Source organism: Variovorax sp. 679, assembly GCF_003952185.1.
In the GTDB taxonomy this organism is placed as follows: domain Bacteria; phylum Pseudomonadota; class Gammaproteobacteria; order Burkholderiales; family Burkholderiaceae_C; genus Variovorax.
The window spans coordinates 1-56890 of record NZ_RXFS01000012.1 but is presented as its reverse complement, the minus strand read 5'-3'; the positions used below and the strand labels follow the sequence as shown (position 1 = coordinate 56890).

The following is a 56890-nucleotide window of genomic DNA, read 5'->3' as shown; positions in this document are numbered from 1 at the left end:
GATCAGTGAAGTGGTGGTGGAACGTTCGGAAGTTTGACCAAGGTGCGATGTCGCCAAGCGGCGCAATGCCCGCTTTTGATCGACTGAGCCTGTCGATTGCATTCTGCTGCGGCGAGCAGTCCAGAACGCCCGTCACTCCCCTCCGCATACCCAGTGGCGCACTGGACAAACACAGCACCAACGGCGTTCGCGGCTACTCCAGTGTGCCCAGCACCTCGTCCAGCCGCTCGACCAGCAGGTCGGCATGCTGCCGCTCGAACACCAGCGGCGGCCGGATCTTGAGCACGTTGCCCTGCGGCCCCGTCGCGCTCAGCAGCACCTGCCGTTGCCGCAGCCCGTTGACCACCTTGGCCGCCTGCGCAGTGGCCGGTGCGCGCCTGGTGCGGTCGGTCACGAGTTCCAGCCCGATGAAGAGCCCCGCGCCGCGCGCCTCGCCGACCAGCGCATGGCGCTGGCCGAGCGCGGCCAGGCGCTCGCGCAGGTAGTTGCCGACCTGCAATGCGTTGTCTTGCAGGCCGTTCTGCTGGATCACGTCGAGAACCGCCGAGGCTGCAGCCATGGAGACCGGGTTGCCGCCGAAGGTGTTGAAGTAGCGGCTGGCCTGGCCGAAGGCCTTCATGACCTCGGGCCGCACGGCCAGGCCCGCGACCGGGTGGCCGTTGCCCATGGGCTTGCCCATGGTCACCATGTCGGGCACCACGCCGTGGCGCATGAAGCCCCAGAACGCCTCGCCCGTGCGGCCGAAGCCGGGCTGTACCTCGTCGGCGATGAACACGCCGCCGGCCGCACGGATCGCCTCCACCGCCTCGCGCAGGAATCCGGCCGGCGCCGTGAACACGCCGTCGCTGGAGAACACCGTGTCCGCCAGCAGCGCCGCGGGCGCGATGCCGTGCGCCTTCAGGTCGGCGATGGCGGCGCGCACGCCGTCGGCGAAGCGCTTGCCTGTCTCGGCATCTCCTCCTTCGGGCGCATCCACCAGCCTCACGTGCTCGCCAAGGCGCACGTACTGCCCCAGCGAAGGCGAAGCGCAGGCGATGGCCGAGGTCACGCCGTGGTACGCGAAGCGCGTGACGATGAGGCCGGTGCCGCCCGTGTGCGCGGTGGCGATGCGCATGGCCAGGTCGTTGGCCTCGCTGCCGGTGCAGGTGAAGGTGGCATGGCCCAGTTCGGGCGGCATCGTGGCCAGCAGCCGTTCGGCGTAGTCGAGGATGCCTTCGTGCAGGTAGCGCGTGTGGGTGTTGAGCACGGACGCCTGGCGCGCGATGGCTTCGACCACCTCGGGCCGCGCATGGCCCAGCGGCACCACGTTGTTGTAGGCGTCCAGCCAGGGTGTGCCGGCGGCGTCGTAGAGCCAGACGCCGTCGCCGCGCACGGGGTGGAAGGGTTCCTCGTAGAAGAGCCGGTAGGCCGGCCCGAGGAGACGGGCCCGGCGCTCGAGCAACTCGGCCGTATGTTTCTCAGTCATGGATCGGTTCCGTGGTGCGGCAGGCGGCCCGGATGGCTTCCTGCACCTGGTCGGGTGTCAGCGTGGCGCAGGCTTGCAGCCGCGCCCAGGAGACGGCGTTGTTGCGCATGAGATAGGCGGCGTTGTCGGGCTGCCGCGCGGCGCGCCAGCCGCTGATGGCGACCACCATTGCCAGCCGCGCGCGCACCAGGTCGAGCAGCGCGAAGGTCTCTGCATCGGTCAGCGGCGAGACGGCGTGGTAGTCGGCCGCGAAGCGCGCGATCGTTCCCAGCGCGTCGCCATGCTCGTCGATGTGGTACGAGGCCGCGACGGCAAGGTCGTCCACGAGCGGCGCATGCACCATGTCGCCGAAGTCGAGGATGCCGGCCACGCGCGCCGGGTCTTCCGGCTCGACCAGCAGGTTGTAGAGGTTGAAGTCGTTGTGGATGGGCTGGCGGCGCAGCAGAGCGAGGCGGGGCTTGGTGCGCTGCACGAAACCGTCGAGCGCGGCCTCTGCCAGCGCGCGGCGGGCCGGGTCGGCGACATGCACCAGCAGCGCGCGCACGCGGTCGGCGCGCTGGATGTCCCAGGGCAGCTCTCGGGCGCCGGCGGGGTGGTCGAGGCCGGCCAGTGCCAGGTCCAGCCGCGCGAGCATGCGGGCCACGCAGCTGCGCTGGGCCGCCGAGCGCGGCGCCTGCGGCATGGGCAGGCCCTCGAGGTAGCTGAACAAGCGTGCCACGCGTGTGCGGCCCTCGGCGTCCTCGATCTGCACCGAGGCGGCGCCGAGGCGGTCCGGCAGCAGGCGTTGCACAGGCAGGCCGGGGTCCGTGCGCGCCAGATGCAGCAGCGCCTGGGTCTGGAAGTCGGCGACCAGCGGATCTTCGTCGGGGTGCGAGAGCTTGAGCATGCAGCGCGCGCCGCCGCCTTCCGGCTCCAGCAGGAAGTTGGCGTCGCGCTCGCCGGTGAGCGGCTTGAGCCGGCCCCGCTTGCCGTACAGGCGCTGCAGCAGGTCGGCGGCCCAAGCGGTTTCGACGGGAGCGGGCGGCGCGGTCAGCACTGCCGCCTCGGGCAAGGCCGCACGGATGGCGTCGTCGAGGTCCTGCGTCATCACGCCGCCTTCTCGAAACCGCCGAGTGCGCTGGCCAGGTTGCGGCCCAGGTCGTCCGAGAGATAGCCGCCTTCCTGCACCAGCACCGTGGGCAGCCCCAGTCGCGCGATCTCGCCGAGGATGCGGCCGAAGCCCGGCGTGCTGACGGCCAGCGCCTGGTAGGGGTCGTTCTCGTGCGCGTCCAGGCCCAGGGCCACGACCAGCGCGCCCGGCGCGAAGGCGCGTATGGTCGCGTGCGCCGTCGCCAGCGCGGCGAGAAAGCCCTCGTCCTGCGTGCCGCGCGCCAGCGGCAGGTTGAGGTTGTAGCCCAGGCCTTCGCCTTCGCCGGTCTCGTGCGCGTGGCCCGTGAAGAAGGGCGTGCAGAAATGCGGGTCGCCGTGCAGCGAGATCGTCAGCACGTCCTTGCGGCGCCAGAAGATGCCCTGCGTGCCGTTGCCGTGGTGCACGTCGATGTCGAGGATCGCCACGCGGTCGTGCCTGCTGCGCAGGTGCTGGGCCGCGATGGCCGCGTTGTTGAGGTAGGTGAAGCCGTTGGCGCGGTCGGCATAGGCGTGGTGGCCGGGCGGCCGGCACAGCGCGTAGGCCGCGCGCTCGCCGTCCAGCACGAGTTGCGCGGCATGCGTGGCCACGTGGGCCGACCATGTCGCGGCATGCCAGGTGTGGCGGCCGATGGAGCAGGCCATGTCGCCCATGTGGTAGCCGGCCTGTCCCACGAGGCTGTCGGGGTAGGTGAAGGGCTGGCCCGGGAACGGATGCACGTTGGGTATGACTTCTTCCGAGGCGCCCTCGAGCTGCTGCCAGCGTTCCCAGGCGGTTTCGAGAAAGCGCAGGTACTGCGGCGTGTGGATGGCGGCGCGCGGGCCCGGGCCGTGGTCCTCGGGCGCGACGATGTCATGGCCCTGCGCACGCGCGGCGTCCAGCAGCAGCGTGCCCCGTTCGGGCTGCTCGTTGCTGCGCTTCATGCGTCCGCGCACGATGAACTGCTGCGGGTCGTGGCCTGTGTGCTGGTCGCTGTAGATGACTTTCATGTCGGGCTTTCAGTATTGGGGTTCGACGGTCCAGCTGATCGGGATCTCCGCGACGCTGGCCGAGGCCGGCAGATCGAGCACCGTCCGCGCGATGCGGGCCACGTCTTCGGGCCGCGTAGCCTGTTGCCGTTGTTCGGGCGGCAGAGAGGCGGCCATGTCGGTGGCGACGAAGCCGGGGCACAGCGCTGTGCAGCGCACGCGCGATTCGGCGCCGCAGTGCCGGATGCCGTGGGCCAGCGACAGCGCAGCCGCCTTGCTCAGCGCATAGAGCGAGGCGTCGGCCGTGCGCACACGCTTGGCGGCGAGCGAGGCCATCACCAGCACCTTGCCCTCATCGGCCGCCAGCAGGTGTGCCCAGGCCTTGCGCGTGAGCCGCAGCGGCGACTTGACGTTGATCTCGAGCAGGCGGTCGACCTCCGCGTCGTCGGCATCGATGACCGAGCGCGTGCTGAGGATGCCGGCGTTGTGCACGAGCGCGTCGATGCCGCCGAAGTCGCGCACGGTCGCGGCCACCCAGTCGGTTTCGCTCTGCGGATCCTCGGCGTCGAAGCGGTAGGCGCGCACCTGTCCGGGGTCGTGGCCGGCGAAGGCATCGGTGGCGTTGCGCGTGCCCACGCTCACGCGCCAGCCATGCGCCAGCAGCTCGCGCACGATGGCGAGGCCGATGCCGCGGTTGCCGCCGCTGACCATGGCGACGCGGGGCGCAGCCTTCATCTCATGCCTTGGAGAAGAGGCCGCGCACGTGGGCCTTGGCGGTCTCGAGGTGGAAGCGCAGCGCGTGCTGGGCGGCATCGACGTCGCGCGCCGCCATCGCCTTGGCAATGGGCCTGTGCGTCTCGGCCAGCACCTTCAGGTCGCCGTAGCTGTCTTCGCTGAGCGCGAGGAACATGCGCACCTCGGTCTGCATGTTGTCGAACAGCCGGTGGAGGTAGTGGTTGCCCGAGAGCGCACTGATGGCGAAGTGGAAGTCCAGGTCGAGCGCCACGCGCTCGGGCGAGGACAGGATCTCGGCGCGTTCCACCATGTCGTCCACGCGCGCGTCGAGCTGGGCCAGTTCGGCATCGCTCGCGTACGTGCAGGCCAGCGAGGCGCCCAGCAGCTCGAGCTGGATGCGCACCTCGTACAGGTCGGTGACCTGCTTGGGCGAAACCGTGCGCACCGCGAAGCCGTGGCGCGGCCGCGAGATCAGCAGGCCCAGGCTTTCGAGGCGGCGTGCGGCCTCGCGCACGGGGGCGCGGCTCACGCCCATCTGGCGTGCCAGCTCGGCCTCGACGATGCGTTCGCCGGGCGCGATGCGGCCCGACAGGATGGCTTGCTGCAGCTGCGCCTCCACCACGCCGACCAGGTCGGGCACCTGGATCGACGAGAAGGCGGGAGGGGTGGCGGCTTCGGGCCGGCTGGTGGTCATCGGAGTTCCTTGTCTCAATCTCTTGTGCGTATCATGCCGGCCCCTCCGTCCCGACCGTTGCGCGCCGGCCGTCGCGCGCAGGTCGTTGCGTGTGCGCCAGGTACACGCCGGCGATGGCGATCAGCGCCATGCCGGCCAGCGCCGTTCCGTCGGGCGGGCGCTGGAACCACAGCGTGCTGATCAGCACCGCCAGCAGCAGCTGCACGTAGTTGAGCGGCGCCAGCGTGGCCGCGCCGACGCGGCGGAACGCGGCCAGCAGCAAGAGCTGGGCGCTGCCGCTGACGGCGCCGCCGGCGATCAGCAGGGCCATCTCCGGCCAGGGTGGCAGCGTGACGTGCGGCATGAACAGCACGGGCAGGTTCGTGATGACGAGGCAGGCCAGCGCCATGTGCGCGAACTGCACGGGCGCCGGCACCAGCCCCGAGAGCCGGCGCGTGAGCACCTGGAAGAGCGCGTAGCAGACGGCCGACACGGCCATGAGCAGCGTGCCCGCCAGCGGCAGGCTGCCGCCCGGCCGCACGATGCACAGCATGCCCGCGAAGCCCAGCAGCACGGCAGTCCACTGCGCGCGGCCCACCCGCTCGCCGAGCAGCCAGGGCGACAGCGCGACCATGATCAGCGGGGCGGTGAAGTAGATGGCCGTGGCCTCCGCCAGCGGCATGGTGACCAGCGCCGTCATGAAGCAGGTGGCCACGATCGCCAGCGCCACGCTGCGCGCGGCCAGCAGCTTCTGATGCGGCTGGCGCCACAGGCGCAGGTCGCCGTGGCGCAGCAGCAGCACCAGTGCGATGGCGCTGATCGCGGTGTAGCGCCCCAGGTTGACGACGGCTGGTGCGTAGCTGGCCACCATCTGCTTGGCGAAGGCATCGTAGGCCGCGAACAGAACCAGCGCGCAGAGGAACAGCGCGATGCCTGTGCCCGCGCTGTCGCGGCGCGCCAGATAGGCCGGGGACTGCACCGCGCTCATGTCGCCTGGGATCGTCATGCCCGCAAGCCGTCGAGGAACGCATCGAGCGCGGCGCCGATGGCCTCGACCATGTAGCCGCCTTCCTGCACCACCACCGTGGGCAGGCCCAGCGCCCGCACGCGCGCACCGGCGAGGCGGAAGGCTTCCATGTCGAACTTCAGCACGCTGATCGGGTCGTCCTTGTAGGTGTCGAAGCCCAGCGGCAGCACCAGTGCCTGTGGCTGGAAACGCTCGATGGCGGCGACGGCCTTGCCCAGGGCCTCGGCGAACTCGGCGTTGCCGCTGCCGTGCGCCAGCGGCAGGTTCAGGTTGCAGCCTTCGCCCTCGCCGGTGCCGCGCTCGTGCGAGTAGCCCGTGTACCAGGGGTAGTAGCCCGACGGATCGGCGTGCGTGGAGACGGTCAGCACGTCGGCGCGCTCGTAGAAGATCTGCTGCGTGCCGTCGCCGTGATGGGCGTCGATGTCGAGCACGGCCACGCGCGCATGGCGCCGGCGCAGCGTGGAGGCCGCGATGGCGCTGTTGTTCAAGTAGCAGAAGCCTCCCGCACGCGCATGCTGCGCATGGTGGCCCGAGGGCCTGCACAGCGCATAGGCGATGCCGCCGCCGTCGAGCACCGTCTGGGCCGCGGCCTGCGCCGCATGGGCCGAGCGCAGCACCGAGCGCCAGGTGTGCGGGCCGATCGGGCAGGCCAGGTCGCCGATGTACCAGCCGGTCTGCGCCACCACCGACGGCGAAGGGCAGGGCCCGAATCGCGCGCCGTGCGGCGACAGGTTGGGCAGCACCTCGATGCCGGGCTCCAGGCCCGGGCCGCCGAGCTTCTGCCAGCGCTCGTAGGCGCCCTCCAGGAAGTCCAGGTAGTCGAGGCTGTGCACGAGCTCCAGCGCGGCGCGGCCGTTCTCGGGCGGCGCGACCACGGCAATGCCGCGCGCGGCCAGCGTGCCCATCAGCGCCTCGGCGCGCGTGGGCAGGTCGGCGGGCTTGCAGATGCGGCCCAGCCGCATGAACTGCTGCGGGTCGTGCAGCAGCTGGTCGTCGCTGAAGAAGGCCTGCATGCTCAGGCCTTCGTTTCCTGGTCGAAGCGATCCATGGCGCGGCCCAGGCGCGCGAACAGGTCGTCCAGCTCGGCCCGCGTGATGATCAGTGGCGGGCATAGGCCGATGCTGTCGCCCATGGCGCGCACGATCAGGCCCTCTTCCAGCGCCAGCGCCGCGAAGCGGTAGCCGGCCTTGCGCTCGGCCGCGAAAGGCGTGCGCGCGGCCTTGTCGGCCATGAGCTCGATGGCGCCGATCATGCCGACGCCGCGCACGTTGCCCACCCAGGGCCGTTCGGCGAAGGCGCGCAGTCCGGCCTGGAACGCGGGCGCGATCTCGCGCACGTGATCGACGATGCGCTCGTCCTCGTAGACCTTCAGCGTCTCCAGCGCCACCGCGCAGGCAACGGGGTGTCCCGAGTAGGTGTAGCCGTGGCCGAAGCTCCCGAGCTTGCCGCTGTTGGCAGCGATGGCGCTGTGCACCTTCTCGTTGACCATGACCGCCGAGATCGGCACGTAGCCCGATGAAAGGGCCTTGGCGCAGCTCAGGATGTCGGGCTGGATGCCGAAGGTCGTGGAGCCGAACATGTTGCCCGTGCGGCCGAAGCCGCAGATGACCTCGTCGGCGATCATGAGCACGCCATATTTGCGCAGCACGGCCTGCACCTTCTCGAAGTAGCCGGCCGGCGGCACCAGCACGCCGCCCGCGCCCATCACCGGCTCGGCGATGAAGGCGGCCACGGTCTGCGGGCCTTCTGCAAGGATGGTCTGCTCCAGCTGTTGCGCGAGGCGGGTGGAGAAGTCCTGTTCCGTCTCGCCGGGCTCTGCATAGCGGTAGTGGTGCGGGCAGTCCACGTGCAGGAAGCGCGCGGGTGCGGTCGCGATGGGCAGGTCGAAGTCGCGGTGGTTGCCGTCGAGCCCGCCCATGCTGGCGGCTGCCACGGTCACGCCGTGGTACGCGTTGCGCCGCGCAATGATCTTCTTGCGCTCGGGCTGGCCGATGGCGTTGTGGTAGTACCAGACCATCTTCACCGCGCTGTCGTTGGCCTCGGAGCCCGAGTTGGCGAAGAACACGCGCGCCATGGGCGCTGGCGCCAGCGCCAGCAGCCGCTCGGCCAGGTCCGCCACTGCAACGTTCGTGCGCTGGTTGAAGGTGTGGTAGTAGGGCAGGGTGTTCAGCGCCTTCGCGCCGGCCTCGGCCAGGCGCTTGTTGGAAAAGCCCAGCGAGGCGCACCACAGGCCCGACATGGCTTCCAGGTAGCGCTTGCCCTTCTCGTCGACGACGTGGATGCCGTCGCCTTCGACGATGACCAGCGGCGGCGTCTGCGGCAGCGCGGCCAGGTTGGTGTACGAATGCAGGTGGGTGGCGACGTCCTTGTCGCCGGTACCGAGGGGTTCTGCCATGGGGTTCCTCTTTGAATGTCGGGCGCTGAATAGTGGCTACAGGCGCGCCAGGTTGTCGTGGGTCTGCCGCGCGATGGCCTCAGGCCGGGTGCGCGTCGCGATGTGCGGCGTGACGGTGATGCGCGGGTGGTGCCAGAACGGGTGGGCTGCCGGCAGCGGCTCCTCGACGAAGGCGTCAAGCACGGCCGAGGCGATCTGGCCGCTGTGCAGCGCCGCGAGCAGGTCTTCCTGCACGAGGTGGGCGCCGCGGCCGGCGTTGACGAGGCGCGCGCCGCGCGGCAGCTGCGCGAACAACGCGGCATCGAGGATGCCGCGCGTGTCGTCGGTCAGCGGCAGCAGGCAGACCAGGGTGTCGCAGCCGGCCAGGAACTCGGCGCGCGCAGCATCGCCGTGAAAAGCCTCGATGCTGGCGGGCAGGCCGTCCTTGGGGCTGCGGCTCCAGCCGCGCACGCGGTAGCCGATGGCGTCCAGCACGCGCGCGACCGACTGGCCCAGCACGCCCAGGCCCGCGATGCCCACGCGGTGTTGGCCCGGGGGCTCGATGGGCGCTTCTTCCCAGGCCGCGCGGCGCTGGCTCTCGAGGTAGGCACCCATGTGCCGCTGGCCGTGCACCACGGCCCATGCCACATAGGCGTTCATGCCGTCTGCCATGTCGGCGTCGACGATGCGGCGGACCGGCACGTCGGGCAGAGCGGGGTCGCGCGTGATGTGGTCGATGCCCGCGCCCACGGACTGCACCAGGCGCAGGCGCGGCATGCGCGCCAGCAGGCCCGGCGGCGGCGACCAGCAGACCACGGTGTCGATCTCTTCGAGTGCATCCAGCTCCTGCACTTCGGTGTCGATGCGCAGCAGCCGGGCCTGCGGAAAGCGCTCGCGAAATGCGGGCTGCAGGTAGCCCATGGCGATCTGGTCCGAGACCAGTGCGATGTTGAGCGTCATGCGGCCACCGCCTGTTCCGCGGCTGCTGCCGACAGCCTCGGCTGCGCATCGATCAGCGTGCGCGTGTAGGCGTGCTGCGGGTTCGCCAGCACGCTGGCCGTTTCGCCGTACTCGACGATCTGGCCGCGCTGCATCACGGCGATGTGGTCGCACATCTCGCCGGCCACGCGCAGGTCGTGCGTGATGAACACCATGGCCAGCTGGAAGCGCTCGCGCACCTCGGCGAAAAGTTTCAGCACCTGGGCCTGCACCGACACGTCGAGCGCGGAGACGGGCTCGTCGGCCACCAGCAGCTGCGGCTCCATGGCCAGCGCGCGCGCGATGCCGATGCGCTGTCGCTGGCCGCCGGAGAACTCGTGCGGAAAGCGCTCCGCGGCGTCGGGCTTGAGGCCCACCAGTTCCAGCAGTTCCATCGCGCGAGCGATGGCCTGCGCCTTGGGCACGCCCTGGGCGATGGGACCGGCCGCGATGGCCGGGCCGATGCGATGGCGCGGGTTCAACGAGGCGTAGGGGTCCTGGAACACCATTTGAATCTTGCCCTGCGACTGCGCGCGGAACTGCGCACCCGACTGCAGCGCGCGGCCCTTGAACAGCACACGGCCGCTGTCGAACGGCGCGAGGCCCACGATGCAGCGGCCCACGGTGGACTTGCCCGAGCCCGATTCGCCGACCAGCCCCAGCGTCTCGCCGCGGCGCAGTTCGAACGACAGGCCCTTGGCCGCCTCCACGCGCCGGCCCTTGCTGAACAGGCCGCCGCCGGTCACGTAGGTCTTGCGCAGTTCCTGCACCTGCAGCACGTGCTCGATGGGGCGCTCCTCGGCCGGCGCGCGCACCTGGCCGTTCGGGATCGCTGCGATGAGCTTGCGCGTGTAGGCGTGCTGGGGCCGCGCCAGCACTGCGGCGGCCGGGCCGGCTTCCACCACCTGGCCGGTCTGCATCACCACGACCTGGTCGGCGATCTCGGAGACCACGCCGAAGTCGTGCGTGATGAACAGCACCGCCGTGCCCTTGCGCTGCTGCAGCTCGCGGATGAGCTTCAGGATCTGCGCCTGCGTGGTCACGTCCAGCGCGGTGGTGGGTTCGTCGCAGATCAGCAGGGCCGGCTCCAGCGCCAGCGCGCAGGCGATCATCACGCGCTGGCGCTGGCCGCCGGACAGGCGGAACGGATAGCTGTCGATCAGCACCTCGGGCTCGGGCAGGCCGACGTCGGCCAGTGCCGCGAGGATGCGCTGGCGCTTCTGCGCGGCCGACAGCTTCACATGGGCATCGAACACCTCGGCGATCTGCTCGCCGATGCGCATGACCGGGTTCAGCGCCGTCATGGGTTCCTGGAACACCATGCCGATGCGCCGGCCGCGCAACGTGCGAAGCTGCGCCTCGTCGAGCTGCAGGAGGTCCTGTCCGTCGAAGAGGATTCGGCCGGCCACGGGTTCCACGTGCGGCCGGGGCAGCAGGCCCATGATGGCGTTCGCGATCATGGACTTGCCCGAGCCGGATTCGCCGACCACGCACAGCGTCTGGCCCGGCAGCAGTTGCAGCGAGGCGCCTTGCACCGCCAGTTCGCGGTCTGCGCCCGGGGGCAGGCGGATGTCCAGCTCCTGGACGTCGAGCACGGGAAGGACGAGCTTTTCCATTTTCATTTGCCCCTCCCGTCGGCGCGCGCGTTGAGGCCGTCGTTCAGGCCTTCGCCGACCAGGTTCAGCGCGAGCACCGTGAGCAGGATGGCGACGCCCGGAAACACCGCCATCCACCACGCCTGGCGCAGCACCGTGCGCGCCGAGCCGACCATGTAGCCCCAGCTCATCTGGTTCGGGTCGCCCAGGCCCAGGAAGCTCAGGCTGGATTCGAGAAGGATCGCAGTGGCCACCATCAGCGAAGCCATCACCACGATGGGCGATGCCGCGTTGGGCAGGATCTGCGTCAGGATGATGCGCGGCGTGGACTGGCCGGCGAGCTGGGCCGCCGCAACGAAGTCGCGCTGGCGCAGCGTCAGGAATTCGCTGCGCACCAGCCGCGCCACCGGCGGCCACGAGACGATCGCGATGGCCGTGACGATGGACTGCACCGAGGGCTGGAAGATGGCCACCAGCACGATGGCCAGCGCGAAGCTCGGGATGGCCTGGAACAGCTCGGTGAAGCGCATCAGCGTGGCGTCGATCCAGCCGCCGAAGTAGCCCGAGACGGCGCCGATGGATACGCCGATCAGCAGCGAGACCACGGTGGAAACCACTCCGATCAGCAGCGAGACGCGCGCGCCGGTGACGATGCCCGACAGGATGTCGCGCCCCATGGTGTCGGTGCCGAGCAGCAGGCCCTGTTCCGCCATGGGCGCCGCGAAGGGTGTGCCGACCATGTCCCAGGGGTTGTTCTGCGCGACGAAGGGCCCCAGGGCCGTGACCAGCGCCACCAGCATCAGCACGATCAGACCGAAGACCGCACCCTTGTTGCGGCTGAAGCGCCGCCAGAATTTGCTTTTCATGAACGGCTCCTCAGCTCAGCTCGATGCGCGGATCGACGAGCGTGTAGACGAAATCGGTGATGAGGTTGAACAGCACGGCCATGGCCGCGGTGAACAGGAAGCAGCCGAGCAGCAGGTTGTAGTCGCGCTGCAGCAGCGCGTCGAACATGAGCCGGCCGATGCCGGGCCAGGCGAACACCGTCTCGGTCAGCACGGCGCCGCCGATCATGCCGCCGGCCTGGATGCCGGCCAGCGTGACCACGGGCAGCAGCGCGTTGCGCAGGATGTGCTTGCGCTGGATGCGGCCGGGCGCAACGCCCTTGGCGCGCGCGGTCTTCACGAAGTCCATCTGCGCGACTTCCAGCATGGAGGCGCGCGTCATTCGCGCATACACCGCCATGTAGAACAGCGCCAGCGTGAGCGAAGGCAGGATCAGGTGCTTCGCGATGTCCAGCGCCTTGTCGATGCCCGTGAGGTCCGCACCCACGGTGAAGAAGCCGAAGGCGGGCAGCAGGTCGAGCTGCACCGTGAACACCAGCACGGCCATCATGGCCAGCCAGTAGAGCGGCGTGGCGTAGAACACCAGCGCGACCACGGTGATGAGGCTGTCCTGCCACTTGCCCGCGTTGCGGCTCGCCAGCGCCCCGAGCACGATGCCGAACAGCAGCGAGAGCCCGAAGGCCGTGCCCGTCAGCAGCAGCGTGGCGGGCAGGCGAGCCACGATCAGGTCGACCACGGGCTGCTGCTGGCGGTAGGAGAAGCCCAGGTCGAGCTTGATCACGTGGCCCAGATAGTTGCCGAGCTGCACGGGCAGCGGCTGGTCGAGGCCGAACTGCTCGCGCAACTGGGCCACGAACTGCGCGTCGGACGCGCCGGCCTCGCCGGCCATGACGGAAACCGGGTCGCCCGGTGCCGCGCGCACCAGCAGGAAGTTGACGGTGGCGATCACCAGCAGGGCCAGCAGGCCTTGCAGCAAGCGCACGGACATGAACTGCAGTCGTTTCATGGCAAGCTCGATTCGGGCATGCGGCCGCCCGGCCCGCCGGGCCACCGCATGCGGGGGAGGGAGGTCAGGCCAGCTTGACGCGGCCCAGGCTGTCGTTCAGGCCGATGCCGGAGGACACCACGTTCTGGATCTTGGTGCGGTACAGCGTCGGGAAGTTGATCTCGTGCAGCCAGGCCACGGGCACTTCGTCGACCAGCAGCTTCTGCACTTCCAGGTAGATTGCGCGGCGCTTGGCCGGGTCGCTCTCGCGCGCGCCGGCCGCGAACAGCTCGTCGACCTTGGGGTTCGTGTAGCCCGCCACGTTGTTGAAAGGCGAGCCCTTGGCGATGTTGTCGCTGGTGTAGTTGCGCCCCACGCCGAGTGCCGGGTCACCGTACTGGTAGACGTAGGTGAAGGCCAGGTCGAAGTCCCACTCGCTGTTGCGCTGGTTCCAGCCGGCCACGTCGGTGGCGACCATCTCGACCTTGATGCCGGCCTGCGTGAGGTTCTGGCGCACGATCTCGGCCTGGCGCTGCCAGGACTCGCCGTAAGGCAGCGGCAGCAGGCGCAGCGTCTCGCCCTTGTAGCCCGATTCGGACACCAGCTTCTTGGCCTTGGCGATGTCGCGCGGGTACTTGGTCACGTCGTCGCTGGCGTAGGCGATGTGGCTGTTGAACGGCCCCGTGGCCGGCTTGGCGTAGCCGTACCAGGCGACCTTGGCCATGGCCTCGCGGTCGATGGCGGTCCAGATGGCCTGGCGGAACTTGACGTTGTTCATGGGCGCCGTGCGGTTGTTGATCCACAGCCAGCTGTGCGGCGCGAAGAACTCCCAGCCCTTGGTGGTCACGGCCGCGCCCGGCAGCTTGGCGAGGCGGCCCACGTCGAAGTACTCCACCGTGCCGCCCGGTGCGATGTCGACCTTGCCCGACTCGAACGCGGCGGCGCGCGCGGCGGCGTCGGGGATCACGTGGAAATACACGCTCTCCACGCCCACGGCGCCCGGCTGGTGGTAGTTCTCGTTGGCCACCAGCTGGATGTAGGAGCCCTTGACCCATTCCTTGAACTTGAGCGGGCCCGTGCCGATCGGCGTCGCGTTGGCGGGGTTGGTCGCGAAGTCGGTGCCTTCGTAGACATGCTTGGGCACCATCGGCATGGTGCCGTTCTCGAAGATGCCCATGAAGGGGCCGAAGGGCTGCTTGAGCTTGAACTCCACGGTGAGCGGGTCGAGCGCCTTGATCGATTCGACCTGCGCCAGGCTGGCGCGGAAGCGCGCGTGCGTCTTGCGCAGGAACACGTCGCACGAGAACACCACGTCGTCGGCCGTGAAGGGCTTGCCGTCGTGCCACTTGACGCCGGGCTTGAGCTTGAAGACGTAGGTCTTGCTGTCCGCGCTCACGGTCCAGGAGGTGGCGAGTTGGGGCTGCGGCTCGAGCTTCTCGTTGTAGCGCAGCAGGCCCTCGTAGATGTTGCCGGCGATCAGCTGCGTGGGGCCGTTCTGCACGATGCCCATCATCAGGCCGGGCGGCTCGGGCTGGACCAGCACGTTGACGACACCCTTCCTGGCCTGCGCCAGGCCGTACAGGGGCACCCCGGCGATGGACAGGCCGAGGGCGGCGGAGCCGGCTTGGATCAGGTTGCGGCGTTTCATCGGAGCGGACCTTTCAAAGTGGGGAGGGCAGTGAAGAACGGGTGAATCTCAGTCGCGGAAGGAGGCCGGGGTGGGCGGGGCCAGGCGCTGCAGCAGCGCGCGCCATTCGCGGGCATAGGGATCGTTGGGCATCGAGGCCAGGCGGTTCGTGTCGCCGCTCTCGTACTGGCGCGCGGTCAGCTCGCAGACCTCCTCGGGCACCGGGTGCACGGGCTGGCCGGAACCCTGGATGGCGACCTGCACGCGGCAGGCGCGCTCCAGGTTGTGCATGAGGATGAAGGCTTCGGCGACGCTGCGGCCCAGCGTGATCAGGCCGTGGTTACGCAGGATCAGCGCGCGGGAGGTCGGGCCGAGGTCGGCGACAAGGCGTTCGCGCTCCTCGTGGTTGAGCGCGATGCCCTCGAACTCGTGATAGGTCACGCGGTTGTGGAACTGCAGCGCCCACTGGTTGCAGGGCTGCAGCCCGCCGGCCAGCGAGGACACGGCCACGCCGGCCACGGTATGGGTGTGCAGCACGCAGGTGGCGTCGTGGCGGGCGGCATGCACGGCGCTGTGGATCGTGAAGCCGGCGGGGTTCACGTCGTAATCAGAGGGCTCGATGACGTTGCCATCCAGGTCGATCTTCACGAGCGAGGACGCCGTGATGTCGCGAAACAGCATGCCGAAGGGGTTGATCAGGAACTGGTCCGTCGTGCCGGGCACCCGGGCCGAGATGTGGGTGTAGATGCTGTCGTCCATGCCGTACAGGGCGACGAGCCGGTAGGCGGCGGCCAGGTCCTGGCGGATCTGGCGCTCCGCGGGTGTCATGGGAGGGCGGGCGCTGCCGCGCACGTCCGGGATGCTGCGTTCTGCTGTTTCCATCTGATCTCCGAAGATCGACAGTCATCTGTCGACAGAATGCATCTTGCATGTTGTGTGCCAGCCCAGATATCGGCGAAAACCCGAAAATTGGCTGCAGATGGCGTCATTGCCGGTCCCGTGTGCACCGCGAGCGGGCGTGGATATCGATTTCCGTGCGGGCAGCGCCGCCGGATGGCGCGAATGTTTCCGCGCCTGGCGGTATGTCAAATATCTTTACCGGCTGGAAGGCTCAGGCTTCCGACGCTGCTTTATAATCACGAAAAAGCACGATCGTTCTTTTTTCTGGTGCCCGCGCCGGCAGGAAGAATGGAGAGGCGGCAAAGGTCGCGTCCTAGAATGACCGGTTTGCCCTCGAAGCCCCCTTTTTGCAATCCCAATGGAGTCAAGTCAATGAAGGTTCTCGTACCTGTCAAACGGGTCGTCGATTACAACGTGAAGGTGCGCGTGAAGAGCGACGGCACCGGAGTGGACATTGCCAACGTCAAGATGAGCATGAACCCCTTCGACGAGATCGCCGTTGAAGAAGCGGTGCGGCTGAAGGAAAAGGGCGTGGTCACCGAAGTCATCGCTGTCTCCTGCGGCGATGCCAAGTGCCAGGAAACCCTGCGCACCGCCATGGCCATCGGCGCCGATCGCGGCATCCTCGTTGAAACCTCCGAAGAACTGCAGCCCCTGGCCGTGGCCAAGCTGCTGAAGGCGCTGGTCGACAAGGAACAGCCCCAGCTCATCATCCTCGGCAAGCAGGCCATCGACGACGATGCCAACCAGACCGGCCAGATGCTGGCTGCGCTGGCTGACCTGCCGCAAGCCACCTTCGCCTCGAAGGTCGAAGTCGCCGGCGACAAGGCCACCGTCACCCGCGAAGTCGACGGCGGCCTGGAGACCGTGGCGCTCACACTGCCCGCGGTCATCACCACCGACCTGCGCCTGAACGAGCCGCGCTACGTGACGCTGCCCAACATCATGAAGGCCAAGAAGAAGCAGCTCGACACGGTCAAGCCCGAAGACCTGGGCGTGGACGTGAAGCCCCGCCTGAAGACCCTCAAGGTCAGCGAGCCGCCCAAGCGCGGCGCCGGCATCAAGGTGCCTGACGTTGCAACGCTGGTGGACAAACTGAAGAACGAAGCGAAGGTGATCTGAACATGACCGCACTTGTTATTGCCGAACACGACCACGCGACCGTCAAGCCCGCGACCCTGAACACTGTGACCGCAGCGCTGGCCTGCGGTGGTGATGTGCACGTGCTGGTGGCTGGCGCCAATGCGGCTGAAGCGGCCAAGGCAGCTGCCCAGATCGCAGGCGTTTCCAAGGTCATCGCAGCCGACAGCCCCAGCCTGGCAGAGAACCTCGCCGAGAACGTCGCAGCCCAGGTGCTGGCCATTGCCGGGAACTACAGCCACATCCTGTTCCCCTCGACCGCCAACGGCAAGAACGTTGCTCCGCGCGTGGCTGCCAAGCTGGACGTGGCGCAGATCAGCGACATCACGGCCGTGGTGAGCGCCGACACCTTCGAGCGTCCGATCTACGCGGGCAACGCCATTGCCACCGTGCAGAGCAGCGATGCGACCAAGGTGATCACCGTTCGCACGACCGGTTTCGATGCGGCAGCCGCCACCGGTGGCAGCGCAGCAGTGGAAAACGCTGCAGGCGTGGCGGACAGCGGCAAGAGCAGCTTCGTGGGCCGTGAAGTCACCAAGAGCGAGCGCCCCGAACTGACGGCAGCCAAGATCATCGTCTCGGGCGGCCGTGCGCTGGGCAGCGCCGAGAAGTTCACCGAAGTGATGGCACCTCTGGCGGACAAGCTGAACGCCGGCCTCGGTGCCAGCCGTGCAGCCGTCGACGCGGGCTACGCCCCGAACGACTGGCAGGTGGGCCAGACGGGCAAGATCGTCGCCCCCCAGCTGTACATCGCAGCCGGCATTTCGGGTGCGATCCAGCATCTGGCCGGCATGAAGGACTCCAAGGTGATCGTGGCGATCAACAAGGACGAAGAGGCGCCGATCTTCTCGGTGGCCGACTACGGCCTCGTGGCCGACCTGTTCACGGCCGTGCCGGAACTCGTGAAGGCGCTCTGATCGCATCGCTGCACTGAGCCAGAGGGCATCGTTCGCGATGCCCTTTTCGTATCCGCTGTATCTGGAGACAAGACATGAGCTACACCGCCCCCATCAAGGACATGCTGTTCGACATCGAGCACCTGGCCAACATCGGCGAGATCGCGAAGCTGCCCGGCTTCGAAGACGCAGGCCTCGAGACCGCGCAGGCCGTGCTCGAAGAATGCGCGCGCTTCAACCAGGACGTGATCGCGCCGCTGAACGTGCCGGGCGACCGCAATCCCTCATCGTTCAAGGACGGCGCGGTCACGACCACGCCGGGCTTCAAGGAAGCTTTCGCACAGTACGTGTCGGGGGGCTGGCAGGGTCTGCAGCATCCGGCGGATTTCGGTGGACAGGGCCTGCCCAAGACCATCGGCGCAGCCTGCGGCGAGATGCTCAATTCGGCCAACATGAGCTTCGCGCTGTGCCCGCTGCTGAGCGACGGCGCCATCGAGGCGCTGCTCACGGCCGGCTCCGACGAGCTCAAGGCGACGTACCTCGAGAAGCTCGTGAGCGGCCAGTGGACCGGCACGATGAACCTCACCGAGCCGCAGGCCGGCAGCGACCTCGCCATGGTGCGCAGCCGTGCCGAGCCGCAGCCCGACGGCACCTACAAGGTGTTCGGCACCAAGATCTTCATCACCTACGGTGAGCACGACATGGCCGAGAACATCGTGCACCTCGTGCTGGCCCGCGTGGCCGGTGCGCCGGAAGGCGTGAAGGGCATCAGCCTGTTCGTCGTGCCCAAGTTCCTCGTGAACAAGGATGGCTCGCTTGGCGAGCGCAACGACGTGCACTGCGTGAGCATCGAGCACAAGATGGGCATCAAGGCATCGCCCACGGCCGTGCTGCAGTACGGCGACCACGGCGGCGCCGTGGGCTACATCGTCGGCCAGGAGAACCGCGGCCTCGAGTACATGTTCATCATGATGAACTCGGCCCGCTACGCGGTGGGCATGCAGGGCATCGCGATTGCCGAGCGCGCCTACCAGCATGCGGTGGCCTATGCGAAGGAACGCGTGCAGAGCCGTCCGGTCGATGGCTCCATCAACGCCAGCGCGCCGATCATTCATCACCCCGACGTCAAGCGCATGCTGATGACGATGCGCGCCTACACCGAAGGCTGCCGCGCGATGTCCAGCGTGGCTGCCGCTGCCTACGACGCGGCGCACCATCATCCCGATGCGGATGCGCGCAAGCAGAACCAGGCCTTCTACGAATTCATGGTGCCGCTGGTGAAGGGCTACAGCACCGAGATGAGCCTCGAAGTGGCCTCGCTCGGCGTGCAGGTGCACGGCGGCATGGGCTTCATCGAGGAGACCGGCGCGGCGCAGTACTACCGCGACGCGAAGATCCTGACCATCTACGAAGGCACCACCGCCATCCAGGCCAACGACCTCGTGGGCCGCAAGACGGCGCGCGACGGCGGCCAGACGGCCAAGGCGATTGCTGCGCAGATCGAGAAGACCGAAGCAGAACTGGCCAAGAGCGACAACCCCGCCGCGGCGGCCGTGCTCAAGCGCCTGAAGGCGGCACGCGAAGCCTTCGTCGAAGTGGTCGATTTCGTGGCCGGACAGACCAAGGCATCGCCCAACGCGGTGTTCGCGGGCAGCGTGCCCTACCTGATGCTGGCAGGCAACCTCGTGGCCGGCTGGCAGCTCGCGCGCTCGCTCATCATTGCGCAGGACCTCGCCTCGCGCAGCTTCGACACCGACTTCATGCTGGCCAAGATCGCCACCGCGCGCTTCTATGCCGAGCACATCCTCAACAAGGTGCCGGGCACCCGCGACAGCATCGTCGACGGCGCCGAGAGCGTGACGGCACTGGCGCTCGAAGCGTTCTGATCAGCCTGCTGAAGCAGCGCCGCTGTCGCCCATCTGACGGGCGATGGCGGCCTTCCTCTCTTACTCTTACAAGACCGAACTTATCTCCGGAGACGACATGTCCAAGCTGCCCCCAGTCCTCGCGAACCTGCCGCTGCCGATCATCGGCTCGCCGCTGTTCATCATCAGCAACCCCAAGCTCGTGATTGCGCAATGCAAGGCGGGCGTGGTCGGCTCGATGCCGGCGCTCAACGCGCGCCCCGCCGCGCAGCTCGAGGACTGGCTCGCCGAGATCACCGAGGAGCTCGCGGCCTACAACAAGGCCAACCCCGACAAGCCCGCAGCACCGTTTGCCATCAACCAGATCGTGCACAAGAGCAATGACCGGCTCGAGCACGACATGGAGATGGTCGTGAAGTACAAGGTGCCGATCGTCATCACCTCGCTGGGCGCGCGCACCGACGTGAACGACGCGGTGCACAGCTACGGTGGTGTGACGCTGCACGACATCATCAACAACAAGTTCGCGCAGAAGGCGATCGAGAAGGGCGCCGACGGCATCATCGCCGTGGCGGCCGGTGCCGGCGGCCATGCGGGCGTGAAGAGCCCGTTCGCGCTGGTGCAGGAAATCCGCCAGTGGTTCGACGGCCCCATCGCGCTGTCGGGCTCCATCGCCACCGGCGGCGCGGTGCTCGCGGCGCAGGCCATGGGCGCCGACTTCGCCTACATCGGCACGGCCTTCATCGCGACCGAGGAAGCGCGCGCGAGCGACGAATACAAGCAGGCCATCGTTGACGGCACCTCGGACGACATCGTCTATTCGAGCCTCTTCACCGGCGTGCACGGCAACTACCTCGCGCCCAGCATCGTCAAGGCCGGCATGGACCCGGCCAACCTGCCCGAGGGCGACGTGAAGACCATGAACTTCGGCGGCGGCGAAGGCAGCAAGGCCAAGGCCTGGAAGGACATCTGGGGCTCGGGCCAGGGCATCGGCGCGGTGACCGAAGTGGCCACCGCCGGCGCATTCATCGAGAAGCTCAAGCGCGAATACCAGGAGGCAAGGCAGCGGCTCGCGCTTTGACTGCCTTTGCCAACGGCGCCGCGCCAGTTGCCGGCGCGCCGTCGTCATCATCCGTTGGTCGCATGCCGCTGCTCGATGCGGCGAAAGGCATCGCCTGCGCGGTGATCGTCGGACACCATCTCTCGCGCTACGGCCCGATGCCGGCCGGCGCCTACGCGCTCGCGCCCGATTTCTTCGCCTGGCTGGCCGACGAGGGCCGGCTGGCGGTGCAGGTGTTCCTCGTGATCGCGGGCTTCCTGGCCGCAGCGAGCCTCGCGCCGGACGGCACGCTGCGCGTGGAGCGGCCTATGTCGCGCATCCTGCAGCGCTACGGTCGGCTGATCATGCCGTACCTCGCCGCGCTCACCGTGTGCGTGCTGGTCGCCGCGTTCGTACGGCCGTGGCTCGACGAAGAAGTGGTGCCGGCGTCGCCCACATTCGGACAACTGGTCGCCCACGGACTGCTGTTGCAGGACCTGCTGGGCTACGAGTCGCTCTCCACGGGTGTCTGGTACGTGGCCATCGATTTCCAGCTGTTCGCATTGGCGCTGGTGCTGGTGGGCCTTCCCACGATGCTGCAGCGCTCGAACGGCTCGCTGCCACCGAGCGCGCGGGCGCGCTGGATGCCCATGGCGCTTGTGATCGGGCTGGCCGTGGCCTCGCTGGCGCTGTTCAATCGCAACGCGGGGCTGGACGACACCGCCTTCTACTTCTTTGGCACCTACGGGCTGGGCATGCTGGTGTTCTGGATCGGGCGCGCGACGCGCACCAGCACCTGGCAGAGCGGGATCGCGCTGCTGGCGCTGGTCGGGGCGGGCACGCTGGCCATCGACTGGCGAAGCCGCATCGCCACCGCGCTGGTCACGGCGCTGCTGATCGCCATCGCGCAGCGCCGGAACTGGTTGTCGCCGAAGCATTGGCCGGCGGTGGCCATGCCTCTGGTGCGGCTGGGGCGCATGTCGTACTCGCTGTTCCTGATCCACTTCCCGGTGCTGCTGGCCATGAACGCGGCTGTCGCGAATGCGGGGCCGCACGGGTCGTGGTTCGATGCATGCGGTCTCGTCGCGACCTTCGGCCTTTCGGTGGTTGCGGCGGCACTGCTGTATCGCTGGGTGGAGGCGCGCCCAGCCTCCTGGCGGGCGGTATTCACGCTGTTCGCCGCGCTGCTGGTCAGCGGAATAGTCGTTTCTCATTAAAGGACGGGCGCGCCAGCGCAGGCGCACCGCCCAAATCTTCCTGAACCGGTTGCGTTCGAGCGCTGCAGCGTGCAGTCTGCGGGCTCGTCAGTTGCCCCCATCTCCGGTATGATTGTGGAAATTTCAGTAAATACTGAAAATTCACGAAACTAAGGAATGACCAAGCACTCGCCATCCAGATCGCCGCTTCGGGCTTTCGCGTCGCCTGACGTCGGCGGGGTGGTGCAGGGCGCTGCAGCGCTTTTCTGGCTGCCGCAGGCCGCATTGCTGGCGATGGCGGTGCAGGGGCTGGCTTCGGGGCGCGGCTTCGATGCGGTGATCTGGCCCGCCGGCGCGATCCTTCTGCTCGGGTTGCTGAGGGCGGGCTGCGAGGCTTGGGGGGCGCGTCGGACCTTTGCTCGCGCCAGGGCGCAACTCACTGCGCTGCGTGCGCAAACGGCAGCGGCGCTGGCCGGCGGCTCTCCGCTCGATCGCCGACGTGCGCCTTCCGGGCTGGCAGCCAGCGTGCTCGCCGAGCAGGCCGAGGCGCTGGTGCCGTACCTCGTGCGCTACCAGCCCGCACGCTGGCGCGCGACGGTGGTGCCGGTCTTCATCCTCTGCGCGGTGGCCGCCTTCTCTTGGGTGGCAGCGCTGGTGCTGCTGGTGGCGGCGCCGCTCATTCCGCTCTTCATGGCGATCGTCGGATGGCGCGCCAGGGCCGCGAGCGAGGCGCAGATGGTGGAGATGGGCGGCATGAATGCCTTCCTGCTCGACCGGCTTCGCGGACTGGCGACGCTGCGCGCGCTCGGCGCGGTGGAGATCACGGCCCAGCGCCTGGGTGAAGCCGCCCAATCCCTGCGCCGCAGGACGATGGCCGTGCTTCGCATCGCGTTTCTGTCGTCGGCAGTGCTGGAGCTCTTCTCGGCGCTGGGCGTGGCGCTGGTTGCCGTCTACGTGGGCTTCCACCTGCTGGGCCCGATCGGCTTCGGTGCATGGGGGCGCACGCTGAGCCTGGGCGAAGGGCTGTTCGTGCTGCTGCTGGCGCCTGCATTCTTCGAGCCGCTGCGCGAGCTGTCGGCGGTCTGGCACGACCGGGCCGCGGGCGAAGCCGCACTGGAGGCACTCGACAGGCTGCAGCGCAACGAACTGGCGCTGCCCGGAGCAAATGCCTCACTGACGCGCGCACCGACGGGTGCCTCCGGTGGCCCACCGGCAGTCGCCATCCACAACCTTCATTTCTCCTGGACCGGCGAGCAGCAGGAAGTGTTCGACGGCTACGAGCTTCGCATCGCGCCCGGAGAGCACGTCGCGCTGACCGGCCCCAGCGGCAGCGGCAAGACCGCCATGCTTTCTCTGCTCGCGGGCCTGGTGCCCGCGACGCGCGGCGAGATCGTCATTGGCGGCGTGGCGCTCACCGAACACACGGTGGCGGCGCTGCGCCAGCGCATGGGATGGATGGGGCAGGTGCCGCACGTCTTCGCTGGTTCGGTCGAGGCCAACGTGGCGCTGGGCCGCGTGGGCGTGGACACCCCGCGGGTCGCCGAAGCCGTGCGCTTCGCGTCGCTCGAGGCCGTGGCGCAGGCGCATCCCTCCACATCGCTCGGCGAAGGGGGCGGGGGACTGTCCGGCGGAGAGGCCGTGCGCCTCGCGCTCGCGCGCATCGCGGTGCATCCGCAGGCCGATTTGCTGCTGGTGGACGAACCCACCGCGCACCTCGACACCGAAACCGCCGAGCGGGTTGCCGACGCGCTTGTGGAGCTTGCACGAGGCAAGACCTTGATCGTCGCGACACACGACCCCGTCCTCGCATCGCGCATGGACCGCACCGTGAGCCTCGGCAGCACCGACGCAATGGAGAAGGCTGCATGAGCGAGACGCAAGCTCCCCGCGCCGCCACGAACTGGCTTGACCTGCGCCTGGTCCTGCGCCCCTTCTTCGCCGAGCAGCCGCGCCCGCTGCTGCTCGGCGGCCTGCTCGCCGCAGTCACCGTGCTGGCGGGCATGGCGCTGCTGGGCCTCTCCGGCTGGTTCATCACTGCGACTGCGCTGGCCGGGCTGCATGCCGCAACAGCTTTCGCCTTCGACGTGTTCATGCCGTCCGCCGGCATCCGGCTGCTCGCGCTAGGCCGCACGGCATCGCGCTACGGCGAGCGGCTGGTGACCCACGACGCGACCTTCGCCGTGCTCGCCGCATTGCGCGTCCGCCTGTTCCGAGGCTGGGCGAAGGCCGAGGCTGCGCGCGAGCTCCTGAAGCGTCCGGCCCGCCTGCTGTTCCGCCTGACCTCGGACATCGATGCGCTCGAGTCGCTCTACCTGCGCTTGCTCGTGCCGGCCGCCGCTGCATTGGGCGCTGCATTGCTCGCCGGCACGGTGCTCGGCTTCATGCACCTGGCCATGGGCCTTGCGCTGATGCTCTGGCTTGTGATCGTCGGCTGGGGCATCGCGCTACTCGTCGCCCGGCGCGCGCGTCAGCCAGCCGTGCGGCGCGCGCATGCCATCGAAGCGCTGCGGGCACGCGCGGTCGATCTCGTCGCGGGACAGACCGACCTGGTGATGGCTGGCCGCATCGACGCCCAGTGCGAGGCCCTGATGAACGCCGACACGCACCTCGCCAAGGCCGATCTCGCGCTGAACAAGCTCGAAGCTGCCGCCGGTTTTGCTTACGGTAGCGCGGGCACCCTGACCCTGGTCGGCGTGCTGCTGGCCGTTGGCTGGCTGGTGGGCGAGGGCGTCATCGGCGCTCCGGCTGCGGCACTGGCGCTGCTGGTGGCACTCACGGCGACAGAGCCCTTCGCGGCCCTGCGTCGCGGTGCGCTTGATGCAGGGCGCACGTGGCTTGCAGTGCGGCGCCTCGCACCACGCATGACGCCAGCTGCCGACGAGTACGCCGAGACGACGAATGCATCCGATGTCTCAACCGCGCTGCAACTCGATGGCATCACGGTGATCCACGACGGCAGCCGTACACAGGTCCTGAGCGACCTTTCGCTGACCCTGGACGAAGGTGAGCGCGTCGCGCTGATCGGTGCGAGCGGCGCCGGCAAGTCAACGCTGCTCGCCACCATCGCTGGCGAACTCACGCCGCACTCCGGCACGGTGCGCTCGCAGGCCGCCTGCCTGCTGACCCAGCGCACCGAACTCTTCCAGGACAGCCTGCGCGACAACCTCCGCCTCGCCGCTCCAGAAGCCACCGACGACCAGCTGCATGCGGCATTGCACGCCGCAGGTCTGGAGAGCGACGTGCGTGCCCTGGCCTCGGGCCTTGACACGCGACTGGGCGAAGGCGGCCTCGGCCTCTCGGGCGGCCAATCTCGCCGCCTTGCGCTGGCGCGCCTGCTGCTGCGCCCCGTGCCGCTCTGGCTGCTGGACGAACCGACAGAGGCGCTCGATGCCGCCGTCGCGCACGACGTGCTGCAACGCCTTGCCCGACACGCAGGATCGCGCACCTTGCTGATCGCCACCCATCTGCGCCGCGAGGCAGCGCTGGCCGACCGCCTCCTGTGCATGCGCGGTGGTCGCATCGTCGCCGACCTGCGGCGCGGCAGCGAGGCCTTCGACGCCGCATTGCGCAGCCTGCGCACCGACTGAATCCGCAAGCCAGACAGCCAGCAGGAAACAGGGAACACAAGGAAAGAAGAAAGGAAGAACCCCATCATGGATCTCGACATCGTCGCGTTATCGCGCCTGCAGTTCGCCGTCACGGCGCTGTATCACTTCCTGTTCGTGCCGCTCACGCTCGGACTCTCGATCATCATCGCCATCATGGAGACGGTCTACGTGATGACCGGCCGCGTGATCTGGCGCGACATGACGAAGTTCTGGGGCGTGCTTTTCGGCATCAACTTCGCGATGGGCGTCGCCACCGGCATCGTGATGGAGTTCCAGTTCGGCATGAACTGGAGCTACTACAGCCACTACGTCGGCGACATCTTCGGCGCGCCGCTGGCCATCGAGGGGCTGATGGCCTTCTTCATGGAAGCCACCTTCGTCGGCCTGTTCTTCTTCGGCTGGGACAAGCTCTCCAAGGTGGGCCACCTGATCTCCACCTGGGCGGTGGCCATCGGGTCCAACTTCTCGGCGCTGTGGATCCTCATCGCCAACGGCTGGATGCAGAACCCGGTGGGCGCGGCCTTCAATCCACAGACCATGCGCATGGAAGTGACCGACTTCGCGGCCGTGCTGACCAACCCGGTGGCGCAGGCCAAGTTCGTGCACACCGTGTCGGCGGGGTATGTGTGCGCTGCGGTGTTCGTGCTCGGCGTGTCGGCCTGGTACGTGCTCAAGGGGCGTCACCTCGAACTGGCCAAGCGCTCGATGACGGTCGCGGCCTCCTTCGGCCTGGCTGCCGCGCTCTCGGTGGCCGTGCTCGGCGACGAGAGCGGCTATCTCTCGGGCGAACACCAGAAGATGAAGCTCGCCGCCATCGAAGCCATGTGGGAGACGCAGCCTGCGCCCGCCGCCTTCACCGTCGTCGGCTTCCCCGACCAGGAGGCGCGCGAGACGCACTACGCCATCCACATTCCGGCGGTGATGGGCCTGATCGGCACACGCTCGCTCAACACGGTGATGCCCGGCATCGACGAGCTCGTGAAGCGCGCCGAGGCCCGCATCCGCGAAGGCCTGAAGGCTTATGACGCGCTGCAGAAGATCCGCGAGGCCGGCGGCCCCGACAAGGTGACGCAGGGCGTGCGCGGCGACTTCGAGGACAACGGCATCAACATGGGCTACGCGCTGCTGCTCAAGCGCTACGTGGACGATCCGCGCCAGGCCACGGACGAGCAGATCGCCAAGGCGGCATGGGACACCGTGCCGCAGGTGGCGCCGCTCTTCTGGCTGTTCCGCGTGATGGTGGGCATCGGCATGCTGCTGATCCTGCTGACGGGCACCTTCTTCGTGCTCTCGGCGCGCCGCAAGCTCGACAGCTACCGCTGGTTGCTGAAGGTCGCTGTGTTCGCCATTCCGCTGCCGTGGATCGCCATCGAGTCGGGCTGGCTGGTGGCCGAGTTCGGCCGCCAGCCGTGGGTGATCGAAGGCGTGCTGCCGACCGCGGTGGCCGTGTCGAACCTCGGAGTGAAGACGCTGCTGCTCACGCTCGCAGGCTTCATCGCGATCTACACCACGCTGCTCGTCATCGAGATGAAGCTGATGCTCAAGGCCATCCGCAAGGGGCCTGAGGCAGAGCACGCGCCCGATGAAGGCGACACGCTCTCGCACGTTCCGCCGGCCCATGCGGGCGCGGCCATTCCTTCTCCTTCCGTCGGGAGCGCTGCATGATCCTCCACACACTCCTCGACTATGAAACCCTGCGCTTCATCTGGTGGCTGCTGATCGGCGTGCTGCTGGTGGGCTTTGCAGTAACCGACGGCTTCGACCTGGGCAGCGGCATGCTGCTGCCCTTCGCCGCGCGCAACGACATCGAGCGCCGCGTCGTCATCAACAGCGTGGGCCCGGTGTGGGAGGGCAACCAGGTCTGGCTGATCCTCGGCGGCGGCGCGGTCTTCGCGGCGTGGCCGCAGTTGTACGCCGTGTCGTTCTCGGGCTTCTACCTGGCGATGTTCGTGATTCTCACGGCGCTGATCCTGCGGCCCGTGGCCTTCAAGTTCCGCAGCAAGCGTGAGTCGCCGCAGTGGCGTTCGCGCTGGGACTGGGTGCTGTTCTTCAGCGGCTTCGTGCCCGCGCTGATCTGCGGCGTGGCCGTGGGCAACGTGCTGCAGGGCGTGCCGTTCCGTTTCAACGCCGACATGCACATCTTCTACGACGGCGGCTTCTTCGACCTGCTGAATCCGTTCGCCATCCTCTGCGGACTGGTGTCGGTGGCGATGCTCGTGATGCACGGTGCCGCATGGCTGCTGCTGAAGACAGCGGGACAGGTGGCCGAGCGCGCTCGCACCTACGGCATGGTTGCCGCGGTGCTCACCATCGTGCTGTACGCGGTCGCAGGCGTGCTGCTGGCGACGAGCATCGGCGGATTCCGCATCAGCAGCGTAGTCGACGTGGCGGGGCCGTCGAACCCGATGCTGAAGACGGTCGAGCTGCACGCAGGTGCGTGGACTTCCAACTATGCGGCGCATCCGTGGACGCTGGCCGCGCCGGTTGCCGGCTTCGTCGGCGCGCTGGGGGCATTGCTCGGCCTCGCGCTGCGCCGCCCCGTGTTCGCGCTGCTGACGGCGGCGCTCGGCATCGCCGGCATCATCCTGAGCGTGGGCGCATCGATGTTCCCGTTCATCCTGCCGTCGTCGATCGATCCGCGCGCCAGCCTCACGGTGTGGGACTCGTCGTCGAGCCACCTCACGCTGTTCATCATGCTGGTGGTCACGGCCTTCTTCATTCCGCTGATCGTGGCCTACACCAGCTGGGTCTACCGCGTGTTGTGGGGCAAGGTCGACGAACAGGCCATCCGCGACGAGAGCGGGCACGCCTACTGACAAACGAACGGAGGAAAAACGATGTGGTACTTCGCCTGGATCCTCGGCCTGCCGCTGGCAGCCGCTTTCGCCGTACTCAATGCCATGTGGTACGAACTCATGGACGACGAGGCCGTTCGCAAGGCCAAGCTCGGAACGCCTGAGCCGTCTTCGGGGCAGGAGCGGCTCTAGAAAAGAAAGAGAAGGAAGGCCGTTCGCGCTATTCGGCGGCCTTCTTCTTCGACGCTCCGCCGCCGGTGATGCGGTCCTTGAGCGTCAGCACCTTCGTCACGGTCGCGCCCATGCCCATGAGCTTCATGGCGGTCTCGGGCGCGAGCCGCTGCACGTCGTCGAACCATTTCATCAGCCGGTCGATCAGGTCGTGCATCTCGCGCATGCGTTCCTGCGCGTGGCGCTCCGCGTCGCTCGTGGGCGATTCGAGCAGCGCGTTGCGCAGCATCGAGAGCGTGGGTTCGATCTCGCGGCGGCGGCGCTCCTCTGCCAGCACGCGGAAGATTTCCCATACGTCGGAAGGCGCCTCGAAGTATTCGCGCCGGTCGCCGGGGTGGTGCCGAAGATGCACCAGCCGCCACGCTTGAAGCTCCTTCAGGCCCATGCTGACGTTGGAGCGAGAGAACTCGAGCAGCTCGGCGATCTCGTCGGCGTTGAGCGCGCGCTCCGAAAGGAAGATCAGCGCGTAGATCTGCCCGACTGTGCGGTTGATGCCCCACTTGCTGCCCATCTCGCCGAAATGGGCGACGAACTGGCGGTTGAGGGGAGGTAGATCGGAGGAAGTTGCCATGCGCCGGATTGTCGCGCGGATGGCTGTAATTTCGGGAAATCCTGAAAACTCAATCCGCTGGCGTGCGCCGCCGGTACGAGCCCGGCGCACCGCCGGTCCATGCCTTGAAGGCCCGCTGGAAGGCCGCGCTGTCGGCGAAACCCAGTTCCTCGGCCAGTGCCGCGAGCGGCACGGTGCTGGTGTTGAGCCGCACGATGGCGAGGTCGCGCCGCAACTGGTCCTTCAACGCCTGGAACGAGGTGCCTTCCGTTGCCAGGTGCCGCTGGAGCGTGCTGACCGACATGTGCAGCACGCCCGCCGTGGTCGCCAGGTCGGCCCAGGCGGGGCGATGCTGCTGCAGCACCGCGCGCACCCGTGCGCTCACAGCCTGCTCGGCAAGACGCGGGAGGATCACGTTGGCCGGCGCGGCAGCCAGAAAAACCTGCATCTCCTGCGCGTCGCGGTGCACCGGCGTGTCGAGCGCGCTGGCGTCGAACCACACGGCCGACAGCGGCTGGCCGAACTGCAGCGGCCCCGGAAACACCTTGGCGTAGCCGTCCGCATAGGGCGGCAGCTCGAAGCCGAAGTCGAAGCGGCGCGCCACCAGCCGGCCGCCATGCAGCCACGCGAACAGCCGCCAGTACACCCGCAGCATCAGCTCGTGCAGGAAGTTCTGGTGCGTGGCGAGCTGGATGTTCAGCTTCACCCCGAAGCCCGCGAGCGGGCCTTCGTGCAGCAGCACCAGCGACAGGTCGTCCTGCAGCAGGCTGAAGGTGTGCGCGACGCGTCGCAGCGCCGCCTCGAAGGTGCGCGCGCCCAGCGTGGAACGCGTCATCAGCGCGAAGCTGCCGCAGCGCAGGCGCCGGGTAAGAAAGCCCAGGGCCTCGTCGTCCATGCGCTCCATCAGCAGGGCGAATAGCGCCACGTACTGCTCGGCCGTGACGCGGGCACCGGCTTCATCGAGCAGTGCCGGGGCAATGCCCGCGTCTTCCAGCGCCTTGTCGACGTCGACGAGCGCCTCGCCGGGCCGTGCACGGATGCCCGACAGCATGCCGAGGACGAAGGCGATCGGGATGGTGACGGGCGGCTGCAGCATGTCTCTGTCGATTGACCTTTTCTGCCATGCGATCGAAGCGAAGTGCAATCGCCGGGCGGCGGCTGGATTTCTACCATGCGTCTGCACAAGAACGAGACGGAGACAAACCCATGTACCTGACCCAGGGCCTTCACCGGGCCGTGCAGCAGCGCCCTGACGCCATTGCCGTGCGTTTCGCCGGTCGTGCCCGGACTTTCCGCGACTTCGCCGAACGCGTCGCGCGGCTGGCCGGCGCGCTGCAGCGGCTGGGCATGCAGGCGGGCGACCGCGTTGCCATGCTGTCGCTCAACTCCGACCGCTATCTGGAGTACCAGATGGCCGTGCCCTGGGGCGGCGGCGTGCTCAACCCCTGCAACATCCGTTGGTCGGCCGCCGAGATCCTCTACTCGCTGGAAGACTCCGGCTCCGGCATCCTGCTGGTCGACGAGACCTTCCGGCCCGTGGTCGAGCAGATGCGCGGCCAGTCGAAGAGCCTGCGCGAAGTCGTCTACTGCGGCGATGGGGCCACGCCGGCCGGCATGCACAGCTACGAAGGCCTGATCGACGCCGCAACGCCGGTGCCTGACGCCGTGCGCCGCGGCGAGGACCTGGCCGGCATCTTCTACACCGGCGGCACCACCGGCTTTCCCAAGGGCGTGATGCTGAGCCACACCAACATCTGCAGCTCGGCGCTCGCGGCGCAGGCCGAGGGCCTGGCTCCGGCCGGCGGCAGCTACCTGCATGCCGCGCCGATGTTCCACCTGGCCGACATGGGGCTGGCCACGCCGCACTGGTTCGCGGGCAATACGCATTCGATCATCCCGATGTTCACGCCCGAAGGCGTGCTCAACACCATCGAGCGCGACCGCGTCACCAGCCTGCTGCTGGTGCCCACCATGATCCAGATGCTGGTGGATCACCCCGCCATGCGGGAGCCGCGCGATCTGGGCAGCCTGAAGAACATCACCTACGGCGCCTCGCCCATTTCCGAGGCCGTGCTCAACCGGGCGATGGAGGCGTTCCCCGGCGTCGGCTTCGTGCAGGCCTACGGCATGACGGAGCTGTCGCCCATCGCCACGCTCCTGCCTGCCGAACTGCATACGGCTGAGGGCCGCAAGCGCGGCAAGCTGCGCTCGGCGGGGCGCGCCGCCGTGTGCATGGAAGTGCGCGTCGTCGATGCCGACGACAACGAAGTGCCGCGCGGCACCGTCGGCGAAGTGGCCGTGCGCGGCCCCAACGTGATGCAGGGCTACTGGAACAAGCCCGAGCAGACGGCCGCCGCGCTGCGCGACGGCTGGATGCACACCGGCGACGGCGCCTACATGGACGACGACGGCTTCATCTTCGTGGTCGACCGGATGAAGGACATGATCATCAGCGGCGGCGAGAACGTCTATTCGGCCGAGGTCGAGAACGCCATCAACCAGCATCCCGCGGTGGCGGCCTGCGCCGTCATCGGCATCCCGAGCGAGGAGTGGGGCGAGGCGGTGCACGCCGTGCTGGTGCTCAAGCCGGGGCAGGGCGTGCAGCCCGAAGAGCTGATCGCCCACTGCAAGACGCTGATCGCCGGCTACAAGTGCCCGCGCAGCGTGGCCGTCGTCGACGCGCTGCCGCTGTCGGGCGCCGGCAAGGTGCTGAAGACCAAGCTGCGCGAACCCTTCTGGCAGGACCGCCAGAGAAGCGTGGCCTGAGCCTGCCTGTTTTTTCCATTCGAACTTCCAAGGAGCCTTTCATGAGTCAAGACGTCCATGTGGTCGGGGTCGGCATGATCCCCTTCACCAAGCCGGGGGCGAACCAGCCCTATCCGCAGATGGCCGCCCATGCCACGAACGCAGCATTGAAGGACGCCGGCATCGGCTACGAGCTGGTGCAGCAGGCCTACGTGGGCTACGTGTACGGCGACTCCACCGCCGGCCAGCGCGCGCTGTACGAGGTGGGCATGACGGGCATTCCGGTCGTCAATGTCAACAACAACTGCTCGACCGGCTCGACCGCTCTCTTCCTCGCGCGCCAGGCCGTGGCCAGCGGCGCGGCCGACTGCGTGCTGGCGCTGGGCTTCGAGCACATGAGCCCCGGCGCGCTCGGCGCGGTGTTCAACGACCGGCCCAGCCCCTTCGACCACTTCGAGAACATCACCGACGAGCTGGTCGGCAACGAGCAGGTGCCGCTCGCGCTGCGCTACTTCGGCGGCGCCGGGTTGGCGCACATGCAGCAGTACGGCACGCAGATGTCGACCTTCGCGAAGATCCGCGCCAAGGCCAGCCGCCATGCGTCGAACAACCCGGTGGCGCTGTTCCGCACCGTCGTCACCGAGGACGAGGTGATGGCCGCGCCCGTCATGTGGCCCGGCGTGATGACGCGGCTGATGGCCTGCCCGCCCACCTGCGGCGCGGCGGCGGCCATCGTGTGTTCGCCCCGCTTCGCCGAGCGCCACGGCCTGGACCGCAGCGTGCGCATCAAGGCGCAGGCCATGACCACCGACCGCCCCGTCACCTTCGAGAGCCGCGACATGCGCGAGGTGGTCGGCTTCAGCATGGCGCAGGAGGCCGCGCAGAAGGTGTACGACGCAGCCGGCGTCGGCCCGCAGGACGTGGACGTGGTCGAGCTGCACGACTGCTTCGCGCACAACGAGCTCATCAGCTACGAGGCGCTGGGCCTGTGCCCGGTGGGCGGCGCGGAGAAGTTCGTGGTGGACGGCGACAACACCTACGGCGGCAAGGTCGTCACCAATCCGTCGGGCGGGCTGCTGTCGAAGGGCCACCCGCTCGGTGCCACGGGGCTGGCGCAATGTACGGAGTTGGTCCAGCAGCTCCGGGGCACGGCCGACAAGCGGCAGGTCGAGGGCGCACGGCTGGCGCTGCAGCACAACCTCGGCCTGGGCGGCGCCTGCGTGGTGACGCTCTACGAGCGCGTCTGAGAAAGGCCGGCAGATGATCGACAAGAAGTGGATCGGCCACGAGCTGCCCGCATCGGTGCTGCCCATCGAGCGCACCCGCCTGCAGTTCTTCGCCAAGGCCATCGGCGAGACCGACCCTGTCTACACCGACGCCGCCGCCGCGCGCGATGCCGGCTACCCCGACCTGCCCGCGCCGCCGACATTCCTGTTCGCGGCCGAGCTGGACTCCGGCGCGTCCGACCGGCTGCTGGCCGACCTGGGCATTCCGCTGTCGAAGCTGCTGCACGGCGAGCAGGGCTTCAGCTACCACAAGCCCGCCTGCGTAGGCGACACGGTGACGGTGCGCTCCACCATCACCGACATCTACGACAAGAAGAACGGCGCGCTCGAATTCGTCATCAAGACCTCGCGCGCCACCAACCAGCGCGACGAACTGGTGGCCGAGCTGCGTACGGTGATCGTCTGCCGCCATTGATGAAGGAATCCGCACCGATGAATGCTCCGACATACGACGCCGTGAAGATCGGCGACGAGCTGCCCTCGCTGCAGCTGCCACCCGTGGACCGAACCACGCTCGCACTCTTCGCCGGCGCCTCGGGCGACCACAACCCCATCCACATCGACACCGACTTCGCGCGCAAGTCCGGCATGCCCGACGTGTTCGCGCAGGGCATGCTGGGCATGGCCTGGCTCGGCCGGCTGCTCACGCAGTGGGCGCCGCAGTCGCAGCTGCGCCGCTTCGACGTGCGCTTCCAGGGCATCACGCACCTGGGGCACGCGGTGCGGTGTAGCGGGCGGGTGGTCGAGAAGCTCGAGCACGAAGGCGAGCGCTGCGTGCGCGTGGAAGTACACAGCGCCAATCAATACGGGCAGACGCGCATCGCCGGCGAGGCGCTGGTCGCGCTGCGCTGAATCACACCGACAACGAAAGAACAGAGACATGACACTCAAGCTCGGCGGCAAGGTCGCCCTCATCACAGGTTCGGGTCGTGGCATCGGCCGGGCCATCGCGCTCAAGCTCGCATCCGAAGGCGCGCGCGTCGTCGTCAACGACCTCGATGCGGCCCCGGCCGAAGAGGCTGTTCAAGCCATTCGTGCCGCAGGCGGCGAGGCCGTGGCCTGCGTCGGCAGCGTGGCCGCACCGGACTTCGCCGAACGCTTCGTCGGCACGGCGGTGAACGAGTTCAAGGGGCTGGACATCATCGTCAACAACGCCGGCTACACCTGGGACAGCGTGGTGCAGAAGATGACCGACGAGCAGTGGTACGCCATGATCGACGTGCACCTGACAGCGCCGTTCCGCATCCTGCGCGCGGCGCAGCCGGTGATCCGCGCGCTGTCGAAGTCCGAGACCGAGGCGGGCCGGCGCGTGGTGCGCAAGGTGGTCAACATCTCGTCGGTGGCGGGGCTGTTCGGCAACGCGGGGCAGGCCAATTACTCGACCGCCAAGGCCGGCATCGTCGGCATGACGCAGACGCTGGCCAAGGAGTGGGGCCGCATGAACGTGACGGTCAACTGCGTGGCCTTCGGCTTCATCCAGACCCGGCTGACCGCAAGCACCGCCGAGGCCACCACCGCGAACATCGAGGGGCGCGAGATCAAGGTCGGCATCAACCCGGGGCTGCTGGCGATGATGGAGCAGTCCATTCCGCTGGGTCGCGGCGGCACGCCCGAAGAGGCGGCCGGCGCGGTGTATCTGCTGTGCGCGCCCGAGTCCGATTACGTGAGCGGGCAGACGCTGATGTGCACCGGCGGCCTCACGGGGATCTGAACGTGGACTTCAGCGAAGGCATCGCCTGGGGCGTGGAGGAGGGCGTCGGCCGCATCGTGCTGAAGCGGCCCGGGCACGCGAATGCCCTCGGCGCCGCGAACGGGCGTGCGCTGGTAAGGGCCATCGACGAAGTGCTGGAGCGAAGGCCGCACGCCATCCTGCTGACCGGCGAGGGCCGGGTGTTCTGCGCCGGTGGCGACATCGACGAATTCGTGGCGGCCGGAGAGGCGCTGCCCGAGTTGGTTAACGAGATGCTGGACGGCCTGCATCCGGCATTGCTGCGCCTGTCGAACAACCCTGCGCCGCTGGTCGTCGCGGTGAATGGAGCGGTGGGAGGCGCGGGCGTCGGGCTCGCGTTGTGCGGCGACTTCGTGCTCGCCGCCGAATCGATGAAGCTGCGCACGGGCTACGCGGCTATCGGGTTGTCGCCGGATGCCGGCGCCTCGTACTTCCTCGCGCGCCGCGTGGGGCCTGTGCGTGCGCAGCGGTTGCTGATGCTGAGCGATGCCGTCGACAGCCAGCGCTGCCTGGCGTGGGGTGCCGTCGATGCGCTCCATCCGGATGCCGAACTCGCGGCCGCCGCCGAAGCACTCGTCATGCGGCTCGCCCATGGCGCGAGCGGATCGTTCGCGGCGATCAAGCAGTTGTGCGCTGGTGCGCCCGGTCGGCCCTTCGACGAACACCTCGCGCTGGAGCAGAAGCTGCTGCACGAGCGTGCCGGCAGCGCGGATGCGCGCGAGGGCGTTGCCGCCTTCGTGGCGAAGCGCGCGCCGCGCTTTACCGGAGCCTGAGCGCGGCCGGGTTCAGCTATTGCGCTTGAACAGCTTCGCGATGCCCCAGAGCGCTGCGCCGCCAGCCACCACCGCCACTTTCGCGAACTTGGCCAGGAAGGCCAGCACGATCGCGAAGATGCCCAGCTTCTTCGCCGCCGCGCCCGCCACCAGCGCTGCGAGGCCGTAGGCTGCGACCTTGTCGGTGGACGAGTTGAAGTCCGCGTACTTCTTGCCGTCGTCGTACTGGATCGCGGCGAGCAGCTTGCTGGCGTCCGGCTTGTACTTGTCGAGGTCCTTCGCGTTGGTGATGAGGTTCAGGCTGAGGTAGCCTTCGCGGCCCAGCGCGTAGGTGTTGTAGTTGACGCCCTGGTTGCCGTCGGTGCTGCCCTTGCGCTTGGACAGGGCCGACCACACGAGGCGATGCGACGAGGCCTCGTACTGCGGCTTCTGCGCCCAGCCGGTGACCTCGATGGCGGGAATGCCGCGCTTGGCACGCTCCTCGTTGGCGGCCTCGGTGCCTTCCTTCAGGCTCTTGAGCAGGTCGTCGGCGTTCCAGTCTTTGGCGTCGTCGTCCTTGATGTAGCCCTCTTTCACGAACTTCACCACCGCCATCCAGTCGGCGTCGTCGGCGGGGAAGATCGCGCCGATGAAGGTGTCGTCGGTGCGGTTGCCCATGCTGCGCATCAACTGCGCGGCCGCGGGTGTCGGCACCCACACGTAGCCCGCGGGCAACTGCAGGTGGGCCTGGTCGCGCAGCACGATGTCGGCGGGGCCGAGCTTCTGCACGGCCTTGGCGGCCTTGAAGGCGGCGTCCTGTTCGGCTTCCAGCGAGCTGGCTGTCGAAGCGGGGGCGGACGGGATGCTGGTGGTCGGCGATGCGGCGTGGCTGCCGGTGCTGGCCGCGAAAGCGGCGCACGCGAGCAGCACGCCGGCCGTCAGGCGGGCGGTTTGAATACGCAAGTTCTCTCTCCTCGGTTGTTATCAGTCTGGTGAGCCGGAGGAGTTTAAAGAACTCAGGTGTCGCTCCATTTGCGAAGCAGGTTGTGGTACGTGCCCACCAGCGTGCGGCGCGCCGATTCGTCGGCACCGCTCTGGTTGAGGCGCTGGATCGCGTTGTCCATGTCGAACAGCAGCGCGCGGTCGCCCGCGTCGCGCACGAGGCTCTGCACCCAGAAGAAGCAGGCCACACGCACGCCGCGCGTGATGGGCGTCACCTGGTGCAGGCTGGTGGCGGGGTAGAGCACCATGTCACCGGCCGCGAGCTTCACTGTCTGCATGCCGTGCGTGTCTTCCATCTGCAGCTCGCCGCCGTCGTAGCTGTCGGCGTCCGACAGGAAGAGCGTGGCCGACAGGTCGGTGCGCAGCTTGCGGCCGGTGCGCGGGTCGATGCGCACGCCGCCGTCCACGTGCAGGCCGAAGTGCATGCCTTCGCCGTAGCGGTTGAACATCGGCGGATACAGCAGGTTGGGCAGGGCCGCGCTGATGAAGGTCGGATGGCGTTCGAGCGCGCTGGCCACGATGGCCTGGCATTCGTGCGCCACCGTCGAGCCTTCGTCGATCTGCTGGTTGAACTTGACCGGCGCGCCCTGGTGGCCGGCCGTGACGCGGCCGTCGACCCAGGCATCGCCCGCCGCGTCGAGGCGCGCGCGAACCTGCGCGAGCGCTTCGCGGTCGAGGACGCCGGGAATGCAGACCAGCATGTTGTGCCGAGTGCTCCTGTGAGGCTCAGAGCCGGTAGGTGAACGACAGCGTGGCGGCGCGTCCCGAGCCCGGTACCGCACGGCCGCCGTCCGAGGGGATCAGCGCGTCGTAGTAGTGCCGGTTGGCCAGGTTGAACAGGTTCAGCCGGATGTCGTACTTGGACTGATGGTAAGCCACCATCGCGTCCAGCCGCGCGTAGCCGCCGACCTGCACGAGGTCGGTGTTGTTGGCATAGCGCTTCGCGCTGTAGGTGGTGCCGCCGCCGATCTCCCACTCGGGCGTGATCGCGTAGGTGGCCCACAGGCTGGCCGCATCCTTCGGCGTGTTGGCAGGCACCTTGCCGAGCGTGCCGGGGGCGATGCCGTCGACGATGGTCGCGTCCAGGTGCGTGTAGGCACCGAAGAGCTGCAGCTTGTCGGTGACGCGGCCCGCGACGCCGGCGCGCGCGCCGTTCACCCGCACCGTGCCGGTCGCGCTGTAGGTGCCGTCGCTGTTCTGCGAGCGTGCGTTGGTCTGCGTGATCTGGAAGGCCGCGGCAGTGAGCGAGAGGTTGCCGTCGTTGAAGTCCCACTTGCCGCCGACTTCGTAGGCCTTGTTCTTCTGCGGCGGCAACGGCTGCGTGGCGCCGGTGGTGGCCACGAGCTGCTCGAGCGAAGGGTTGAACGAGGTGCTGTACGACACGTAGTACGACTGCTCGGGCGTCGGCTGCCAGATCGCACCGGCGCGCACGCTGGTGAAGTCGACGGTCTGGCTCTCGGTGGCGAGCGTGGTCGAGGTCGGAATGCTGTTGTAGATGCTCGCGCGGTAGTGGTCCTGCCGCACGCCGGCAACCAGCTTCCACTGCGGGCTCAGTTCGATGGTGTCGTTCACGTAGCCGGCGACGGTCGTCGCGCTCGCCGTGGCCAGGTTGCCGGGCAGCGTGGGCGCGGTGCTCGGCGTGTTGCCCTGGTAGGGCGCGAGCAGCGGCGAACAGGTGGCGTAGCCGCTGGTGCCGCCGGCCGGGTTCAGCGCCACGCCCGCGCAGGTGCCGTTGCGGTAGTAGGTCTGGTTGCTGTAGGTGTCGTGGCCCAGTTCCAGGCCGGCCAGCAGCGTGTGCTTGATCGAGCCGGTGCTGAACTTCGTGTTGAGCTCGGTGAGGTTGAACAGCGACTTGTCGTGGATCGTGCGGTCATGGCTCTGCTGCCGCACCCACAGGCTGCTCAGCGGCAGCGACGAGAACGCAGCCGCCGGCACGGCCGTGGTACCGGTGGAGAAGGGCGTGAACACGCCCTTGGCCGACAGCGTGCCGATGCTCTGCGGCGCGGTCTCGCGCGCATCGGTGGTCACGTCGTTGTACTGGGTCTGGTTGCGGATCGTGGTGTCGGCCGTGAGCTTGTGCTGCACCACCGCGCTGAAGGCCTGGATGTCGGAGATCGTGCGGTCGTCGCTGAAGCCGTAGGCCGTGTTGCGGTCGACCTTCACGGGATGGCCGTTGAGCGGCGGCAGGCCGTAGTCGGGCTGGTCGCGGTTGTGCTGCACCAGCGCCGAGAGCGTGACCTGCGTGGGCGTGTTGATGCCGAACTTCAGCGAGGCGTCGAGGCCGAAGTCCTTCAGCTTCGTCTGCTCGCGCGTGCTGGCGTCACCCTGCTGGCCCATGGCCGCGATGCGGAAGGCCGAGGTGTCGGACAGCGGGCGGTTGATGTCGATGGTCGAGCGCACGAGGCCGGTCGTGCTTGCCGATACGGAGACTTCGCCCGCGGGCGTGAGCGACGGCTTCTTCGTGACCTGGTTGATCACGCCGCCGGTGGAGCCGCGGCCGAACAGCATCGACGACGGGCCCATCAGCACCTCGACCGATTCGAGTGCGAAGGTGTCGCGGTAGTACTGGGCCCGGTCACGGGCGCCGTCCAGGTAGATGTCGGTGCGTGCCGAGAAGCCGTTGAGGTTGATGTTGGTGCCGATCTGCCCGCCTTCGGCGGCGCCGACGGTGAGGCCCGGCACGTTGCGCAGCGCGCTTGCGAGCGAGGTCGCGCCCTGGGACTGCATCACGGCCTGGTTGATGACGGTGACGGACTGCGGCGCATCGCGCAGGTCGGCCGGCAGGCGGTTGAGCGAGGACGGGTTCGCGCCGAAGCTGCTCTTGTCCTGTGCGCCCTGTACCTGCACTTCGCGCAGCGTGGCAGGGACGGAGGTACCGGGGGCCGTCGCGGGTTGCGTGGCCTCCTGTTGCGGCTGCTGCTGTTGTTGAGCGAACGCGGTGGGCAGGGAGGAGGCGCACAGGCCGATCAGGGCGAGTGCGATGGGCGTGCGGCGACGCGTCGGTTGGGAGGTGCGGTTCATCGTGGAGGCTTTGGGGAGTGCAAACAAAAGCAGCAGCGGCCGGATTCTGACTGCGAATGACTCTTGTTTGAAGCTTTCCTCGCACGGTGTTTGGCTGAGGAGACAGCCTGCCGTCTTTACGTTCCAGGTCAGGTGGAAGACAGGTTCGAGGCTTCCTGCATTGCGTTTGGCGAACCGCCCGTTGTTTTCCGCTGTCCTACTTCCAGGGCGTAGGCGCCGGAATCTCGCACACCGGATCGACGTCGACGCTCTTGAAATCCGCCGGCGAGACGATTTCCAGGTACTCCATATCGGGCGAGTAGTCGAACAGGAAGTGCCGGATGCCCGGGCGCTGGTGCACCACGTCGCCGGCCTCGACCAGCGTTTCCTTGTCCTCGTACATGAACCGGGCCCAGCCCTTGACCATGATCACGATCTGGAAGTCCGCTTCATGGCGGTGCCAGCCGGTGCCCGTTTCCGGTGCCATGTTGGCCTTGACCAGATGCGCGATCACCTTGCCGTTGGTGGCTTCGGCGATACCCAGGTCGCGATAGAGAAAAAAGTCACGCAAACCACCCGATACGAACTCTGTGTCGCCGGGCTTCACATGGGAGAACTGGGTGGCGGTACGGTCCAGCATGGGGCGCTCCTTCGCAGGTGGTTGGTGTTGCGCTGCAACACGCATAAAGCGTTCCCGGAGCAGGCCGGACGCCCGTCGCACAGGCTGGCGACGGGCCGGGGTTCAGCGGCCTGCGAAGCCGTCGGTCGCGCGCAGCAGCCGGTCGAGGATGCCGGGCTCCGAATAGGCGTGCCCCGCGCCTTCGACCAGGTGGAACTCGGCCCCGGGCCAGGCCTTGTGCAAGGCCCAGGCGAAGCGCGCGGGGCAGGGCATGTCGTAGCGGCCGTGCACGATCACGCCGGGAATGCCGCGCAGCCGGTGCGCGTCGCGCAGCAACTGGCCTTCCTCGAGCCAGGCGTCGTGCACGAAGTAGTGGTTTTCCAGCCGCGCGAAGGCCAGCGCGAAATGATCGTCGGCGTGGGCCTCGGCAATCGCAGGGCTGGGCAGCAGGGTGATGGTCTCGGCCTCCCACACGCTCCAGGCGCGCGCCGCCTCGGCGCGCACCACAGGGTCGTCACCCGTGAGCCGCTTGCGGTAGGCCGCGATCATGTCGCCGCGCTCGGCCTCGGGAATGGGGGCGATGAACTTCTCCCACTTGTCGGGGAACATCTCCGACACGCCGAACTGGTAGTACCACCGGAGCTCCGCCCGGGTCACGGTGTAGATCCCGCGCAGCACCAGTTCGCTCACGCGTTCGGGGTGCTTCTGGGCGTAGGCGAGGGCCAGGGTCGATCCCCATGAGCCGCCGAACACCAGCCAGCGGTCGACACCGGCGAGTTCGCGCAGGCGTTCGATGTCGGCGACCAGGTGCCATGTGGTGTTGGCCTCCAGTCCGGCGTGCGGCTGCGACCGGCCGCAGCCGCGCTGGTCGAACAGCATCAGGTCGTAGCGCGCCGGATCGAACAGCCGCCGGTGCTCAGGCGAGATGCCGCCGCCAGGGCCGCCATGCAGGAACACCGCTGGCTTGGCGCCGGGCGTGCCGGCGCGCTCGTAGTAGATCTGGTGGCCGTCGCCCACCTCGAGCATGCCGCTTTCGTAAGGTTCGATCGGGGAATACGGCTGGCGCAGTTCGGTCATTGAAGGGTTCCTTTGCCTGTCGATGATTCAGGACGAATCGTCGCACGCTGGGGTACGTTCTCGGAAAGCTGCAATGGCCCGCATTCACTTTCAGGCAGGAGGTGCTTGCGGAAGCGCGGCTTGACGAGCCTGCGGGCCTTCCAGATACTAAACCACATGGTTCACTCAACCGCCCGACCCGACGCCGAAGCACTCGACGCAGTCTTCGCCGCGCTCTCCGATTCCACCCGGCGCGCGGTGCTCGAAACCCTGGGCGAACGCAGCCTCAGCGTGACCGAGCTGGCCGAGCCGCACGACATGTCTCTCACCGGCTTCATGAAGCACCTGCGCGTGCTCGAAGACGCAGGCCTGATCTCCCGCACGAAGGAGGGCCGCGTCGTGCGTTGCGAGCTGTCGCCCCGGCCGATGCAGGAGGCCGCCGTGTGGTTGTCGCGGTACGAGAAGTTCTGGACCGGGCGCCTCGATGCACTGGCGCGCTTTCTCTATCACCAGGAGGAGACTGAATGGAAAAACCTTCCGCCCGAGGCACCGGGCGCCCCTCGCTCACCCTCAGGCGGCACTTCCGTGTCTCGGCCGACAAGGTCTGGCGCGCGTGGACCGACCCGCAAGCGCTGAAGCTCTGGTTCGGCCCCGAGGAAATCGTCTCGGTGCCCATTGCCGAAGTCGACCTGCGCGTGGGTGGCCGCTTTCGCGTGGCCATGCTGGCGGAGGACGGCGAGACGCACGACGTGAGCGGCACGTATCTCGAAGTCGTGCCGGAGCGCAGGCTGGTCTTCAGTTGGGCCTGGCGCAGCACGCCGGAGCGCGAGTCGCTCGTCACCCTGAGCATCGAGCCCGATGCCGAAGGCTGCGAGCTGGTGCTGATGCACGAGCAGTTCTTCGACGAGGCCGCGCGCGACGGCCATACCCATGGCTGGACGGGCGCGCTCGTCAAGCTGGAGATATGGTTGAGCACCGCCTCTGCCTGAACGATTGCCACCTGAACGAATGAAGAACACCTCACCCCCGGCCCGCGCCACGGTGCGCGAATGGACCGGCCTGGCCGTCATCGCGCTGCCGTGCATGCTCTATTCGATGGACCTCACGGTGCTGAACCTCGCGATCCCTTCGATCAGCGAAGAGCTCAAGCCCACGGCCTCGCAACTGCTGTGGATCGTCGATATCTATGGTTTCTTCGTGGCCGGCCTGCTGGTCACCATGGGCACGCTGGGCGACCGCATCGGCCGGCGGCGGCTGCTGCTGATCGGCGCGGCGGCCTTCGGCGTCGCCTCGGTGCTGGCGGCGTTCTCGACCAGCGCCAACATGCTCATCGCCACTCGGGCGTTGCTCGGCGTGGCGGGTGCGACGCTGGCGCCGTCCACGCTCTCTCTGATCCGCAACATGTTTCTCGACCCGGGGCAACGGACTGTGGCCATCGGTGTGTGGATCTCGAGCTACTCGGCCGGGGCCGTCATCGGGCCGGTACTGGGCGGCGTGCTTCTGCAATTCTTTCCGTGGGGCTCGGTGTTCCTGATCGGCGTGCCGGTGATGGTGCTGCTGCTGGTGCTTGGGCCGATGCTGCTGCCCGAATACCGTGATCCCGACGCGGCCCGGCTCGATTTGGCCAGCGTGGCGCTGTCGCTTGGCGCGGTGCTGCCGGTGATCTACGGCGTGAAGCAGATCGCGGAGCACGGGCCGCATCTCGTGCCCGCGTTGTCGATCGTGCTGGGGCTGGCCTTGGGCTGGCTGTTCGTGCGCCGGCAGAAGCGGCTGCCCGACCCGATGATCGACCTGCGCCTGTTCGGCCTGCCGGCCTTCAGTGTCTCGCTCGGCGCTTACATGCTGGCCTGCTTCGTGATGTTCGGCATCTTTCTCTACAACGCCCAGTACCTGCAGCTGGTGCTGGGCCTGTCGCCGCTGCATGCGGGCCTGTGGAGCATGCCCGGGGCGGGCGCCTTCATCGTCGGTTCAATGGTCGTGCCGGCACTGGCGCGGCGCATGCGGCCGGCCTTCGTGATGGGCGGCGGGCTTGCGGTGGCGGCGCTGGGCTTCGGCATGCTGGCCGTGCTGCCTGCGCAGGACGGCCTGGCCTGGATGGTAGGCAGCGCGGTCATTTCCTCGCTCGGGCTGGCGCCGGTGTTCACTTTGGCGACCGACCTGGTGGTGGGCAGTGCGCCGCCGGAGCGCGCGGGCGTGGCCTCGGCCATTTCCGAGACCAGTTCGGAATTCGGCGGTGCGCTGGGCATCGCGATTCTTGGCGCCATCGGCGCGGCCATCTACCGCAACGCCATGGCCGACGCTGTGCCGACGGGCCTCGCGAGCCCGGTCGACGTGGATGCCGCCCGAAGCACGCTGGGCGGCGCGGTCGTGCTGGCCGGGCAGCTCGGCGGGAGCACGGGCGCCGAACTGCTCGATGCGGGCCGCGCAGCCTTGCTGAATGGCCTGCGCCTCACGGCCGGCGTCTGTGCGGCGGTGCTGCTGTTCGTTGGCGGGCTGGTGGCGGTGCGGCTGCGCGGCGCGGGCGGCGCCGGAGAGGCGCGCTCGCCCGAAGCCCCGGGTGGAGCCGCATTGCCGGAGCGTTGACGAAACCCCATACTGGGGCTCCACGACGCAATCACCGGAGCCTCCCATGAGCAACGAACTGCGCAAGAAGCTGCATGACCTGGCGGAACTCTGCGACAACGCCCCCGACCCGCAGACCAAGGCCATCATCGAGGCGATCCGGCTCCAGACGGCGGTGCTGAACGAACGGCTCTTCTCCATCGAGCTGCAGATGACGGCGCTGACCAAGCGCCTCGAAAACACGACCGACTGAGGGGCGGCCGCTTTGTTGGGATAATCCCCGTCATGAGCGGCAACACCTTCGGAACACTCTTCGCAGTCACCAATTTCGGCGAGTCGCATGGCCCGGCCATCGGCTGCGTCATCGACGGCTGCCCCCCGGGCATGGAACTCAGCGAGGCCGACATCCAGGGTGACCTGGACCGCCGACGCCCCGGCACCAGCCGCCACGTCACCCAGCGCAACGAGCCCGATGCGGTGCAGATTCTCTCGGGCGTGTACGAAGGCAAGACCACCGGTACCCCCATCGCGCTGCTGATCCAGAACACCGACCAGCGCAGCAAGGACTACGGGCAGATCGCCCAGCAGTTCCGCCCCGGCCACGCCGACTTCACCTACTGGAAGAAATACGGCATTCGCGATCCACGCGGCGGCGGGCGCTCTTCGGCCCGGCTGACCGCCCCCATGGTCGCGGCCGGCGCGGTCGCCAAGAAGTGGCTGGCCGAGAAGTACGGCATGGTCTTCCGCGGCTGCATGACGCAGATCGGCGAGATCGCCATTCCCTTCGAGAGCTGGGACCATGTGCCCAACAACCCCTTCTTCGCCCCCATCGCCGACGTGAGCGCGCTGGAGGACTACATGGACCGCCTGCGCAAGGCCGGCGATTCGTGTGGCGCGCGCATCCGCGTCACGGCCACGAACGTGCCGGTAGGCCTGGGCGAGCCGCTGTTCGACAAACTCGATGCCGAGATCGCCTACGCAATGATGGGCATCAACGCGGTGAAGGCGGTGGAAATCGGCGCGGGCTTCGACAGCGTCACCCAGCGCGGCACCACGCACGGCGACTCGATCACGCCGACCGGCTTCCTGACCAACAACGCGGGCGGCATCCTCGGCGGCATCAGCTCGGGTCAGGACCTCGAAGTGGCCATTGCGATCAAGCCCACCAGCTCGATCATCAGCCCGCGCCAGTCCATCGACATCAACAACAATCCCGTCGAAGTCGTCACCAAGGGCCGCCATGACCCGTGCGTGGGCATCCGCGCGACGCCCATCGCCGAAGCCATGCTGGCGCTGGTCGTGATCGAGCACGTGCTGCGCAACCGCGCGCAGTGCGGTGACGTGTCCCAGGGCAGCAAGACAGAAGCCGCGTCGCCGCAGGCGTCCTTCCTCTAGTGTCCGAGCCGCCACCAGTGGCCGCCGCAAGGCGCGGCCACCTGCTGGCGTTCGCTGGCCTCTCGGCCAGCTATTTCGCGCACATCGGTTTCTTCAACCCATACCTGCCGCTCTGGCTCAAGGACCTGGGGCTGCCGATCTTCACGATCAGCCTGCTGGCCTCGGTGCAGTCGATCACGCGTGTGTTCGCGCCCTATGCATGGGGTGCGCTCAGCGATCACACGGGGCAGCGCGTGAAGCTGCTTCGCTTCAGCGCGGCGGTGGCGCTGGCCAGCTCCTTCGGGCTGTGGTGGCACGGTGGAGCGTGGTGGCTCGCGCTCGTGCTGCTCGTGATGTTCACGCACACCAGTTCGATGATGTCGCTCACCGAAGCCGCGATGGCGCAACTGGTGGCAGGCGACTGGGGGCGCTACGGGCGCATCCGGCTGTGCGGCTCGGCGGGCTTCCTGCTCACGGTGTTCGTCGCGGGTGAGTGGTTCGAGCGCTTCGGCATGAAGCACTTTCCGGCCTGGGCCGCGGGCACGCTGGCCATCGTGCTCATCGCGACCATGAAGCTGCCAGACCTGCGCGAGCCGCCCGCTGCGCACGACGCGGTGAAGGAGCCCATCGGGCCGGTGCTGCGCAATCCGTCGGTGCAGTGGTTCTTCGCGGCGCTGTTCTTCCAGGTGATGTCTCACTTCTCGGTGTACGCCTTCTTCTCGCTCTACCTCGATTCGATCGGCTACAGCAAGAGCACCATCGGCCTGCTGTGGGCGCTGTCGGTGGTGGCGGAGATCGTGTGGTTCTTCCTGCAAGGCCGGCTCATCGGCTGGATGCCGATGCCGCGCTGGATGCTTGTGTGCAGCATCGCCGGGGTTGCGCGATTGGGCTTGACGGCAGGGCTGGGCGGCTGGATCGCGGCGCTCATCGCGGCGCAGTGGCTGCATGCGCTGAGCTTCGCGGCGCATCACACGACTTGCATTGCGGTGGTGTCGCGGCGCTTTCCCGGACATCTGCGCGGGCGAGGGCAGGCGCTGTTCACGGTGATCGGCTACGGCTTCGGTGGCGTGTTGGGCGTTCTGCTTGGCGGTGCGGTTGCGCAGGCCTTCGGATATCGCACGATGTTTGCAGCTGCCACCTTGTTGGCGGTGCTCGGCAGCCTGTGTGCGTGGCGTGTGGTGAAGCTGGATCGGATGGAGCGCGCGGCGAGGGTCTGAACAGACCTCCCGACAAAGTGTCATGGGCCTTACATGCCCACGTCACCTCGGATTTTTACGCTGCGCGCTTCGTAATCTTTTCTCCCAATTTCCCATGTCCGTTTCCGACGAATCGCGTGGCGCGAGCACGCCACGCATCTCTTCGCCTGTCCAGTCGAACGTTGTCGAACAGAACAACAACACCAGCAATACGGCACCGCGCCGTCAGATGCTCAAGCTCGGTGCTTCGCTCCTGACAGTTGGCGGCAGCGGTGCCTTGCTGGCAGCCTGCGGTGGTGGTGGAGGCGGAGCGCCCGTTCTTCCGCTTCCATCCCCAGCTCCGGCGCCCGCTCCGGCACCAGCACCCGCTCCGCCGGCAGTCGCCGCCAAGATCTCGAGCTTCTCGATCGCCGTGATGCCCGACACCCAGTTCTATGCACGCTACGCGACGGTGGCCGAGAGCGACCAGTACAACAAGCGCTTCGGCAGCGCTCCCTTCGCCGCGCAGACGAAGTGGATCGCCGACAACGCCAAGGGGCTGAACATCCCGTTCACCATTCACCTCGGCGACGTGGTCGACCAAGTCGGCAAGCCTGACCAATGGAAGGTGGCCGATGCCGCCATGAAGATCCTCGAAGACGCGAAGCTGCCCTACAGCGTGCTGGCGGGCAATCACGACGTGCTGAACGATGTCGACTTCAGCGTCGACCCCGTCGGCGGTACCGATGCCAACCGCACTCCCGCGAATGAGCCCTATATCCAGTGGTTCGGCACGGAGCGTGCGAAGAAGCAGGCCACCTTCGGGGCGCGTGACACCAGCGGCTTCCATGAGTACCACGTGTTCGAAGCACAAGGCCAGAAGTTCATGGTGCTGTCGCTGTCGTGGCGCATCTCCGACGCTGGCATCGCATGGGCCCGCCAGGTGATTGCGAAGAACCCGACTCTGCCGGTGATCCTGGTGAACCACCAACTGCTCAACATCGCACCCGACGGCACCAGTCCGCTCGAGACCGACTACGGCAAGATGCTGTGGGACAAGCTGATCCGCGACAACGACCAGATCTTCATGACGCTCAATGGCCACCACCATGGCGCCGCGCATCTCACGAAGGTCAACGACTTCGGCCACAAGGTCGAGGAGATGGTGGTCGACTACCAGATGGCCTACCAGGGCGGCAACGGCCTGATGCGTCTGTACGAGTTCGACCTGACCAACAAGAAGATCAAGGTGCTGTCGTTCTCGCCGTGGGTGCCGCAGAAGCCGGCGGCCACGCTCAACAGCTTCGACCAGGCGGTGCTCACCACGGCGAACGAGGCCTTCACCATCGACATGGATTTCGCGCAGCGCTTCGCGGGCTTCAACAAGAGCTTCGGCACGGGCAGCGCCACCATCGATGGCTCGCTGGTGGACAAGGCCCGCGCGATGATCCTTGCCAACTACAAGGATCCCGCCACGATCGTGCAGCGGCCCGCCACGAATTCGGACGACTACCCCAAGGTGGCGAATACGCTGGCGCATTGGCGCTTCTTCGGTGGAGCGGTCAACCAGCCGGTGCTGCCGGGCACCGTTATCGCCGACGTCACCGGCAGCAATCCGCTGCACCGCGATGCGCTCAATCAAGGCGGCGTGGCAGGGGCAGTGGACGGCGACGTCGTGTGGACCGATGACCGTCACTACCTTTCCGCCGCACCGGGCTCGGTGCGTTTCCTGAACACCATGAGGGACAAGAACGGCGTACCGCCGCGCATGAGTTACTTCCTGACCGATGCAGCCGCCCCGGTCAATGCGCAGACGCTGGAGAACGGCTACACCATCGAAGCCTTCATCAAGATCGACAAGAGCTGGACCAGCGCCAATCAGGCTTGGATGAACATCATGACGCGCGATGGCAAGCGAGGCGACCTCGCCGGCTATTCGGGCGGCGACCCTGAGTCTCCGCCGATGCTGTTCGCCATCTCGAGCCTGCGTGAAGTGCAGTGGGAAGTGGTGCCGAGCCCGGCCGGTACGCGCGCGCCCAAGACCAACTGGTCGGGCGAAGTCATCGCCGACCGTTGGGTCCACATCGCTATCGTGAACGACCCGGTGTCGCACGACACCACGATGTACGTCGAAGGCGCGCCGGTGCTGCGCAACGCATCGGCCATCACCGGGCTGGCCACTCTCTCGGCGGTGTCGCCGTGGGTTGTAGGCGGCGGCTCGTGGGACGGCAACCGCGCCGACGGTTTCTTCGGAAACATCGGCGAGGTGCGCTTGGTGGCAGCAGCGTTGCCGTCGTCGCAGTGGCTCACGGCGCGCAAGCCGACTTGAGTCCCCGACAGGGAAAGGCCGGCCGGCCTACTTCTTCTTGCCGGCCTTTCCCGCCTTCGAAGCCGTCTTCGCCGCACCCTTGCCGTTCTCCTTCTCGAAGATCGCAAAGTACTCCGAAGCCAGCTTCCGCAGCGACCTCCCGATGTTCGCGTAGTCGTACTCGTTGAGGTTCGCCAGCGACACCCGTCCCGATGCGTGCTTGCCGCCGAAGCCCCGGCCCGGCAGCAGCACGATGCTGGTCTCTTCGGCGATGCGGAAGAGGGCCTCGTTGGGCTGCAGCTTGGTCACGATCCACTTGCCGAAGTGCTCGCCGTGCATCTGCGTGGCGATGTCCTGCAGGTCGAGCAGGTGGTAGTAGCTCACCGAGTTCGGGTCGGCCTGCAGCGGCAGGCCGAGCTCGCGGTACAGCGCTTCCTTGCGGCGCGAGACGATGTGCTTCATCGACTTCTTGTACGCCTCGGGCTCGTCCATCAGGCAGAACAGCGAGAACATCACCATCTGCGCCTGCACCGGCGTCGAGAGGCCGGCCGTGTGGTTCAGCGCCACGGTGCGGCTGTCGGCCACCAGCCGGTCGATGAACTTCAGCCTGCGCGGCTCGGTGGTGATCGAGCTGTAGCGCGCGTCGAGTTCCTTCAGCTTCGCTTCGGGCAGCCGGGCGATCTGGCGGTCGAGGATGTTGTCGTCGTGCGTGGCCACCACGCCCATGCGCCAGCCGGTGGCTCCGAAATACTTCGAGAACGAATACACGAGGATCGTGTTGTGCGGGCAGATCGCGAACAGCGATCTGAAGTTGTCCGCGAAGGTGCCGTACACGTCGTCCGTGAGGATGATGAGGTCGGGCCGCTGCTTCACGATGTCGGCGATGGCGGCCAGCACTTCGTCGCTCAGCTTCACTGACGGCGGGTTGCTCGGGTTGCACAGGAAGAAGGCCTTGACCTTCGGGTCGAGCAGCTTCTGCAGTTCCTTCTTCGTGAACTGCCAGTTGTTTTCCGAAGGCGCGTCGATCAGTGCCTCGATCAGCTGGTAATCGTTGAGATGCGGGATCTCGATGTATGGCGTGAAGATCGGCATGCCCAGCGCGATGGTGTCGCCGGCCTGCAGCAGGTGGTTTTCGCGCAGGCTGTTGAACAGGTAGGTCATGGCGGCCGTTCCGCCTTCCACCGCGTACATGTCGAAGGTGCCCACGAAGGGGTGCGTACCGATCATCTCCTTGTGGATGTACTTGCCCACGATGATCTCGCTCAGCCGCAGCATGCGGTCGGGCACCGGGTAGTTGCAGCCGAGGATGGCCTCGCACATCTCGTAGATGAAGTCGCCCGCCGACAGGCCCAGCTGGTCGCGCACGTAAGACACGGCGGCCTCGATGAACCGCACGCCCGGCTGGCCTTCGTGTGACTTGGTGAAGATCTCGAAGCGCGCCTCGATGCCCTCGCGCTGCGGGAAGCCGCCCACGCCCTCCATGTAGATGTAGGAGCGTTCGCTCTCGGTCATGGCGAACAGGCCGAACTGGAAGAAGCCGTGCCGCGGCGTGGTCGCCAGGAAGTTCGGATTCCCGCGACCTGCGTTGAGCATCAGCCTGTCGCTTTGCCGGGCCACCTGGATCAGTGCGTCCTTGAGTTCGAAGGGGCTCAGGTTGCTGAGTTTTTTCACGTCGCTGAAATCCATGGAGTGCTCCTGTCTGAAAGGGTGGAAAAGAAAGAGTGGAGAGTGCGTGCCGTGCTCACACCAGCGCCACGATCAGCGGCCCCAGCAGCGTGAGGAACACGTTGGCCAGCGCATAGGTGATCGCGAAGGGCACGGTGGGAATCGAGTTCTCGGCCTTGTCCAGAACTTCGCCGAAGGCCGGGTTGGCGCTGCGCGAGCCACTCAACGCGCCCGCGAAGATGGCCGTGTTGCTGTAGCGAAGCACGTAGCGGCCGAACAGCATCGTCAGCAGCATCGGCACGATGGTGACGACCACGCCCACGCCGAAGATGGTCAGGCCCAGCTGCTTGATGGTCTGCACCGCCTGCAGGCCCGAAGACAGGCCCACCACCACCACGAAGCCGGCCAGGCCCAGGTCCTTCAGCAACTGCACCGCGCTCGGCGGCAGCGCGCCGAAGGTCTGGCGCTTGGCGCGATACCAGCCGAAGAGCAGGCCCGCGAGCAGCGCGCCGCCGCCCGAGCCCAGCGTGAGCGGGATGTTGCCGAGCTTCACGCTCAGCAGGCCGATCAGCAGCCCCACGACGAGGCCGGCCCCGAGGTAGACGAAGTCGGTCTTCGCGCTCGGCACGATCACGTCGCCGACGATCGCCGCCACGCGTTTCACGTCCTGCTCGGCGCCGAAGATCGACACCATGTCGCCGGTCTGCACCACGGTGTCGGGCCGCATCGGCAGCACCTTGCCCATGCGGCTCAGCTGCACCACGAAGATGCCGTGGCGCACGCCGCCGGCGGTGGCCTTGCGGATCTCGTCCACCGTCTTGTGGTCGAAGTCCTTGTTGGTCAGCACGATCTCGCGCTTGTGCATGGTGAGCTCCATGCCGTCGACCGCGTAGACCTCCTTGCCCAGCAGCGGGGCGCTGGCCACCACGGCGTCGCGACGGCCCACGGCAAGCACGATGTCGCCCCTGTGCAGCACGAGTTCGGGGCTCACCTCGACGAACTTGCCGTCGCGCTTCACCCGCTCGATGGTGATGGTGGTTGCCGGGTTGGCGTTCTCGATGTCGGCGACGGTGCGCTTCGGATCAGTCGCGAGTTCGTAGATGCGGCCGACCAGCGAGGGCGCCGCTTCTTCCTGGTCGGGGCCCAGCACCTTCACGCCGGCCTGCATCGCGGTCTCGGCCGCGATGGCGTCGTCGCGGATGGTGCGGCCCATCAGCTTCGGCAGGATGTTGACGCACACGATGATCGCGCCGAAGGAGCCGAACACGTAGGTCACCGCATAGCCGATCGCCACGTTGGCCTGCAGCCGCGCGGTTTCGGCGGCTTCCAGCCCGAGCTTGCCGATGGCGTCGCCCGCCGTGCCGATGATGGCTGATTGGGTCAGGCCACCGGCTGCCACGCCGGCCGCCAGCCCCTTGTCGAGCCCGCAGAGCCTGGCCATGACGATCACCGTCAGGAGTCCGGTGGCCGCCATCACCGCGGCCAGGATGATCTCTTTTACCGACTGTCTGCCGAGCGAGCTGAAGAACTGCGGCCCGCTCTCGAAGCCCACCGCGTAGATGAAGAGGGCGAAGAGCACGGCCTTCACGCCGTTGTCGACCTGCACGCCGACCTGGCTCACAACCACCGCCACCAGCAGCGAGCCGGCCACGCCGCCGAGCTGGAACTTGCCGAACTTGATCTTGCCGATCCAGTAGCCGACCGCCAGCGAGAGAAAGAGCGCCATCTCCGGCGACTTCTTGAAGAGTTCGTGCAGCCATTCCATGAGTCAGGGTCCTTTCGGTTTGCCGATGTCGTTGGAGCTCATTTCGCCGCGTGCGAGACCAGTCCGGCCAGCGCCACGATGAGCGGACCCATCAGCGGCAGCACCACGTTCGAAATTGCATAAGTGATCGTGTAGCCCAGCAGCGGTGTGGAGTTGCCCGCGGCGTTCTGCACCGCGCTGAGCGCCGGCGTGCTGCACTGCTGGCCCGCGATGGCGCCGAGCAGCACGGGAGCTTCGAGCTTGAGCAGCCGGTGCCCGACGAAAAGCGAAATGCTGGCCGGCACCACCGCCACGGCCACGCCGACCAGCGGCAGCGCAATGCCGAACTTCTTGACGAGCGCCAGCGCCTGAGGGCCCGACGCGAGCCCGACGCAGGCGATGAAGGTGGCCAGGCCCAGGTCCTTCATCAACGCCAGCGCTTCGGGCGGCACGCTCAGGCGGTGCGGGTTCTTCGACTGGTACCAGCCGAAGAGCAGGCCGGTGAGCAGTGCGCCGCCGCCCGTGCCCAGCGAGAACGGAATGCCGCCGAGCTTCACGCTGAAGCCGCCGATGAACACGCCCAGCAGGATGCCCATGGCCGCGTAGCTGATGTTGCTGTGGGTGGATTCGACGACTCGGTCGCCGATGAGCGGTACTGCCCGCGCCACGTCGAGCACCGGGCCGTAGAGCTTGAGCACGTCGCCGCGCTGCAGCTTCAGGTCGTGCAGCAGCGGCATGGCGTTGCCGTCGCGGATCAGGCCGACGATCTGCACGCCGGGCGGAAGCGGCCCGCCCAGCTCGTGCAGTTCGCGGCCGAACCATTCACGTCGGTCGAGCACGACTTCGGTGGTCTCGACCACCGCGTCGAAGGCCGTGGTGTTGGCGAACTCGCGGCCCAGCAGCTCGGCCACGTTCACGAGCACGCTGCGGCGTCCGATGGCGAGCACCTGGTCGAAGGCCTGCAGCCGCAGGCCGGGAGCGATATCGAGGCTCTGGCCGCGCCGCATCACCCGCTCGATGCTGGCGTGACCGCCGAAGATGGCCGTCAGCTCTCCGACGGTGCGCCCCCGGCCCACGGTGACCAGGAACACGCGCCCGATCATCTCGGGCGTGGCGGTGGCTGCGTCGGGCTCGTCGCCACCGCCGCCCATGGTCTTCCAGAGCCGGTCGGCCTCGGCGCGCAGGTCGACGCGCAGCAGCAGCGGAAAGACTTGGCTAGTGACCACGACGATCGCGATCAGCCCGAACACGTAGGTGATGGAGTAGGCAGTGACCACGTTGGCCTGCAGCTGCCGGATGTCCGCCAGCGGCAGCGCAAGCTTGGAGATGGCGTCGGTCGCCGTGCCCACCACGGCCGATTCGGTCGCAGCGCCGGCCATCAGCCCCGCAGCGGTGCCCTGGTCTAGCGAGAGGAAGAAAGCGGCACCGAGCACCAACGCGAGCACCGTCACGACTTCGACGAGGCACAGCAGCCCGATCCGCAGCCCCTTGGCATCGAGATTGGCAAAGAACTGCGGCCCGCCCGAATAGCCGAGCGCAAAGATGAAAAGCATGAAGAACACGTTCTTCACGCCGTCGTCGAGATGGATTCCGATTTGACCGACGACGAGGGCGGCGATCAACGTGCCGCAGATGCCGCCGAGTTGTATGGGGCCGAAACGGATCTGGCCAACCGCATAGCCAATGGCGAGCACGAGGAATAGCGCTATTTCGGGTTGGTTTTTGAGTATTTCGACAAGATCGCCGATCACGACCCGATCCTTTGCCCGGAATGTTCTTGCAGGCAGAGCGCGGCGTCATTTGCCCCGCAACTGATTCGGACGTAATTCATCTGAATCTCACCAGTGTGACTTTGGACACTGGCAGCGGCAGATCGCAAACTTTATGCTGATTTGATAAATCGTCTATTTTTCGCATTGGTTCTTACGATAAATCAACACTTAGAATAATTGTGAAAATATGCATCGGGAGGTGAGTGTGCTGCTCAAATTGCAAACAATATTCTTATCAATTGAATTTTTATTAGGCGGTTTGTTGTATCTGCAAACCGAAGCGCAGCAATGAGCCGCCGGGTCAATATCCAGACGCCCGCGGGCGATGCGTTGCAGTTCCGCCAGCTGGTAGGCCGCGAGGCGCTGAGCCAGCTGTACGCGTTCGACATCGAGCTGCTGGGCAACAGCAACAACGTGGACCCCAAGAGCCTGCTGGGCAAGGCGTCCACCGTGTCGGTGGAGACCGAAGGCGGGGTGCGCTACCTGGGCGGCATCGTCACGCGCTTCGGGCTGCAGCAGGAGGATGCGCGCCATTCCTTCTACCGGATGCGCCTGCGGCCCTGGCTGTGGCTGGCCACGCGGCGCAGCGACTTCCGCATCTTCCAGGGCAAGAGCGTGCCCGACATCGTGATGGAAGTGCTCGGGCGCTACGGCCACCCCATCGAGAAGAAGCTCACGCGCGGCGACTACCGGCAGTGGGACTACTGCGTGCAGTACCACGAGAGCGACTTCGACTTCATCTCGCGCCTGTGCGAGCTCGAAGGCATCTACTACCACTTCAGGCACGAGGAGTCGCAGCACGTGCTCGTGTTCGCCGACGACATCGCCAACTCGCACGGCCCGCTGCCGGGTGGGGAAGAAGTGCGCTACCACCCGCTGGAGAAGTCCGGCATGGGCCAGCGAGAGCGCATCTACGCGTGGGAGATCGCCGAGGAAGTGCGCTCGGGCCACCACTACAACGACGACTACGACTTCGAGAAGCCCAAGGCCGAACTGTCCCACCTGCGCCAGATGCCGCCCGGGCACGACCACGACACCTACGAGAACTACGAATGGCCCGGCGGCTTCGTGCAGCACGGCGACGGCGAGGCCTACGCGCGCATCCGCAACGAAGAACAACTGAGCCAGCGCAACCGCATCACCGGCCGCTCCAACCTGCGCGAACTGGCCACCGGCCACACCCTGCGCCTCGCCGGCCACCCCAAGGCCGACCAGAACCAGCAATACCTGCTCGTGGGCGTGAGCTACCACCTGCAGGAGAACTTGCAGGCCAGCGAAGGCGTGGAAGGCACGGAAGGCTCCGTGCAGCGCTTCGCCTTCGATGCCCAGCCCACCAGCTACGCGTGGCGCCCGCTTCGCAGCACCTCCAAGCCACGCACGCGAGGCCCGCAGACCGCCATGGTGGTGGGCCCGCAGGGCGAGGAGATCTGGACCGACAAGTACGGTCGCATCAAGGTGCAGTTCCACTGGGACCGCCTCGGTCAGGAGAACGAGCACTCCAGCTGTTGGGTACGCGTATCCACCGCGTGGGCGGGCGCCACCTTCGGCATGACCAGCGTGCCGCGCATCGGCATGGAGGTGATCGTCGACTTCCTCAACGGCGACCCCGACTACCCGATCGTCACGGGCTGCGTGCACAACGCCGACACCATGCCGTCGTGGCAGTTGCCTGAGCAGAAGCATCTGTCGGGCATCAGGAGCCGCGAGCTTGGAGGCGGGCGCGGCAACCACCTCGTGCTGGACGACACGCAGGGCAAGATCCAGGCGCAGCTGCGCAGCGATCACCAGGCCAGCCAGCTGAGCGTGGGGCACATCGGGCGCATCGAGGACACGGCGGGGCGCAAGGAGCCGCGGGGGCAGGGGTTCGAGCTGCGAACCGACGGGCACGGCGCGGTCCGGGCAGGCAAGGGGCTGCTGGTCACCACCGAAGCTCGCACGAATGCCCAGGCGCATTCCACCGACATGAGCGAGACGGTGGGCCGTCTCACGCAGGCGCGCGATCTGCACGAGGGCCTGAGCGGCGTGGCGCAAGGCGCACAGGCCCATGACGCTGGTGACCAAGACGAAGTCACCACCAGCCTCAAGGAGCAGAACGACGCCATCAAGGGCCAGGGCGGCAACCGCGAGCAGGGCGAGTTCCCCGAGTTGCAGGAGTCGCACCTGACGCTGGCCAGCGCCAAGGGGCTGCAGACCGTGGCGCAGGGCTCGACGCACATCGTGAGCAACGAGCACAGCGCGCTCACGAGTGGCGGCCATACGAGCGTGAGCGCGGGCAAGAGCCTGCTGGTGAGCGTACAGAGCGCGATCCGCATGTTCGCCTCCAAGGCCGGCATGCGGCTCGTGGCGGCCGGTGCCGACATCGACATCAAGGCGCTGAAGGACAGCGTCAACGTGCTGGCCAAGCTCAACATCACGCAGACGGCCAACAAGATCACCATCCACGCGAAAGAGGAAGTGGTGATCAACGGCGGCTCGAGCTACAGCCGCTGGAGCTCGGGCGGGATCGAGCACGGCACTTCCGGCACCTGGCGCGAGCACGCTTCGGTGCACAGCCTCGTCGGGCCCGCCAACGAAGGCAAGCCCGCGCTGCCCAATCCGCCGCAGGTGCCGAAGGGACAGCTCGACCTGTACCACCAGTACATCAAGCCGACCGGTGAAAAGCGTCAGGGGGTGGCGCAGGGCGACTTCACCGTGGTCGATTCGGAAGGCGGCACGCATGCCGGCACCTTCGACCGCAACGGCTTCGCGACCGTGTCGGGGCTGCCCATCGGCACCGCCAAGGTCACGTTCGGCAAGGACCCTCGTGATCCGTGGGAAGAAGGCAGCTACTACGGTACACCCGAAGACTGGAAGGCAAAGGCCGGGACCGGTGGGGCCGCCGATGGCGCCGGAGGCGGCGTGTCAGGGCTCTCGGGTCTGGCCGGCGGATTTGGAGGCATGACCGGCGCGGCGGGAGGTGCCGCGGGCGCTCTTGCCGGCGTCGCGGGCATGGGCACCAAGGCAGCGAGCGCGCTGGGCCAGGTCACGCAGGCGGCCGGCATCGCGCAGCAGGCCGTGGGCGCGGCCCAGGCGATCCAGCAAGGTGGCGCCAAGGCGTTGCTCGGCCAGGCAAGCCAGGCCGCGACCGGCATGGCGATCCAGGCGGCGGGCGCCAAGCTCGGGCCGATGGGTGTGCCGATCACCGGCGTGATGAGCGGCATGGCTTCCGGCGGGATGAAGTCGGACGTTGCAACCGCCGCCGCCAAACCGATAACCGGGGGCCGAACGCCCGGCTTCACGGGCTGACTCGCGCAGCACGCCGCACCCACCCCATCAACCTCAGGCACAAGCTCGAAGAGAACAAGAAAAAGATGGCAGAAAAGGAAGCAGCCGCGAAGTCGCAGGCGGCGGAGCGCGAACCCCAGACGGCGGTAGCCCCGCTGAACACGATCTTGAAGGAGGACGTCGCCGCGGCAAGCAAGGCGGTGGACGACTGGCTTCGCT

General features: G+C 67.6%; 49 protein-coding genes (1 of these 49 cut by a window edge). 25 read left to right on the top strand and 24 right to left on the bottom strand.

Annotated elements, in window-relative coordinates; translation table 11 throughout:
- Positions 1 to 37 carry the end of an EthD family reductase gene (locus tag EJO71_RS27500; RefSeq protein WP_125951902.1) on the top strand. It extends 290 nt beyond the left edge of the window, so 37 of the gene's 327 nt are visible here — the last part of the coding sequence; its start codon lies off the left edge, out of view; the stop codon is at positions 35 to 37.
- 156 nt (positions 38 to 193) lie between these two features.
- On the opposite strand, the gene EJO71_RS27495 is transcribed toward EJO71_RS27500, so the two are convergent.
- From EJO71_RS27495 to EJO71_RS27430, 14 genes are all read right to left on the bottom strand, one after another.
- Positions 194 to 1465 (bottom strand): aminotransferase class III-fold pyridoxal phosphate-dependent enzyme, encoded by a 1272-nt coding sequence (locus EJO71_RS27495; RefSeq protein WP_125951903.1) that lies wholly within the window; start codon positions 1463 to 1465, stop codon positions 194 to 196.
- Positions 1458 to 2552: a phosphotransferase gene (locus tag EJO71_RS27490; protein ID WP_125951904.1), complete on the bottom strand. Its 1095-nt coding sequence runs from the start codon at positions 2550 to 2552 to the stop codon at positions 1458 to 1460. Before EJO71_RS27490 ends, EJO71_RS27495 begins: the two co-directional genes overlap by 8 nt.
- A complete protein-coding gene (locus tag EJO71_RS27485; RefSeq protein WP_125951905.1) occupies positions 2552 to 3580 on the bottom strand; it encodes a histone deacetylase family protein in 1029 nt (342 codons plus the stop codon). Before EJO71_RS27485 ends, EJO71_RS27490 begins: the two co-directional genes overlap by 1 nt.
- Positions 3581 to 3589: 9 nt before the next feature.
- Positions 3590 to 4294, bottom strand: a complete 705-nt coding sequence (locus tag EJO71_RS27480; protein ID WP_125951906.1) for an SDR family NAD(P)-dependent oxidoreductase — start codon at positions 4292 to 4294, stop codon at positions 3590 to 3592.
- A 1-nt stretch (position 4295) separates the two neighbouring features.
- Positions 4296 to 4988 (bottom strand): GntR family transcriptional regulator, encoded by a 693-nt coding sequence (locus EJO71_RS27475; protein ID WP_125951907.1) that lies wholly within the window; start codon positions 4986 to 4988, stop codon positions 4296 to 4298.
- A gap of 31 nt (positions 4989 to 5019) precedes the next feature.
- On the bottom strand, positions 5020 to 5955 hold the full coding sequence (locus tag EJO71_RS27470) for a DMT family transporter (protein ID WP_125951951.1): 936 nt from the start codon (positions 5953 to 5955) through the stop codon (positions 5020 to 5022).
- A 14-nt stretch (positions 5956 to 5969) separates the two neighbouring features.
- The gene (locus EJO71_RS27465) at positions 5970 to 7007 is read right to left on the bottom strand and encodes a histone deacetylase family protein (RefSeq protein ID WP_125951908.1); all 1038 of its coding nucleotides are present in this window, start codon (positions 7005 to 7007) and stop codon (positions 5970 to 5972) included.
- A 2-nt stretch (positions 7008 to 7009) separates the two neighbouring features.
- Entirely contained in the window at positions 7010 to 8389 is a 1380-nt protein-coding gene (locus tag EJO71_RS27460) for an aminotransferase (protein ID WP_125951909.1), read from the bottom strand.
- A 36-nt stretch (positions 8390 to 8425) separates the two neighbouring features.
- Positions 8426 to 9328 (bottom strand): glyoxylate/hydroxypyruvate reductase A, encoded by a 903-nt coding sequence (locus tag EJO71_RS27455; RefSeq protein ID WP_125951910.1) that lies wholly within the window; start codon positions 9326 to 9328, stop codon positions 8426 to 8428.
- Entirely contained in the window at positions 9325 to 10962 is a 1638-nt protein-coding gene (locus tag EJO71_RS27450) for an ABC transporter ATP-binding protein (RefSeq protein WP_125951911.1), read from the bottom strand. The genes EJO71_RS27455 and EJO71_RS27450 overlap by 4 nt, the downstream gene beginning before the upstream one ends.
- 2 nt (positions 10963 to 10964) lie before the next feature.
- Positions 10965 to 11807 carry an ABC transporter permease gene (locus tag EJO71_RS27445; protein WP_019656076.1) on the bottom strand — a complete coding sequence of 281 codons (843 nt, stop codon included), beginning with the start codon at positions 11805 to 11807 and terminating at the stop codon, positions 10965 to 10967.
- 10 nt (positions 11808 to 11817) lie between these two features.
- Positions 11818 to 12792 (bottom strand): ABC transporter permease, encoded by a 975-nt coding sequence (locus EJO71_RS27440; protein ID WP_125951912.1) that lies wholly within the window; start codon positions 12790 to 12792, stop codon positions 11818 to 11820.
- Between the two features lie 64 nt (positions 12793 to 12856).
- Entirely contained in the window at positions 12857 to 14419 is a 1563-nt protein-coding gene (locus EJO71_RS27435; RefSeq protein WP_125951913.1) for an ABC transporter substrate-binding protein, read from the bottom strand.
- Between the two features lie 48 nt (positions 14420 to 14467).
- Positions 14468 to 15226: a class II aldolase/adducin family protein gene (locus tag EJO71_RS27430; protein WP_125951952.1), complete on the bottom strand. Its 759-nt coding sequence runs from the start codon at positions 15224 to 15226 to the stop codon at positions 14468 to 14470.
- 444 nt (positions 15227 to 15670) lie between these two features.
- On the opposite strand from EJO71_RS27430, the gene EJO71_RS27425 reads away from it, so the two are divergent.
- From EJO71_RS27425 to cydX, 10 genes are all read left to right on the top strand, one after another.
- Complete coding sequence (locus EJO71_RS27425) at positions 15671 to 16420, top strand: electron transfer flavoprotein subunit beta/FixA family protein (RefSeq protein WP_125951914.1); 750 nt, start codon at positions 15671 to 15673, stop codon at positions 16418 to 16420.
- A 2-nt stretch (positions 16421 to 16422) separates the two neighbouring features.
- Complete coding sequence (locus EJO71_RS27420) at positions 16423 to 17355, top strand: FAD-binding protein (protein ID WP_093207435.1); 933 nt, start codon at positions 16423 to 16425, stop codon at positions 17353 to 17355.
- A gap of 74 nt (positions 17356 to 17429) precedes the next feature.
- A complete protein-coding gene (locus EJO71_RS27415) occupies positions 17430 to 19220 on the top strand; it encodes an acyl-CoA dehydrogenase (RefSeq protein WP_125951915.1) in 1791 nt (596 codons plus the stop codon).
- A 97-nt stretch (positions 19221 to 19317) separates the two neighbouring features.
- Complete coding sequence (locus EJO71_RS27410) at positions 19318 to 20280, top strand: nitronate monooxygenase family protein (RefSeq protein WP_125951916.1); 963 nt, start codon at positions 19318 to 19320, stop codon at positions 20278 to 20280.
- Between the two features lie 62 nt (positions 20281 to 20342).
- Positions 20343 to 21455, top strand: a complete 1113-nt coding sequence (locus tag EJO71_RS27405) for an acyltransferase (RefSeq protein ID WP_125951917.1) — start codon at positions 20343 to 20345, stop codon at positions 21453 to 21455.
- Positions 21456 to 21611: 156 nt separating this feature from the next.
- Positions 21612 to 23303, top strand: a complete 1692-nt coding sequence (gene cydD / locus EJO71_RS27400; RefSeq protein WP_125951918.1) for a thiol reductant ABC exporter subunit CydD — start codon at positions 21612 to 21614, stop codon at positions 23301 to 23303.
- Positions 23300 to 25021: a thiol reductant ABC exporter subunit CydC gene (cydC, locus tag EJO71_RS27395; protein WP_125951919.1), complete on the top strand. Its 1722-nt coding sequence runs from the start codon at positions 23300 to 23302 to the stop codon at positions 25019 to 25021. The genes cydD and cydC overlap by 4 nt, the downstream gene beginning before the upstream one ends.
- Positions 25022 to 25087: 66 nt before the next feature.
- A complete protein-coding gene (locus EJO71_RS27390) occupies positions 25088 to 26707 on the top strand; it encodes a cytochrome ubiquinol oxidase subunit I (protein ID WP_125951920.1) in 1620 nt (539 codons plus the stop codon).
- On the top strand, positions 26704 to 27858 hold the full coding sequence (cydB, locus tag EJO71_RS27385) for a cytochrome d ubiquinol oxidase subunit II (protein ID WP_125951921.1): 1155 nt from the start codon (positions 26704 to 26706) through the stop codon (positions 27856 to 27858). The genes EJO71_RS27390 and cydB overlap by 4 nt, the downstream gene beginning before the upstream one ends.
- A gap of 21 nt (positions 27859 to 27879) precedes the next feature.
- Positions 27880 to 28029 (top strand): cytochrome bd-I oxidase subunit CydX, encoded by a 150-nt coding sequence (gene cydX / locus EJO71_RS27380; protein ID WP_093201312.1) that lies wholly within the window; start codon positions 27880 to 27882, stop codon positions 28027 to 28029.
- A gap of 28 nt (positions 28030 to 28057) precedes the next feature.
- Here the strand turns inward: cydX and EJO71_RS27375 are convergent, their stop codons facing one another.
- Complete coding sequence (locus EJO71_RS27375) at positions 28058 to 28639, bottom strand: GbsR/MarR family transcriptional regulator (RefSeq protein WP_125951922.1); 582 nt, start codon at positions 28637 to 28639, stop codon at positions 28058 to 28060.
- 49 nt (positions 28640 to 28688) lie between these two features.
- Positions 28689 to 29714: an AraC family transcriptional regulator gene (locus EJO71_RS27370; protein WP_125951923.1), complete on the bottom strand. Its 1026-nt coding sequence runs from the start codon at positions 29712 to 29714 to the stop codon at positions 28689 to 28691.
- A 110-nt stretch (positions 29715 to 29824) separates the two neighbouring features.
- Between EJO71_RS27370 and EJO71_RS27365 the strand changes: the two genes are divergently transcribed.
- From EJO71_RS27365 to EJO71_RS27340, 6 genes are read left to right on the top strand one after another with little or no spacing between them, the layout of a single operon-like run.
- Positions 29825 to 31384, top strand: a complete 1560-nt coding sequence (locus EJO71_RS27365; protein WP_125951924.1) for a long-chain-fatty-acid--CoA ligase — start codon at positions 29825 to 29827, stop codon at positions 31382 to 31384.
- Positions 31385 to 31425: 41 nt separating this feature from the next.
- Positions 31426 to 32610, top strand: a complete 1185-nt coding sequence (locus tag EJO71_RS27360; RefSeq protein ID WP_125951925.1) for a lipid-transfer protein — start codon at positions 31426 to 31428, stop codon at positions 32608 to 32610.
- A gap of 13 nt (positions 32611 to 32623) precedes the next feature.
- A complete protein-coding gene (locus EJO71_RS27355) occupies positions 32624 to 33064 on the top strand; it encodes a MaoC family dehydratase N-terminal domain-containing protein (RefSeq protein ID WP_125951926.1) in 441 nt (146 codons plus the stop codon).
- Positions 33065 to 33081: 17 nt separating this feature from the next.
- Positions 33082 to 33501, top strand: coding sequence for a MaoC family dehydratase (locus EJO71_RS27350; RefSeq protein ID WP_125951927.1), 420 nt, complete (start codon positions 33082 to 33084; stop codon positions 33499 to 33501).
- Positions 33502 to 33529: 28 nt separating this feature from the next.
- A complete protein-coding gene (locus EJO71_RS27345; RefSeq protein WP_125951928.1) occupies positions 33530 to 34360 on the top strand; it encodes an SDR family oxidoreductase in 831 nt (276 codons plus the stop codon).
- A 2-nt stretch (positions 34361 to 34362) separates the two neighbouring features.
- Entirely contained in the window at positions 34363 to 35151 is a 789-nt protein-coding gene (locus EJO71_RS27340) for an enoyl-CoA hydratase-related protein (protein ID WP_125951929.1), read from the top strand.
- 12 nt (positions 35152 to 35163) lie between these two features.
- Here the strand turns inward: EJO71_RS27340 and EJO71_RS27335 are convergent, their stop codons facing one another.
- The 5 genes from EJO71_RS27335 to pip all read right to left on the bottom strand — a co-directional run bounded on the left by EJO71_RS27335 (position 35164) and on the right by pip (position 40828).
- Positions 35164 to 36093 carry a DUF2167 domain-containing protein gene (locus tag EJO71_RS27335; protein WP_125951930.1) on the bottom strand — a complete coding sequence of 310 codons (930 nt, stop codon included), beginning with the start codon at positions 36091 to 36093 and terminating at the stop codon, positions 35164 to 35166.
- 53 nt (positions 36094 to 36146) lie between these two features.
- Complete coding sequence (locus EJO71_RS27330) at positions 36147 to 36833, bottom strand: Fe2+-dependent dioxygenase (protein ID WP_125951931.1); 687 nt, start codon at positions 36831 to 36833, stop codon at positions 36147 to 36149.
- Positions 36834 to 36858: 25 nt separating this feature from the next.
- The gene (locus tag EJO71_RS27325; RefSeq protein ID WP_125951932.1) at positions 36859 to 39153 is read right to left on the bottom strand and encodes a TonB-dependent siderophore receptor; all 2295 of its coding nucleotides are present in this window, start codon (positions 39151 to 39153) and stop codon (positions 36859 to 36861) included.
- 196 nt (positions 39154 to 39349) lie between these two features.
- A complete protein-coding gene (locus EJO71_RS27320; protein ID WP_125951933.1) occupies positions 39350 to 39772 on the bottom strand; it encodes a cupin domain-containing protein in 423 nt (140 codons plus the stop codon).
- A gap of 102 nt (positions 39773 to 39874) precedes the next feature.
- On the bottom strand, positions 39875 to 40828 hold the full coding sequence (gene pip / locus EJO71_RS27315) for a prolyl aminopeptidase (RefSeq protein ID WP_125951934.1): 954 nt from the start codon (positions 40826 to 40828) through the stop codon (positions 39875 to 39877).
- A 156-nt stretch (positions 40829 to 40984) separates the two neighbouring features.
- Between pip and EJO71_RS27310 the strand changes: the two genes are divergently transcribed.
- From EJO71_RS27310 to EJO71_RS27280, 7 genes are all read left to right on the top strand, one after another.
- Positions 40985 to 41443 (top strand): metalloregulator ArsR/SmtB family transcription factor, encoded by a 459-nt coding sequence (locus tag EJO71_RS27310; RefSeq protein WP_125951935.1) that lies wholly within the window; start codon positions 40985 to 40987, stop codon positions 41441 to 41443.
- A complete protein-coding gene (locus tag EJO71_RS27305) occupies positions 41332 to 41796 on the top strand; it encodes an SRPBCC domain-containing protein (protein WP_125951936.1) in 465 nt (154 codons plus the stop codon). Before EJO71_RS27310 ends, EJO71_RS27305 begins: the two co-directional genes overlap by 112 nt.
- Positions 41797 to 41815: 19 nt before the next feature.
- Positions 41816 to 43390, top strand: coding sequence for an MFS transporter (locus tag EJO71_RS27300; protein WP_125951937.1), 1575 nt, complete (start codon positions 41816 to 41818; stop codon positions 43388 to 43390).
- A gap of 46 nt (positions 43391 to 43436) precedes the next feature.
- Positions 43437 to 43622 (top strand): hypothetical protein, encoded by a 186-nt coding sequence (locus EJO71_RS27295; RefSeq protein WP_125951938.1) that lies wholly within the window; start codon positions 43437 to 43439, stop codon positions 43620 to 43622.
- Between the two features lie 32 nt (positions 43623 to 43654).
- A complete protein-coding gene (gene aroC, locus EJO71_RS27290) occupies positions 43655 to 44764 on the top strand; it encodes a chorismate synthase (RefSeq protein WP_125951939.1) in 1110 nt (369 codons plus the stop codon).
- Positions 44765 to 44781: 17 nt separating this feature from the next.
- Positions 44782 to 45960, top strand: coding sequence for an MFS transporter (locus tag EJO71_RS27285; RefSeq protein WP_240651538.1), 1179 nt, complete (start codon positions 44782 to 44784; stop codon positions 45958 to 45960).
- Positions 45961 to 46054: 94 nt separating this feature from the next.
- Entirely contained in the window at positions 46055 to 48247 is a 2193-nt protein-coding gene (locus tag EJO71_RS27280) for a metallophosphoesterase (protein WP_240651539.1), read from the top strand.
- A 27-nt stretch (positions 48248 to 48274) separates the two neighbouring features.
- Here the strand turns inward: EJO71_RS27280 and EJO71_RS27275 are convergent, their stop codons facing one another.
- The 3 genes from EJO71_RS27275 to aspT (EJO71_RS27265) are packed head-to-tail and all read right to left on the bottom strand — an operon-like array spanning position 48275 to position 53386.
- Positions 48275 to 49912 (bottom strand): bifunctional aspartate transaminase/aspartate 4-decarboxylase, encoded by a 1638-nt coding sequence (locus EJO71_RS27275; protein ID WP_125951941.1) that lies wholly within the window; start codon positions 49910 to 49912, stop codon positions 48275 to 48277.
- A gap of 55 nt (positions 49913 to 49967) precedes the next feature.
- Positions 49968 to 51656: an aspartate-alanine antiporter gene (aspT, locus tag EJO71_RS27270; RefSeq protein WP_125951942.1), complete on the bottom strand. Its 1689-nt coding sequence runs from the start codon at positions 51654 to 51656 to the stop codon at positions 49968 to 49970.
- Between the two features lie 38 nt (positions 51657 to 51694).
- Positions 51695 to 53386 carry an aspartate-alanine antiporter gene (gene aspT / locus EJO71_RS27265; RefSeq protein ID WP_125951943.1) on the bottom strand — a complete coding sequence of 564 codons (1692 nt, stop codon included), beginning with the start codon at positions 53384 to 53386 and terminating at the stop codon, positions 51695 to 51697.
- A gap of 309 nt (positions 53387 to 53695) precedes the next feature.
- Between aspT (EJO71_RS27265) and tssI the strand changes: the two genes are divergently transcribed.
- A complete protein-coding gene (gene tssI, locus EJO71_RS27260; protein WP_125951944.1) occupies positions 53696 to 56692 on the top strand; it encodes a type VI secretion system Vgr family protein in 2997 nt (998 codons plus the stop codon).
- Positions 56693 to 56890 lie beyond the last annotated feature (198 nt).

What these genes read in the sequence shown, in the direction of transcription:
- EJO71_RS27365 (WP_125951924.1), top strand. Translation starts at nt 29,825, where the DNA reads ATGTACCTGACCCAGGGCCTTCACCGGGCCGTGCAGCAGCGCCCTGAC.
- EJO71_RS27435 (WP_125951913.1), bottom strand. Translation starts at nt 14,419, where the DNA reads ATGAAACGCCGCAACCTGATCCAAGCCGGCTCCGCCGCCCTCGGCCTG.
- EJO71_RS27455 (WP_125951910.1), bottom strand. Translation starts at nt 9,328, where the DNA reads ATGACGCTCAACATCGCACTGGTCTCGGACCAGATCGCCATGGGCTAC.
- EJO71_RS27355 (WP_125951926.1), top strand. Translation starts at nt 32,624, where the DNA reads ATGATCGACAAGAAGTGGATCGGCCACGAGCTGCCCGCATCGGTGCTG.
- EJO71_RS27470 (WP_125951951.1), bottom strand. Translation starts at nt 5,955, where the DNA reads ATGAGCGCGGTGCAGTCCCCGGCCTATCTGGCGCGCCGCGACAGCGCG.
- EJO71_RS27345 (WP_125951928.1), top strand. Translation starts at nt 33,530, where the DNA reads ATGACACTCAAGCTCGGCGGCAAGGTCGCCCTCATCACAGGTTCGGGT.
- EJO71_RS27475 (WP_125951907.1), bottom strand. Translation starts at nt 4,988, where the DNA reads ATGACCACCAGCCGGCCCGAAGCCGCCACCCCTCCCGCCTTCTCGTCG.
- EJO71_RS27350 (WP_125951927.1), top strand. Translation starts at nt 33,082, where the DNA reads ATGAATGCTCCGACATACGACGCCGTGAAGATCGGCGACGAGCTGCCC.
- EJO71_RS27425 (WP_125951914.1), top strand. Translation starts at nt 15,671, where the DNA reads ATGAAGGTTCTCGTACCTGTCAAACGGGTCGTCGATTACAACGTGAAG.
- EJO71_RS27450 (WP_125951911.1), bottom strand. Translation starts at nt 10,962, where the DNA reads ATGGAAAAGCTCGTCCTTCCCGTGCTCGACGTCCAGGAGCTGGACATC.
- EJO71_RS27360 (WP_125951925.1), top strand. Translation starts at nt 31,426, where the DNA reads ATGAGTCAAGACGTCCATGTGGTCGGGGTCGGCATGATCCCCTTCACC.
- EJO71_RS27420 (WP_093207435.1), top strand. Translation starts at nt 16,423, where the DNA reads ATGACCGCACTTGTTATTGCCGAACACGACCACGCGACCGTCAAGCCC.
- aroC (WP_125951939.1), top strand. Translation starts at nt 43,655, where the DNA reads ATGAGCGGCAACACCTTCGGAACACTCTTCGCAGTCACCAATTTCGGC.
- EJO71_RS27440 (WP_125951912.1), bottom strand. Translation starts at nt 12,792, where the DNA reads ATGAAACGACTGCAGTTCATGTCCGTGCGCTTGCTGCAAGGCCTGCTG.
- cydC (WP_125951919.1), top strand. Translation starts at nt 23,300, where the DNA reads ATGAGCGAGACGCAAGCTCCCCGCGCCGCCACGAACTGGCTTGACCTG.
- EJO71_RS27490 (WP_125951904.1), bottom strand. Translation starts at nt 2,552, where the DNA reads ATGACGCAGGACCTCGACGACGCCATCCGTGCGGCCTTGCCCGAGGCG.
- EJO71_RS27280 (WP_240651539.1), top strand. Translation starts at nt 46,055, where the DNA reads ATGTCCGTTTCCGACGAATCGCGTGGCGCGAGCACGCCACGCATCTCT.
- EJO71_RS27390 (WP_125951920.1), top strand. Translation starts at nt 25,088, where the DNA reads ATGGATCTCGACATCGTCGCGTTATCGCGCCTGCAGTTCGCCGTCACG.
- EJO71_RS27485 (WP_125951905.1), bottom strand. Translation starts at nt 3,580, where the DNA reads ATGAAAGTCATCTACAGCGACCAGCACACAGGCCACGACCCGCAGCAG.
- EJO71_RS27275 (WP_125951941.1), bottom strand. Translation starts at nt 49,912, where the DNA reads ATGGATTTCAGCGACGTGAAAAAACTCAGCAACCTGAGCCCCTTCGAA.
- cydX (WP_093201312.1), top strand. Translation starts at nt 27,880, where the DNA reads ATGTGGTACTTCGCCTGGATCCTCGGCCTGCCGCTGGCAGCCGCTTTC.
- pip (WP_125951934.1), bottom strand. Translation starts at nt 40,828, where the DNA reads ATGACCGAACTGCGCCAGCCGTATTCCCCGATCGAACCTTACGAAAGC.
- EJO71_RS27430 (WP_125951952.1), bottom strand. Translation starts at nt 15,226, where the DNA reads ATGACACCCGCGGAGCGCCAGATCCGCCAGGACCTGGCCGCCGCCTAC.
- EJO71_RS27410 (WP_125951916.1), top strand. Translation starts at nt 19,318, where the DNA reads ATGTCCAAGCTGCCCCCAGTCCTCGCGAACCTGCCGCTGCCGATCATC.
- cydD (WP_125951918.1), top strand. Translation starts at nt 21,612, where the DNA reads ATGACCAAGCACTCGCCATCCAGATCGCCGCTTCGGGCTTTCGCGTCG.
- EJO71_RS27330 (WP_125951931.1), bottom strand. Translation starts at nt 36,833, where the DNA reads ATGCTGGTCTGCATTCCCGGCGTCCTCGACCGCGAAGCGCTCGCGCAG.
- EJO71_RS27305 (WP_125951936.1), top strand. Translation starts at nt 41,332, where the DNA reads ATGGAAAAACCTTCCGCCCGAGGCACCGGGCGCCCCTCGCTCACCCTC.
- EJO71_RS27465 (WP_125951908.1), bottom strand. Translation starts at nt 7,007, where the DNA reads ATGCAGGCCTTCTTCAGCGACGACCAGCTGCTGCACGACCCGCAGCAG.
- EJO71_RS27300 (WP_125951937.1), top strand. Translation starts at nt 41,816, where the DNA reads ATGAAGAACACCTCACCCCCGGCCCGCGCCACGGTGCGCGAATGGACC.
- EJO71_RS27415 (WP_125951915.1), top strand. Translation starts at nt 17,430, where the DNA reads ATGAGCTACACCGCCCCCATCAAGGACATGCTGTTCGACATCGAGCAC.
- EJO71_RS27405 (WP_125951917.1), top strand. Translation starts at nt 20,343, where the DNA reads ATGCCGCTGCTCGATGCGGCGAAAGGCATCGCCTGCGCGGTGATCGTC.
- tssI (WP_125951944.1), top strand. Translation starts at nt 53,696, where the DNA reads ATGAGCCGCCGGGTCAATATCCAGACGCCCGCGGGCGATGCGTTGCAG.
- EJO71_RS27370 (WP_125951923.1), bottom strand. Translation starts at nt 29,714, where the DNA reads ATGCTGCAGCCGCCCGTCACCATCCCGATCGCCTTCGTCCTCGGCATG.
- EJO71_RS27445 (WP_019656076.1), bottom strand. Translation starts at nt 11,807, where the DNA reads ATGAAAAGCAAATTCTGGCGGCGCTTCAGCCGCAACAAGGGTGCGGTC.
- EJO71_RS27375 (WP_125951922.1), bottom strand. Translation starts at nt 28,639, where the DNA reads ATGGCAACTTCCTCCGATCTACCTCCCCTCAACCGCCAGTTCGTCGCC.
- EJO71_RS27460 (WP_125951909.1), bottom strand. Translation starts at nt 8,389, where the DNA reads ATGGCAGAACCCCTCGGTACCGGCGACAAGGACGTCGCCACCCACCTG.
- EJO71_RS27320 (WP_125951933.1), bottom strand. Translation starts at nt 39,772, where the DNA reads ATGCTGGACCGTACCGCCACCCAGTTCTCCCATGTGAAGCCCGGCGAC.
- EJO71_RS27325 (WP_125951932.1), bottom strand. Translation starts at nt 39,153, where the DNA reads ATGAACCGCACCTCCCAACCGACGCGTCGCCGCACGCCCATCGCACTC.
- cydB (WP_125951921.1), top strand. Translation starts at nt 26,704, where the DNA reads ATGATCCTCCACACACTCCTCGACTATGAAACCCTGCGCTTCATCTGG.
- EJO71_RS27495 (WP_125951903.1), bottom strand. Translation starts at nt 1,465, where the DNA reads ATGACTGAGAAACATACGGCCGAGTTGCTCGAGCGCCGGGCCCGTCTC.
- EJO71_RS27480 (WP_125951906.1), bottom strand. Translation starts at nt 4,294, where the DNA reads ATGAAGGCTGCGCCCCGCGTCGCCATGGTCAGCGGCGGCAACCGCGGC.
- EJO71_RS27295 (WP_125951938.1), top strand. Translation starts at nt 43,437, where the DNA reads ATGAGCAACGAACTGCGCAAGAAGCTGCATGACCTGGCGGAACTCTGC.
- aspT (WP_125951942.1), bottom strand. Translation starts at nt 51,656, where the DNA reads ATGGAATGGCTGCACGAACTCTTCAAGAAGTCGCCGGAGATGGCGCTC.
- EJO71_RS27310 (WP_125951935.1), top strand. Translation starts at nt 40,985, where the DNA reads ATGGTTCACTCAACCGCCCGACCCGACGCCGAAGCACTCGACGCAGTC.